Here is a 57,671-nt window from a genome sequence, read left to right on the forward strand (position 1 = left end):
GTAATCAATATACTAAAATATGTAAATATATTTAGTTAAAATATTATCCCCTAAAATTAACAAATAATTCACAGATTAACTTAACAACCTAGGACAGTCCCCGTGTGAGCTCATCTTCCTTTACTCTTCAGCCCTCATACATCATCCCTCTCACTTCTGACATCATACATCAATTTCGGAGTCCGTAGGCTTGAATAATTTTTTGAGATGTGACAAAAGACCGGGGAAGCGTAGCTTCAACGGCAAGGATAAGACAGAGATACGGAACCAAGTTTACTTGAGTGCAGTATAACTGGCTTAGCCTTGAGAGAGGCGACCAGCCTCGGCTTTTGTCACATCGTTAATTTTGAATAATTTCTGCCCCACAGGGGCATTCCATAAATCTGTGGTAAAATAAATCTGTGGGATCTACAAGATCTGTGTGACAATTTAAGGAAAAAGGAGCCATTGGAGAAGGGGCTGAATAAATTTTTCAAGGTATAGTAACTAATTTTCAATAATATTTTGTAACTTTGCAGCCGAATAAGAGGAAACACGATGGAAAACAACTGGGTAGTGATACGAACCTTCAACAGAAAAGAAATGGAGGTAGGGTCATTCCTAAAGGAAAAAGGACTCACGTACTTCATACCCATGACCTACAAGGAGAAACTCGTTGGCGACGAGCAGAAACCCCGTAGAATACTAGTTCCCGTGATCCACAACTACGTGTTCCTGCAGAAAGACTGCACGGACAACGAGTTGCGTGAGATGCTCAACCAATGCCGGGTCCCCCTCCAGTTGCTCCGCAACAAGCTGGACAACCAGGTCAGTGAGATCCCCGACAAAGAGATGACCGATTTCCGCCTGCTCGCTGACCCCGACTATGCGAAGACCCCGGTGGAGTTCCTCGATGCCGAGGAGGCAGAGGCAAAACCCGGTAAGGAGGTTGTGGTGTTACACGGTCAGTTTGCGGGAGTCCGTGGGAAGCTCCACCGGAGCGGCAAGAAGTTCTGGCTCATCAAGACCGTAGGGAGCCTCAGTGTCATGCTCCGCATCTCCCGCTGGTACTGCAAGGTGATAGAATAAAATATCGAAAAAATATAATTATGAGGAAATTTCTTTTTTCAATGATGCTGACCATGCTGTCGCTGGGTGCCTTCGCACAAGGCATGACCGACAGCCAGGTCGCTGACTTCATTGCCCGTGAGGCAGCGGTAGGTACCAGCCAGGCACAGATCGTGACGAAACTGATGCAGAAAGGCGTACAGATCGACCAGATCCGTCGTGTCCGTAACCGGTTTGACAATCAGAATACCGAGAGTGGTATGGAGGGTGCTACTGCTGGTGAGACAGGAGGCGCTGACCGTATGCGTCAGAACTATACAGGTGCTACCACCCAGGACTTGAATACCGCCAAGGTAGGCACCACCGGTGAGGTCTATGCCAATGCCAGTGACGAGAAGGCTCAGGTGGAGCATGACGTACAGGCAACGAGTAGTGTCACCGCCGGTACGGGTAAGAAGATCTTCGGTCATGACATTTTCAACCGTGGCGCGCTGAGCTTCGAGCCGAATATGAATATCGCCACGCCCCAGAATTACGTGTTGGGTCCTGGCGACCAGGTGATCATCGATATCTATGGGGCTTCGCAGAAGACCCTCCAGCTGACCGTCTCCCCCGAAGGTGACATCACCGTCCCGGGCTATGGTCCCATCATGGTGGCAGGCATGTCTGTCGCTGCCGCCCAGTCGAAGATCCGCTCCACGGTGGGCTCCCGCTATAGCAGCAGTACGCTGCGCACCACCCTGGGTAACACCCGCACCATCATGGTCAACGTGATGGGTGAGGTACGCACCCCGGGAACCTATCATCTCAGTGCCTTTGCCTCCGTCTTCCATGCCCTTTATATGGCAGGCGGTATCAACGACAATGGTACCTTGCGTAACGTGAAGGTATACCGTAACGGACAGCTCGTGACGATTGTCGATATCTACGAGTATATCCTCAACGGTCGCCTGGCGGGTAACATCCGCCTGCAGGAGGGGGATGTCATCCAGGTCGGCTTATACGACTGTCTGGTGGGTGTCACGGGTAATGTGAAGCGCCCGATGTTCTACGAGATGCGCAAGAACGAGAGTGTTGCCACCCTCATCAAATATGCCGGAGGCTTCACCGGCGATGCCTATAAGAAATCCATCCGTCTGACGCGTCAGACCGGTGAGAAATATGCCGTCTATACCGTCGATGAGTTTGAGCTCAGCTCTTTCCATGTCGACGATGGTGATGCCATCGAGGTCGATGGTATCCTCAACCGTTATGAGAACATGGTGGAGGTGAAAGGTGCCGTCTTCCGTCCCGGTCAGTATCAGTTAGGCAATGAGATCAACTCCGTCCGCTCGTTGATTGCCCATGCCGCGGGAGTCACCGAGGACGCCATGACGAATCGTGGTGTGCTCCACCGCCTGAAGGCAGACCGTAGTCTGGAGGTCATCGCCGTGGATATTAAGGGCATTATGGCGGGCACCGTTCCGGATATCCCCTTGAGAAACGAGGATGTGCTCTTCATCCCGACGGAGGCAGACCTGCGCCAGCAGCGCACCCTGACCATCACGGGAGAGGTGATGAGCCCCGGTACCTACCAGTATGCCGATAACACCACGTTGGAGGACCTCATCGTACAGGCGGGTGGCTTGACCGATCAGGCATCCACCGCACGTGTGGATATTTCCCGTCGTATCCGTGACCCGAAGGCAACCACGTCACCGAAAGAGATCTCCAAGAGCTTCACCTTCGGACTGAAGGATGGCTTTGTGGTGGATGGCACTCCCGGCTTCCTCCTGGAGCCTTATGATGTCGTTCATGTCCGTCGGAGCCCGGGCTTCAAGACCCCTCGTAACTTCACCATCACTGGTGAGGTGGTCTATGAGGGTGCCCAGACCATGACGACGAAGAATATGCGTCTGTCGGACGCCATCAAACTGGCAGGCGGCTTGACCGACCAGGCGTATCCGAAGAATGCCCGTCTGGAGCGTGTGATGAATGAGGATGAGATCGCTCGTCGTAACTTCCTCATAGAGCAGGTACGTAAACAGGCAGGTGTCAGAGGTAGCGACTCAGTAGCGGTCAACCAGCTGGCATTGGCAAACACCTATCCCGTAGGTATCTACCTCGACAAGGCATTGGCAAACCCGGGCTGTGAGGAGGATATCGTCCTGCGGGAAGGTGACCATATTGTGGTCCCGGAGTATATCAGCACGGTGAAGGTGTCTGGTAATGTGATGTATCCGAATACCGTCTCCTATAAGCCAGGTAAGAGCTATACCTGGTATGTCAACCAGGCAGGTGGCTTCGGCAACCATGCCAAGAAGCGTAAGACGTGGATTATCTATCCGAACGGTACGATGTCACAGGTCGGTCATGGTGCCAAGATAGAGCCCGGTTGTGAGATTGTAGTACCGATGAAGCCGAAACCAGAGGCGGGTCTCGTCCAGCAGTGGGTAGCGATCGGACAGTCTGTGGCTAGTATGGCAGCCCTGATGGTGATCATGATCAAGCAGTTCTAGCTTAATCCTGAACCCTGAACCCTTCACCCTGTCATCGACTTTGTCGCTTCGCTCGTCGAAGAACCCTTCATCTCTAACCGCTAACCGCTAAACGGTAAACAGTAAACGGTAAACAGTAAACTAAAAAATGGAAGAAAAACAATATATCGAACCGCAAGAAGAGGAGTCCTCCATAGACTTCGGACAAATCCTCGCCGCGCTCAAGAAGCGCAAGCGCTTATACTATAAAGTGCTGTCCATCACCTTCGTGGGGGCTTGTATCTTCACCCTCGGACTCCGTAACTACTACACCTGTGAGGTGAAACTGAGTCCGGAGTTAAGCACCAAGACCAGCAGATCCAGTGGCTTGGCATCATTAGCTAGCCAGTTTGGTATGAACCTCGGTAGTAATATGATGGCGACGGAGGCGTTGTTCCCGACGCTCTATCCTGACTTGATGAACTCCAGCGATTTCAAGGCAAGTCTCTTCAATGTCCCCATCCATAAAAAAGACTCTACCCGTATCCTGTCTTATTACGACTATCTGGCAAAGGAGCAGAAGCCGTCTTGGTGGGGTGCCATCATCTCAGCTCCTTTCAAGGCACTGGGAGAGCTGATTGGCTCGAAGGACACCATTGACCAGCACCGGGTGAATCCCTTCATGCTGACGAAGGAGCAGGCGAAGATCGTTGAGACCATCGATAAGAAGGTGGTGTGTGATGTCGATAAGAAGACCATGGTGATCTCTATCACGGTGACGGATCAGGACCCGCTGATCTGTGCCACGATTGCGGACACGGTCCAGCATCGCCTCCAGAACTTCATCACGGACTACCGCACGAAGAAGGCGAAAGTCGACTTGGAGTATAACCGTAAGCTCTTCAAAGAGGCGAAGGCTCGCTATGACAAGGCGCGCCAGCTCTATGCCAGCTATAGTGATGCCAACCAGGACATGATCCTCCTGTCGTATAAGACGAAACTGATCGACTTGGAGAACGAGATGCAGTTGTGTTTCAACAATTATAATGCGGTGGCGCAGCAGCTCCAGTTAGCGGAGGCGAAGGTGCAGGAGGACACGCCTGCCTTCACCACGTTGCAGAGTGCCACGGTACCGGTGAAGAAGGCGGGTCCGTCCCGTGCGAAGATGGTCCTCATCTTCCTCTTCCTCGCTTTCCTCGCCACCACGGTCTATATCCTGCATAAGGAGAATCAGCTGAAGCCCCTCCTAGGACTATAAGACCCTCCTAAATCCCCCCGGACCCTCCTAAATCCCCCCTGTTTAGGGGGGACTTTTTTTTTATTGTCACAGATGATGATTTGACAAAAACCTGAAAAATCATGCAATAGTGCTCCTTTTATGGAATGCCCCTGCGGGGCAGTCATCGTTTCTTTGAAACGCTTCGTGAGAAGGGGTTCTCCCTTCGGTCGAAGAAATTATTCAAAATTAACGATGGTATGGGATGTAACTGCCTTTCGGCAGCTTCCATGGTGTTTCATGAGTCCCATCGCTCAAGCAAGCTTGGCGCTGTTCCTCCTAAAACACCATGCATCATCTCTTCCAGATGATGTTACATCCCAAACCATCTCAAAAAATTATACAATTCCTACGGACGCCCTATTCTAACCTCTCAATGCGGCAGCTTGAATAATTTTTTGAGATGTGACAAAAGACCGGGGAAGCGTAGCTTCAACGGCAAGGGTGAGACAGAGATACGGAACCAAGTTTACTTGAGTGCAGTATAACTGGCTTAGCCTTGAGAGAGGCGACCAGCCTCGGCTTTTGTCACATCGTTAATTTTGAATAATTTCTCGCCGTAAGGCGACTCCATTAAAAAATAATTTACTAATTTTGCAGACTGAATTAGTAGTAGTTAAACAAAAGTTATGAACATAGCAATTGTAGGAACCGGTTATGTCGGTTTAGTCAGCGGCACCTGCTTCGCAGAAATGGGCGCCCATGTTACCTGTGTCGATGTCGACACCCAGAAAATCGAGAAGTTAAAGAACGGCATCATGCCCATCTACGAGCCAGGACTCGAAGAACTCGTCAAGCGTAATGCGGAAGTAGGACGCCTGAAGTTCACCACCGACCTCACCGAGGTCCTCGACGATGTCGAGGTGGTGTTCTCCGCCGTAGGCACCCCTCCCGATGAGGACGGCAGTGCCGACCTGAAATACGTCCTCGCCGTGGCACGCCAGTTCGGACAGCACATCAACAAATACACCATCCTCGTCACCAAGTCTACCGTTCCCGTAGGCACCGCCAAGAAGGTGAAGGCAGCCATCCAGGAGGAACTCGACAAGCGTGGCGTCAGCGTGCCCTTCGATGTCGCCAGCAACCCGGAGTTCCTGAAAGAGGGTGCCGCCATCAAGGACTTCATGTCTCCCGACCGTGTGGTAGTAGGTACGGAGTCAGAGAAGGCTACGAAGGTGATGACCCGCTTGTACAAGCCGTTCCTGATCAACAACTTCCGTGTGATCTTCATGGATATCCCCTCTGCCGAGATGACGAAATATGCGGCGAATGCGATGCTCGCCACCCGTATCTCCTTTATGAATGATATCGCCAACCTCTGTGAGCGGGTAGGGGCGAATGTCGACAGTGTCCGTAAGGGTATCGGCACCGACTCCCGTATCGGTTCGAAGTTCCTCTATGCCGGTTGTGGCTATGGTGGCTCCTGCTTCCCCAAGGATGTGAAGGCACTGCTCCACACGGGTCTGGACAACGACTACCACATGGAGGTCATCGAGGCTGTAGAGCGTGTCAACGAGAAACAGAAGTCCATCGTCTACGATAAGATCCTCAAGACCGCAGGTCCTGTAAAGGGAAAGACCATCGCCCTCCTGGGCCTTGCCTTCAAGCCGGAGACGGATGACATGCGTGAGGCTCCCGCCCTCATCGTCATCGACAAGTTGTTGAAGGATGGTGCCACGGTGCGTGTCTTCGACCCCATCGCCATGGAGGAGTGTAAGCGTCGTATCGGTGACAGTGTCACGTACTGTAAGGATATGTATGACACGTGTGATGGTGCTGATGTCCTTGCGTTGATGACGGAGTGGCGTCAGTTCCGTATGCCGTCGTGGAATGTCATCCAGAAGGTGATGCGTGGCAATGTGGTCGTCGATGGTCGTAATATCTATGACCGGCACGAGCTCGAGGACCTCGGCTTCGTCTATACTCGCATTGGTGAGAAGTAAAAAGACCCTCCTAAATCCCCCCTGTTTAGGGGGGACTTTTTGTTTTTGGGGATTCCCCAAAAGCCCCTTCCTTTTTGCAGTGGAACTGCATTCATTTCTAACCACCCCCGTCCCCTCCTTGCTAAGGAGGGGCTCCACCTCTCCTTTGTCTTTCCTCCCCTCAGGGAAGGAAAAAAGCAGGAGGTGGCATGCCACCTCCTGCTGGGTTTTGGTATCGCGGGACGACGCGATATATTTTTATTTGCTACCGCTTTGAGCGTATAGTGGTTAACTTCTTACATCTTACTTCTTACATCTTACATCTTCCATCTTACTTCTTCCATCAGACTTTCTCGAAAACATTCCCGCACGAGGGGCCTTTAGAGTCTGTCCGATTTTCGGAATCTTCATTGAGTCTCAGGGTGCTTAGCAGCCTGAGGAACGAAATACGAGATGCCGTTGAAGCGGAGCGCGTTCTTCGAGTGATTCCGAAAATCGGACAGACGTGCCCCGAGCTCAGGACCGTTTTCGCCCTCTCTCTTTGTTTCGTTTCTCTCTCCGGAGAGAGAAATGAAAAGGAATCCCTCCTTATGGTAAGGAGGGGACGGGGGAGGTTGAGCCTCGCAGCGCAGCTGCAAAAAAATTTTTGGTTCTTTTTCAAAAAAGAACAACCGTACTTACTGAGTTACTTCCAAAAGCCATTTCCAAACAGGGAGAACCTCGATAGTGCCATGCTTGTCACTAATCGTTTCTTCCTCATCGTAAGTCAGGATCAGCCTTCTTCTACACGACAGTCGGTGAGGCAGTTTTTGTAGAGCTTCCGTTTCACGTTTCCTGGTTTCTTCATCACGTAGAGAACAACTCACCTGGATAGCCAGCTCGTCATCAGGAATGTAAAAATCCACTTCGTAGCCGTCATGATAGAAAAACACGCGTCCATTGTCAAAGTCATGACCATAAATCCGGAACAATTGAATAGCCACAAGGTTCTCCAGAAGCATGGTGTCCTTATTAATAAGGAACAAGCCAAGAATACCAGTGTCAATAAAGTAGTATTTACAGATACAAATTATTTAATGAATTTGCAAATTTTTGGCAGATTTTATTTAATCCATTAAACAATTCCTCCTTTTTCGCAGATTTCTTTGCCACAGATTTTTATAAGGATTCGCACGTTGTGCGAAGAAATTATTCAAAATTAACGATGTGCCAAAAATCGAGGCTGGTCGCCTCTCTCAAGGCTAAGCCAGTGCTACTGCACTCAAGTAAACTTGGTTCCGTATCTCTGTCTCACCCTTGCCGTGAAAGCTTCGCTTCCCCGGTCTTTTGGCACATCTCAAAAAATTATTCAAGCTGCCGCACTCCCTAGTATTTTTAGATAATTCAAGCCTTTGGACTCCGGAATAAAGGATGAGTATAGGGTTTATGAAGTTTAAGAGGTTTAAGAAGTCTTATTTACCGCTAACCTCTCAAGGCTGCCTTGAAATGTACTTGGAATTAGTCTAGGGAGTGGCGTAGGCTTGAATAATTTTTTGAGATGGTTTGGGATGTAACATCATCGAAAAGATGATGCATGATGTTTTAGGAGGAACAGCGTAAAGCTTGCTTTAACGATGGGACTCATGAAACAGCATGGGAGCTGCCGATAAGGCAGTTACAGACCATACCATCGTTAATTTTGAATAATTTCTCGCCGTAAGGCGACTCTATTAAATATTAATTTATTACCTTTGCAAAAACGAAAAAAGAAGATGGAAGTAATAGAAACTGCTATACAAGGCGCCTATATCATAGAACCACGGGTTTTCGAGGATGCCCGGGGCTATTTCTTTGAGTCCTTCTCCCAACGGGAGTTTGACGAGAAAGTATATCCCGTCACGTTCGTACAAGACAATGAGAGTATGTCACGATATGGAGTGATGCGAGGCTTGCATTTCCAGCGTCCACCCTATACCCAGAGCAAACTCATGCGTTGTGTACGAGGTGCCGTCCTTGATGTTGCGGTGGATATCCGCAAGGGCTCTCCCACCTACGGGCAGCATGTCGCCTGCCTTTTATGTGGGCGTGACGAAGAAGGAAAAAAGATTGCAGAGCAATTCGAGCAAGAATCTATAACCGCTAACCTCTCACCGCTAACCGGAAAAATTGGTCTCCAATTTTTCATTCCGAAGGGGATGGCGCATGGTTTTGCGGTGCTCTCGGACATAGCGGTATTCCAGTATAAGTGTGATGAGTTTTATCACCCGGAGGCGGATGGTGGTATCAGTATCCTTGACAAATCGTTGGGTATTGACTGGCGTATCCCTACTGCACAGGCGATCCTCTCTGACAAGGACACGAAGCATCCTCTCCTCCAGGACTTCGATTCCCCCTTCACTTTTTAAGTAATAGCAGACCCACAAGACCCTCCTAAATCCCCCCTGTTTAGGGGGGACTTAAAAAATATATCGCGTCGTCCCGCGATACCAAAACCTTGGAGAAATCGCGATTTCGACTTTTCCCCCTTCCCTGAGGGGAGGGGGAGACAGGGGAGAGGTGGAGCCCCTCCTTATGGTAAGGAGGGGACGGGGGAGGTTGAGCCTCGCAGCGCAGCTGCAAAAAGGAGTCTTTGGGGGAATCCTCAAAGAAAAAATTGCAATCTCACTGCAAAGAGAAGGGGCTTTTGGGGAAGCCCCAAAGAATATAAAGTTATACTAAACTAGCCTGATACCACTCGAAGAGCTTACGGACACCCTCTTCAATCTCCACTTTGTGCGTCCATCCCAACGAATGTAACTTAGAGACATCAATCAGTTTTCGCATGGTACCATCAGGCTTGCTGGCATCAAACTCCACTGTTCCCTCAAAACCGACAGCCTTGACAACCAGTTCCGAGAGCTCACGGATGGTCAGTTCCTTACCCGTTCCCACATTGATATGACAGTTGCGGATCTCACCCAATGACGGGATGGCTCCACCACGACCGGCACTATGGTTACGGTCGACGGCACCATCGGTGCTGGCACCGTAATGTACGGAGGAGTATTTCTCGATGCCAATGACATCCTTAAAGTCCACATTCAGCAACACATGGACGGAGGCATCCGCCATATCCTCGCTCCACAGGAACTCACGGAGTGGCGTACCGGTGCCCCACAAGACGACTTTGTTGTCGTAGATACCGTATTTAGCTAAAACGCTGAGGGCGTTTTCTCGTTTAGAGTTTAGAGTTGAGAGTTGAGAGTCAGTTGAAAGTTTAGAGTTTAGAGAGTTATCGCTAACCGCTAACCGCTCACCGTTAACCGTTAACCCTTCACCATTAACCCCTTCGACTGGACGTTTGTCCAAGTCGATGGAGATTTTATCCCAGTCACCGTCATGGATGAGCTTGGCAAGATAGACCTTACGCATCATGGCAGGCATCACATGGCTGTTCTCCAAATGGAAGTTGTCGTTAGGACCATACAGGTTGGTGGGCATCACGGCAATATAGTTGGTACCATACTGCAGGTTATAGCTCTCACACATCTTCAGACCTGCAATCTTCGCAATGGCATACTCCTCGTTGGTGTACTCCAGGGGAGAGGTCAACAGACAGTCCTCCTTCATGGGCTGGGGGGCATTCTTCGGGTAGATGCAAGTACTACCGAGGAACAGCAGTTTCTTCACCCCATGGGCATACGCCTCACTGATGACATTACACTGAATCTTCATGTTCATCATGATGAAGTCAGCACGATACAGTGAGTTTGCCATGATACCACCCACAAAGGCAGCGGCAAGCACCACCGCATCCGGCTGTTCCTCATCAAAAAACTTCCTGACTGCCACCTGGTCCGTCAAGTCCAACTCCTTGTGTGAACGTCCCACGAGGTTCTCGTAACCACGGGCCTTTAAATTATTCCATATCGCCGACCCAACGAGCCCGTTATGCCCAGCTACGTATATCTTTGAATTTTTGTCTAACATAAATTCAATTAGTTTAAAGTTGAGTGTTTAGAGTTTAGAGTCAGTTTAATCAGTTGATGGTTTATAAGTTTTCTGAAGTCCTGACAATAGTCTTGCCACTTCTTCAATCAACTGATCCATACTGAGTCTTTCTTCTGCTGTGATGTATCCTAGTTCTTCAGCTATTTCGAACTGAGAAGAAACCTCCATCAGTGAACCATAAGACATCTCAATAAAATGAGACTTGTCTTTCACTGAGTAGCGATTTATTCCCTCAGCAATATTAGATGTTATCGAGACAGATGCCCTTCTGAGTTGATCACTCATAGCATAGCGTTCTTCTGCTGGAAACTTTTTCAGAAGTTTGTATGTGTGTTTTACCACCTCTTTTGCCTTCTGATAAGCTATCAACTTACGATAACCAAATACTTCCATACCTTTCTTTTAGTTTAAAGTTTTGAGTGTAGTGTTTAGAGTCAGTTTTTGAAGTGTAGAGTTTACCTAGTCTACTTTCCACTATCAACTACTGCGGCCTGGCCACACACTGTCTCTCAACCATCAACTTTCAACTCTAAACTTTATAGTCTGTCTCTAAACTCTCAACTATCGACTCTCAACTTTTTATTTAACAATTCCTTTCTCCAAATACTCCGCCAAATTCGTTCTCACCTTCATCGCTGCATCCTCAGAGGCGACCTTTGCCATGTCACTCTCTACCATGAGCTTGACGAGTTCCTCGAAACTGGTCTTGTTAGGATTCCACTTCAACTTCGCCTTCGCCTTGGTGGGATCACCCCAGAGGTTAACAACGTCCGTTGGACGATAGAAGTCCTCGCTGACAGCGACAACAGTTTTGCCAATCAAGTTTTCTGGACCTTTCACAACAATACCCTTCTCTTCAAGACCTTTGCCTTTGAATTCAAGCTCGATGCCGGCATGCTTGAAGGCAAGGTCGGTGAACTCACGGACACTGTGTTGTACACCAGTGGCAATCACAAAGTCCTCAGGCTCTGGTTGCTGCAGGATCAGCCACATACACTCCACGTAATCCTTGGCATAGCCCCAGTCACGCAAAGAATCCATATTACCCAGATACAGGCAGTCCTGTTTACCTTGTGCGATACGGGCAGCGGCAAGGGTGATCTTACGAGTCACAAACGTCTCACCACGACGCTCCGACTCGTGATTGAACAGGATTCCTGAGCAGCAATACATATTGTATGCCTCACGATATTCCTTCACGATCCAGAAACCATACTGTTTGGCTACAGCGTAGGGGCTGTAGGGGTGGAAGGGCGTGTTCTCGTTCTGAGGAACCTCCTCTACCTTACCGTAGAGCTCTGAAGTACTTGCCTGGTAGATACGACAAGTATCGGCAAGTCCACATTGACGAACTGCCTCCAATACGCGAAGGACACCCGTAGCGTCTACATCGGCAGTGAACTCTGGGGAGTCAAAAGACACCTGTACGTGGCTTTGAGCGGCAAGATTATAAATCTCATCAGGGCGCACCTTGTTAATAATCTGTAAAAGACTCATAGAGTCGCCCATGTGTCCATAATGCAAATGGAAATGGGGCTTACCTTCCAGATGAGCGATACGCTCACGATAGTCTGTGGAGGAACGGCGAATCATGCCGTGTACGTCATAACCTTTCTCTAAGAGAAACTCTGCCAAATAGGACCCGTCTTGTCCGGTAACACCTGTGATAAATGCTGTTTTCATCAATTAGAAATTTTATATATATTACTTTCAGTCTGCAAAGGTAATAAATTAATATTTAATAGAGTCGCCTTACGGCGAGAAATTATTCAAAATTAACGATGTGCCAAAAGCCGAGGCTGGTCGCCTCTCTCAAGTCTAAGCCATAAGAGCCGATCTCAAAGCGAGCTTTGGCTCTTCTCTTCTGTCTTACCCTTGCCGTTGAAGCTTCGCTTCCCCGGTCTTTTGTCACATCTCAAAATAATCGTTTCTTTAGTACGCTTTGCTTGCAAAGAATTATTCAAGGCTACGCCACTCTTAATATAATCAGATATTCAAGCTGCCGCCTCCTTCAGACTTCCGATATCAGCCCTCAGCCTTCTGGTCTGATTTTCTAAAGGGAGCACCAGTCAGTCCTTTAAACATCCAATTGGAACAACTAATACTCCATCCTCAGGACGTTTGTATGCATAGTCTCCTACACCTGTCAATACCATCAAAAAAGAAGGCTTTTTCATCTTGGTCGTATCAATCTTATCCGAAAGAGCTTTCAGACTCTCAGCTCCTTCTTTTATCAGTTCATAACCTCCAAGCTTTATTTCTATTAAACCGTAAGAACCATTTCGTAGATGAACCACTGCGTCGCACTCCAAGTTATTCTTGTCTCTGTAGTGATAAACCTTTCCGTCCGATGCTTCTGCATAGACACGCAAATCCCTCACAGCAAGAGTTTCAAAAATAAGCCCAAAAGTATTCATGTCGTTAATCAAATCATTGGGTCCCAAACCCAAAGCAGCAGTAGCAATTGATGGATCTGTAAAATAACGGGTATCCGAAGTCCTGATAGCTGTCTTACTCCTCAAATTAGGATTCCATGCGACGGAATCTTCTATAACGAAAATTTCCTTAAGTGCCTTAATATAATTATACACCGTACTATCAGACAATAGTTCATCTCCGTTGTTCTTTATGTCAGCTAATATAGTACCTGCTGTTGCTTGACTTGCCTGATTACGTGCATATGACCGCATGATACGTTTGGCGAGCTCCTCATCCCTATCCACATCATCCACTCTTTTGATATCACTACTAACCACTGAGTCGTAATAGTCAAATGCTTGTGCCAGTGCCGCTTTCTCGCTTTTTCTTAGCACAGCCTTTGGCCATCCGCCTCGACAAGTAAGATATGCCAGTCTATCCAAATCAATATGGCTTTCAGCATCAATAGACTCTGAATTCTTAAACAATTCACCCAAACTTACCATTCCTGTTGAGTCTTCTGATTCCCATAGTGTCATCGTACGGAGTTTTAGTCGTGAAATTCGCCCTGTTCCAGTATGGTGTATCTGCTCCTCTTGTATCATATTCCCTTCTTTGTCCTTCTTCGGTTTAGGAGGAACAGCAGAGCCAGTCAGAATAAACTGCCCATCATCCTCTCGTTTATCCACCTCATTTCTCACCGCATCCCAAAATTGGGGGACAACCTGCCACTCGTCAATAAGCCTCGGTGTATCACCGATCAATAGCTTTGTTATTTTCGTTTTTGCAAGAGCTAAATTTTGGGACAAAGTGTCAGGATCTGCCATAGACAGAACACTACCAGCTTGTTGCTTAGCTAATGTCGTCTTCCCACAGAACTTTGGTCCCTCGATTAGTACCGCCCCTGAGGCTTCCAGCTTGTCTGCAAGTATCTGATCCGCAATTCTTTTCTTATATTCCATATCTTAGAACTATTTTGGGGCAAAGATACAAAATATATTTTAATCCAACAATTTTTTTGCAATAAATGCGACAGTTGGCTGAATTTTGATGCGACAGTTGGCTGAATTTTGATGCGACAGTTGGCTGAAGTCGGAATGGGTTTTTCAGGTTTTTGTCAAATAGCTCACATCAGACCTCAGACATCAACCATCAGACATCTAATAGATCTGTGTGACTATAAAATTAACGTTGATTGTTTGAATTATTTTAACACTGAATGTGTAAAGATTGTTAACAGGAGGGCTCTTTTTTTAGGGCTGTGCATTGCTATAGAGTTGTACAATGAAGAAAAAGAAAATAACGACCTTTACACCCTGAATATTTTTCTACTAATTTAATTATTTCAATTATGAAGCAAATTAAAATCAGGAAAGAAGAAGTTGCGGAGCTCATCGCAAAGAAACTTCTTGAAAGTGTCAAAGAGGTCGAAGGACTACAGTACAAATTACGTCAAGCGTTCAGTATTCATGGAAGCCATTTCTCCCAGAAGAATGCCTTCAAATTATCCAAGAATCACTTTGCGGAGATTGTTGGAGGTGCCGCCATCAAAGACGACAAGAAGGCTTTCATGATGTTATGGATGGCTACTGGAGAGAAAATATGGGACAGGATCAATGAGGACGAAGAAGAGTTTGAAGAGATTAAAGATTAAAGATTAAAAATTAAAGATTAAGATTTAAAGATTTAATTAAAACCATATACTAGTAAAAACTAACATTTATGAACTATTTAAAATTTAGCCTCTTCGGTTCTCTGAAGGGAACGGAGAGTAAGGCAGTGAGTGTCGATGAGATTATCAGACTCATCAAACATGATGACAGTGTCGCACAGAAGACGGACCTCTATCGGCAGATGGCTCAGAACGTCAGCCGTGAGACGGCAAAGAAGGAGATCAAGGAGAAGGTGATGCCCGCCTTTAGCGTGGGTGTCGTCTTTAAGAGCTATGGCAGGAAACTGGCTGATGTGGAACATGCCACGGGACTCGCCTTGTGTGATTTGGATAAGATAGACGATGTAAGATGTAAGATGGATGATGTAAGAGCGAGGATCTGTCAGGATCCACATACGTTCTTGTGTTATCGGACAATCAGCGGGGAGGGCTTCCGTATCCTCTATCGCTTTGTGAGGGAAGGCAACCGCCATCTCAACTGTGAGGTGTATCCTGCCGCTTTTAAGAAGGGAAATGACTATTTCCAGGAGCTGACGGGGTGCGAGTACGATAAGGCTTGCCGGGATGTCGTCCGCCTCTCCGGTCTTGCCCATGATGCGGAGGTGTACTATAACCCTGACAGTGAACCGTTTGTCATCACGGACGAGGAGTTCCTGACGGAGAGTCTGTCGAATGCTCCTTCAGAGCCTGGTAGACCTCGTAAGATGTATGAGGTAGACTCGCAGCATGCCACTCCCGAAGAGGCATGGCAACGGGTCCAGCAGATGCTGACGCAATGGGGGATGAGTTATACGCCTGGCTCCCGCCATGACTATATCTTACATGCCGCAGGACTTTTTAACCGTTTTGGCGCCGACCAGGACGCCTTGTGTGAATGGGCTGCCCAGGAATGGGGCGACCTGTCTGAGAAAGAGCGTCGTGACGTCATCAGTTTTTGTTACCGCAGGAAAGAGGAGCATGGTATCTGGCGACTGGCTCAGTCCTCGGGGAAGGGGCGTAAGAATGCCTTGCTGTCGACGACGGAGATCCGCTCATGGCTCTCCGAGCGCTGCCAGGTGTGTTATAATGTCGTAACGGACCAAACGATGTATAAAAGGTTCATGGTTCATGGTGAAGGGTTCAGGGTTCATGGTGAAGGGTTCAGGGTTCAGGATGAAGGGGAGTACGAACTTATTGACGAGCGGGTGGTGGAATCGATGAGGTGCCAGATGGAGGCAGATACGAGGAAGCGTGTACTGACGAAGGATGTGCTCAGTGTACTGAACAGTGACTTCTCCGTCCTCATCCACCCTATCCGTGACTATATCCACCAACTGGCGCCATGGGACGGGAAAGACCGGGTGCATGAACTCGCCACCCATCTTGTGGCGGAGCCTGTCATCGACGGACAGTCTCCTGAGGAGGCACAGCAGGATATCGAATGGGCGCTCCATAAATGGCTCGTCGCCATGGTAGCTACCTGGATGGACGACAAACAGGCGAACCACCAGGTGTTCACCCTGATCGGTGAACAGGGCATCTATAAGTCGACCTTCTTCCGTCACCTGTTGCCCCAACCGCTCCGAGGCTACTCCTGGGAGAATGCCCATAACTCTTTTGCGGCAAAGGATGACAAGCTCGCTATTGCGGAGAACTGTCTGGTGGAGATCGAGGAGATAGAGGCGATAGAGGGGCGACAGATGGCTGAGCTGAAAGCTCTGGTGACTGCCGAGAGCATCAACGAGCGACGCCCCTACGCCTTGTTCCGTAAACTGAAGCCCCGCCTCGCCTCCTTCTGTGCCTCCGGTAATGAGCAGCGTTTCCTGACCGACCAGACGGGCAACCGCCGCTGGTTGTGTTTTAAGGTGAGTCATATCGATGACCCCAGACAGTGGAACATGGACTACGAACAGCTCTACGCCCAGTTGCGGGAGGAGTACCAGCAGGGCTTCCAGTTCTGGTTTGACAAGCAGGAGGAGAAAAAGGTAGAACGTCTCAACGAGCCCTTCCGCCTGATCAGCACGGAGGAGCAACTGATCGGTGCCCGGTTGAGGAAACCTCAACGTGGGGAGGAAGCCAAGAAAATGAATGCGTCGATGATCTCCATCTTCATTGGTGGTGGACACTTGTCGAACCAGATCTCTATTCGGAAGATCGGGAATGTCATGCGGAAGATGGGGTTCAAATGGACGCACCGAAAAGATGGTGATTATTATTATGTCGTAGAAATTGGTTACAATGAGATACAACACTATCTATCTGATAATGAGAAACTTGGAATCCCATTTTGACGAAAAGGTGATTTAAGTGATTGTATTTTTTGTAAATCTATATATTACTAAATTAATTATCCCCATAATTATTTTTGCTATATATATAAATTCGTGTATTATAGAATCACTTAAATCACCTGATGTGGCTGAAACGCCGATAAATAAAGGCTTTAAGCGAGGTGATTAAAGTCTCCAAACGAATTAATTAAATGCTTTAAATGAATTAAAAACAACTTATTAGCAATGAGTAAGAAGAAGAAGGATGATGATGGATGGTTTAAAAGTAAACTGGCGGAGTACCTGGATATCACTGTCAGGACGCTCTGGAATTATATGCAGCCGTTCAAGGAGGAGCTTGCGGCAATGGGATTAAGTCCTCGTGCAAAGAAGCTCCCTCCTCACGTCTTAAAATTCCTCAGTGAAAAACTCTGTTTCGATTATAATGTCACATCGTTATCTGTGGCAAATAAATCTGTGGGATCTACAAAATCTGTGTGACTTTTTTTAAAAAAAATCTTGAAAAGGGGGAGAAAACGGAAAATGAGGTTTCAGAATGTTGTAACTTTGTAGGTGATAACGAGAGGAAGCAAGTCGCGCGGTAGCCCACTCTCATCTCTAAACTCTTAAACTTTTAAACTTTACAAAAATGCCAGTACTTATCAAAACCAGAGAAAACAAGAACTCCCGATCCTCTGCCTTCGGGAAGTTCTTCGGACGAGTCGTGACCACCCAGACCATGTCGTACAGCGCCCTGTGTAAACACATGTCGGAGCACAACAGCGTCTATGGAGAGGATGTATGCCTCGGTGTCGCCAACAAGTTACAGAACTGTATCCTGGAACAGCTGTTCGAGGGCAAGAAGGTACAGTTCGGAGACCTCGGCACCTTCTACCTCTCCGTGAAGAGCACCGGAGCTGATACGGAGGAGGACTTCAACCTCGGACTACACATCAAGGGGCTGTATCTCCGCTTCCGTCCTAACCGTCAGGACATCAACGACTTGTCGTCGAAGACGCTGAAGAAGCGTGCTGACTTCATGAATGCCAAGGATCTCATCATCAGCAAGACGAAGAAGACCACGGAGGAACAGGAGCCGAATAATGGTTAAGGGTTCATGGTGAAGGGTGAAGGGTTTGTGTCCGGGACCAAGCGATGAGACTCCAGAGAGTGTGAAGAATCTCTTATTTCTTACCTCTACCATCACCATACCTCTCATGAACGCAGTCTGCTCAACCCCTTTTTCCTTCCTCCCTCTCGTTCTTTGAAATATTGTCACACAGATCCTGTAGATCCCACGGATTTTAATGGCTGGTGATGGAACTGCTTTGCAGTTTCGTTGTGTTGTATGCGGTCTTTTGCTCGAGCAAGCTTGGCAATATCCCGCCTCCATCCCAACACAAAACCACCTACGTGATTTTGTTCCATCTCCATCCATTCCACAGATATATTGCTATAGATTCTTGATTTAAGTGATATAGGCGCTTGTCATAGGATGACACGATGGATACCTTTCTGCATGTCGTTTGAGCTAAAATTTACCAACAGCCCCAAATTCAAATTGGTTAGCTTTAAATAGGTCTTTAGCTGTTTGTAGAATACGGTTTTGATTTCTTCTACGGCTTTTAGCTCAATGACTATCTGGTTCTCCACCAAAATATCCAAACGGAGATCTGAAGTGAGTTCTTGTCCTTTGTAGATGAGGGGGATTCTTTTCTGTCGCTCATACTGTAACCCTCTAATAGACAGTTCATAGCATAATGCCTCTTCATAGACAGACTCCAGGAGTCCTGGTCCTAAAGTGTTATAAACTTCAAAGATAGCTCCTCGTATCAGATAAGTTAGTTCGTTATGTTCCATATTTCTTTTGGTTTTAATCACCTACTAAACGCTCTCATGCTCCAAATATTGTGTTGAAATATTAAATGTCACACAGATCTTGTAGATCCCACGGATTTCAATGGCTGTAGATGGAACTGCTTTGCAGTTTCGTTGTGTTGTATGCGGTCTTTTGCTCGAGCAAGCTTGGCAATATCCCGCCTCCATCCCAACACAAAACCACCTACGTGATTTTGTTCCATCTCCATCCTTTCCACAGATTCATTGGTGCTCCAGAATTGAGGGCTGAAGGATGAAGGCTGATGGATGATGTCGGATAGATGATGTAAGAAATCAAAAGGATAATATCAAAGATGTGACAAAAGACCGGGGAAGCATAGCTTCAACGGCAAGGGGAAGACAGAGATACGGAACCAAGTTTACTTGAGTGCAGTATAACTGGCTTAGCCTTGAGAGAGGCGACCAGCCTCGGCTTTTGTCACATCGTTATCTGTGGTAAAATAAATCTGTGGGATCTACAAAATCTGTGTGACAATTTAAAAGGGAATTGAATAACTTATTAATAACTTAAACTGAGAAAAATGAAAAAAGAGACATTAAGTAAAATCGTGAATTTCATCGTTACCGTGCTGACTGCAGCACTCAGTACCTTCTTCATGCAAAGCTGCGTGATGAACCGCTAACCGCTAAACAATAAACAATAAACAGATGCGAACAATCAATTTAATAGTGATTCATTGCAGTGCGACACGCTGCGACAAGGACTTCCCGGTAGAGGCACTGGAGGCATGCCACAGGGCACGAGGGTTCAACGGTATCGGCTACCACTACTACATCACCAAAGACGGACAACTGCACCTCACCCGCTCTGAGGAAGTACAAGGGGCTCATGCCAAACGCTATAACAAAAACAGCATCGGGATCTGCTACGAGGGCGGGCTTGACGAGAAGGGTAAACCTGCCGACACTCGTACTCCTGCCCAGAAGCGTACGCTCCTCGCCCTGCTGAAGAGTCTGCGTGTGGACTTTCCTGATGCGGAGATCCTCGGTCACCGTGACCTCCCCTGGGTCAAGAAGGCATGTCCCTGTTTCGATGTGACGGAGTATCAGATTCTGTAAGGAGACCCTCCTAAATCCCCCCTATTTAGGGGGGACTTTTTGTTTTTTAGTCATACGAATTTAGAATCTGACCTTTGGTCAGAGAAATTATTCAAAATTAACGATGTGACAAAAGCCGAGGCTAGTCGCCTCTCTCAAGTGTAAGCCATAAGAGCTGAGCTCAAAGCGAGCTTTGGCTCTTCTCTTCTGTCTTCCCCTTGCCGTTGAAGCTTCGCTTCCCCGGTCTTTTGTCACATCTCAAAAAATTATTCAAGGCTACGCCACTTCCTCATCCTTCTTCCATCTTACATCATATTAGGGAGCTCGTAGGCTTGAATCATACTTGAAATTAGTCCAGGAAGGCGGCAGCATGAATAGCCTAGAATAGGGAGCCCGTAGGCTTGAATAATTTTTTGAGATGGTTTGGGATGTAACATCATCGAAAAGATGATGCATGATGTTTTAGGAGGAACAGCGTAAAGCTTGCTTTAACGATGGGACTCATGAAACAGCATGGGAGCTGCCGATAAGGCAGTTACAGCCCATACCATCGTTAATTTTGAATAATTTCTTTGCGACGCAAGGAGCAAACTCCTTTCTCTGCAAAGCGTTTCAAGAAACGATGACTTCGACCAAAAGATAAACCTCAATATTTTTACATAAAATATAAAATTTCCAGCTTTCACTTTTGAACTTTCAACAATTTTTCGTACCTTTGCCCCGTTATAGGACACAAGCCCTATTGAATCTACGGGACGCAAGTCCCTCGTGTAGAGGTGGTAACTCGTTGACCTATATCCTTTTAGGCACCATTAACCTCCCCTCACCACCATGAAAAATCCCTGGTAGTGAAGGAAGGGTAGGATGTATCCAAAGGATAAGTCATCATTCCCCTCACACCAAAACTAAAGATTTTTATTATCGAGTAAACTAAGGGAATTATGATAGTAACTAGTCAAACAGAAACAACAACGAAGAATACTAAGACTGTTTCCGCTCGTGAACGTATAATGGCTAGCACAATGTCTGTAGATGAGTATTTCGACGAGCTCATCTCTGAGGTTCATCAGGACTATGGTTTTCTCTTCACCAAAAGTTTCGGTTAATCCCGGGGGGATTATCATCAGATGATGCAAAATTCCTCTTACCTCTTACTTCTTACCTCTTACCTCTTAGCTCTTACCTCTTACTTCTTACCTCTGACATCTTTAGCCTTCCTTTGGTGTTCCTTTAGTGTTCCATTGGATAGTGTAGGGATGCGTGCCGATAGAGTGCGGATAGTCGGAGGGTGATTGTCACAAAGCCGTCGCAGGCGGCAAGACAATATGAAAGTATAAAAAAATAATTGAAAAAAGTGGGCCTGAATGGCACAAAAATAGGGTTGAGGAAGTGTTAAAAAGCACATTTGCCTTCTGTATGTGCAAGAAAAGTCGTACTTTTGCAGATTAAAGAATTGTTGATAATATGAGTCGTCAAATCTATTTACCAGAGCTGGTGAGTATAAACATTAAGAATTATACTCTCTATCCAAACGGCTTGGACTATACCTATGACTTTGTCAAAGGTATAAATCTTATTTTGGGTGGAAATGGAATGGGTAAGACCACTTTTGTCAATATTATCAAATTTGGTTTGATCGGACTATACCGTAAGGCTAAAGACTTGACCAGGACATATCAAGGCCGTGCGATAGTAAAGCGTCTGCTTTATCCTTCAGACTTTTTTTCTGCCAGAAAAGATGATTCTGTCAAAGCGGTTGGAGAAGCCACAGTGACTTTACATTTTTTAATAAAAGATGCCCACTTTAGGGTTGTTCGTAGTTTGGATACCGGAACACTCTTGTATGTAACGATTAACGGAACCCCGTTGGTTGGGGAACCGCTAACAGAGGATAGGTATGAAAGACTTGAAAATATAAATTTGCAGAAGCCCTTTCTCCTTTATGCGTATGAGACTCAGATAAGAGCGTATTCAAATCTTACTTTTGATGACTTGATTTTCTTTGTAAATGAAATCCTTTTCTTTGGTGAAAACCATAATACAGTTCTTTGGAATGAAGGTATTGACGGAAGAACGGATGTGCAGTATGAACTATTCACTAAATATTTCAGTGAGCCAGAATTGAACGAAAGACGACAAGAAATGTCTCGTCAAGCAAGATACTATGACAGTTTGTCACGCCATAAGTCAGAAGATATGCGCGTAATAAACAACTTGCTGAAGAAATTGAAACAAAGTGACGGCGATGGTACATCACCCCAATCTGCCACCATTGACATCATTGCTCTAAAAGGTGAAATTGAAAAACTGACAGAAGAACTATCAGCCATCAAGTCCGCGCAGAAGAAGTTGGATGAGGATATAGCCAATCTACAAGGAGAGATTAACAGGGATAGCCTTCAGGCTTCTAAATTAGACGATGAAAAGAAACAATTGGAAAAAGAGATGAATGCCAGTCTTTGGGAAACACTACACCCGATGTACGATGTCTTTGTCAAGAATATCCAGTTGAATCACGTTTGTCCAATTTGTAATCAAGAAACAGATGCTTTGGTTGATCGTGTTAACGAAGCGACTTCAAAATGTTTTGTTTGCGGTAGCGAAATACATTTAACATCAGATGAGATTCTGACGGCAAAGTATAAGGAAGTTATAGCTACTCATAAAAGCCTTTATCAGGGAATAGCAAATAAACAAAGGAAGATAAGGGCTATAGAAGATAGCCAACATAATCTGGATAGAGATTTCAGGGAGAAAGATCTCAGGCGTCGTAGTCTCCAGCAGCAACTTCGCGAACAAGAGTTCAAGCGTGCAGAATCAGCTGAGCCTGACAAACTGCAAGCTTTGGATGACGAGTATAATAAATATGCAAAAGAGAAGGAAGAACTCCAGAAGAAAAGTGATGAGTATAAAGTTCAGGAGTTACAGCTAACGAGTAGGATTGCAGAAGAAATCCTTTCTAATGTTTCTCGTTTTTCATCAATATTTTCCAGTTATGCCCAACAGTTTTTAGGTGTAAGCTGCTCCCTGGAGTATAATAGCTATGATGACCGTCCCACGAGATTTTATCCTGTTATTGACGGCAAGGTGAGAAAACAAGAGGAGTCACTCTCGGAATCACAGCGTTTCTTCATTGATCACTCCTTTAGGATGAGTATATTGACTTTCTTCTATCAGTCACCGTCCTTCTATATAGTGGAGACCCCCGACAGCAGTCTTGATCTCTCATACGAGCAAAATGCGGCAGGGGTGTTTCTCCAATTTTTGAAAAAACCAAATATTGTCATCGTTACCTCCAATTTGAACAACAGTTCTTTTATTAGCCATTTGACAAAAGATGAGAGTGTTCAATTATCGATGGTAGGTTTACTGGATATAGCCAAGCAATCTGCCATTCAAGGTGGTAATGAACGGATAAAGAATATTTACAATGAAATAAAAAACAAGATACAATATGAGTAATCGTGAAGAACTGATGTTGGCTAATGCAGACATTATGACCATCATTGCCCATGCGCGGAAGATAGGGTGGGATACCATCAGTATCAACTCCTTGCAGAGGATAGTGTATCTGATGAAGGTTCTTTATGCTTTCAATCACGATGAAGAAAACGAGTTTGGATACTATCATTTCAGCGTGTCCTTGTTTGGTCCCTACTCCGAACTGGTTTATAGAAGTCTTATGTTTCTCTTGTCTTCTCAAAGATTACTCGGAGATAAAGACGGTGACGTATCGCTTAATTTAACCGATGGAGTAGATAGTGTGTCAGAAACAAAGATAAAGTGGATTGATACTATTCTGCTTATCCTCGGTAAGTATGGTGAAAGTAAAATATTCAGTTTCATTGTCAATGATCCGTTGTATGAACAGTCAGTCAAGGCAAATCTCAGTACTGAGATAAATACGAGTCTGGAGAATGATACACTGAAAGTTCTGAATGACTTCAAGAAGGCCTTTGAAGAAACTTTGCATGATACATCTTCTATTAGCAAGGAAGAGTATATCAGTCTGTATTTTGACTATCTTTTCAGTCAGATTATTAACAAGAAGTGAGTGCTATGAAGTTTACAGGAAATCCAGAATTCAAGCGCTTGCTTGACGAGAAGAAGCAAGACATAGTACAGCGTACCAGCGATGGTGTGCAAGAGACAGCGCAGTTCCAGCGTTTGCGCTCATTGTTATCCGAGACGCGTAGGAAGAATGCTGAGCGAGATTACAGACTCGTCATCATTAGTAAAGCAGACGTTGCAAGCCTTTGCACGGATGCAGAAATTAAGATAGCCGAACTATTCAAAAATGCATCTTTCTTGACTAACAAAACTGTGTATGTAGATGCGGATTTGTCCATACTCAATTTCAATAACGACCCGTTTCCAGCAGAAAATAATGAAGCACGTCGTTTTTTCGCGTCGTTATCAAACACAAAAGATGCATGGGTAGTTTTTCATGTCTCTCCAAACTCAACGATAAACTATTTTATAGATGGGAAAGACTATGGTGATGGTGTTTTTTACACTTTGGATGCACAGAATAGTTATGAAGAGCGGAAAACCATAGAGAGCTTACAGGAAGTTTTAGACGACTATCGTATCAACCTCACACATCAAGATACATATCTCAAGTTCTTTGTTACGAAGGCAGGCTTACGTGCACTCCATTCTCTTACAAAGTCCACAGAGAACATTGACACTTTTGTTGCGAATAACAAACATGTGTTGAACAACAAGCCAGAATATCTGTTTCAGAATGATATTCGAAACTACATTCAACAACATATGAGGGTGGTCGTTTCTCGTGAGGTGATGCTTGAAGATCTTGACCGTTTGGATATAGAACTTACTGATGAAGATGGCAAGGATTTATATTTTATTGAGATAAAGTGGTTGGGAGAAAGCATAAATGCTCAAGGTAACGATGTGTCAACAAAGTATAATGCTACCCCTCGCATAAAACCTGATGCTGTAAAGCAAGTAGTTGGATACATTAATGAACTGTTGATAGAAAAGAAAAACATTAAGATAGGCTACCTTGCAGTATTTGATGCCCGCAAAGATGACTTGCCTGATAGTGGGACAGGTATCTCTGAAGAAGATCTTCCTGAAAATCTGCGCGAGCATTATCCGCGTTTTATAAAATTACAGGATTTTAGGGTAAAGAACGAAAACCCTCGTTAAACGGTTCTTATGAGAGAATATCCATTCATAGATTGCACTGAAAGGTACGACTCCATTATGGTGTTTGGCAAGAACAAGGATGTTCTTGTGCATCGTTGGTATCCTTTTGTTGAGGGATATTCCAAAGAGTTTATTGAGGATATTCTGCAGGAGCTACCTTTCACTCCCCAGTGTGCAATGGAGCCATTCTGTGGTAGTGGAACCACGCCGGTCGAGTTGCAGAACCATAACATCCGCTGCTATAGTTTTGAGGTGAGCCCCTTTATGTATCTTCTTGCCAAGGTGAAGCTTGAGCGGACTTATGATGAGGTAACATTAGTTAAGTATAGAAATAGTGTGGCCGACACTTTGAAGAATCCGATACAGTATATTCGCAGGGAGGAAGCTATACCCTTTGGAGATACCGTAGTGCATAAAGACGGGAAGAAGAAGTGGAACTTTCACGATTCTTCACTTGATGGAATACTTGATATTCGCTATGCGATACGCACAAAGGTTGATGACGAAAGGTATAAAAAACTATTTTCGATAGCTCTGGCCTCAATCATTCTTCAAGCCAGCAATATGTTCCGTAATGGCAAATGCCTTTCATATAAAAAGGGCTGGGAGAATAGAATAATAAGCCGTAATGAGATTCATAAGCTCTTCTTGAATCAACTGGATACGGTGATTTCTGAGGATGTTAAGATACTGTCATCACAGAGTGCTAAGGTTTGCAACGCAGATATATGCTATTTTGGAGATGTACGCAAGTCTATTGAGAATGTAGATGACGACACTCTTGATTTGATAATCACCTCGCCGCCATATTTGAATTCTCGCGACTATACAGACATCTATATGCTGGAGCTGAAAGTTTTGGAGTTGGTGAACAGCCACGAAGATTTGCAAAAGCTTCGCAAAAGCACCCTCCGCTCTCACGTGCAGGTCAAGTATGAAGAAGTGAAGCCGATAGATAATGCCAGATTGATAAACTGCCTGTCTGATATGAAGAAGTCAGATGCCAAAAGCTGGAATTCAGATATTCTCAATATGATATGCGGCTATTTTGAGGATATGCAACAGCTATTTTCTGCATTTTCCCAAAAAATGCGCAAGGGTGGTGTTATTTATTTCAATGTGGCAAATTCCGCATACTTTGGAGTAGAAGTGCCTGTTGATATGATTATTTCTGATATAGCAGAGGACTGTGGAATGAAAGTGCGTGAGATTAGGAAGGCCCGTGACATTAAGACAAGTCCTCAGCAGAGCAAGTCACTTGGTAAAAAGCTTCATGAGAGCGTAATAGTGATAGACAAGTAATAGTGTGATAGATAGAATACCAGTCGCTGGTAGATTGCGGGTTCCTTAATGCCAACCACGGCTCTATGGAAGTCAAGTTTGACACAATGCTTCCTTTGCGGGATAAAGAGCTTCATGTGAAGATTAAGGACAGGCCTTATCACATGAATGTCATCATACTGACAGATACGGGTATGCAAATCAGCAAGCTGATAAGCGTTGAGGCGGATGCCGTGTTTGCAGAGAAACTTGTGGAACAGATAAACAAGAGTGAAGTTGCGACGGCTACTGTAAAATGAGCCAAGAAGCCGCTTCAGTCACATTTGCGGGACAAGCCTGAAAAAGACTTGTGTCATTGTTTGATGACTAATAATCAAAAGGAGAGGATATATGGATACAATTAAAATGCATATCAGTCACGTCAAGTGTATTGATGACTTGACGTTTGAGATACCAGTCGAGAAGGGACTATATGCCATCACTGGAAAGAATGGATCAGGCAAGAGCACAATAGCTACATGCGCCGCCAGTTTGTTTTTTCAGATGAAGATGCAGTTGTATTTTGGAGCTACAGAACCTAATGCTTCTATTACCTTTGAGAAGGACGGAGCATTCCGTTCTTGGACCTATGATGGTTCCAAGTGGATCCAGTCTCAGACCGGCGATATGAATATTAAAGGATTCTACGAAGGTAGTTTGATTTTTGGCAATAGGTTCAAGGATACTTCTATGCCTAAAGTTCAGAAGGCTATGAATGTAGATACCAATACCCTTGTTGTTGCAGATGACTTCATTCGCAAGAACTTGGGCCTGATTCTACAAGGAAACGAGGAGTATTATGAGAAATTATATCATTTGCCGAGAAACAAGCAGTCGGAATTTGATGGATATGTTTTCTACTATGAGAAGAATGGGCGCCGCATCAGCCAGTTTCATATGTCAACTGGCGAAAACCTGCTGATTAGCGTACTGAATTCAATTAATCTTCGAAATAATGACCGTGCGAGTTTGTCAAAGCCCTGTGTGCTGTTTCTTGACGAAATAGAACTTGCGCTGCATCCATCATCCTTGAAGCGACTCCTTAACTTCTTGGAGGATATGTCAAACAAATATAACTATGCTATTTACTTCTCTACACATTCCATAGAGTTGATAGGAGCCATCAAGCCCGAAAATATATTCTATGTAGAAAGGCATTCCGACAATAGTATAGAGATACTCAATCCCTGCTATCCCGCATACGCAACAAGAATATTGTATGACCATTCAGGTTTTGACAATGTAATCCTTGTCGAAGACGACCTTGCCGCCTCTTTTATCAAGTGCATCCTACGCGATGAAAACCTTCAGCGGAACAGAATGATACACGTACTGCCTTGTGGCGGTTATACCAATGTGTTGAAGCTTGCTGACGAAGTGGTCAAGTTCAACATTCTTGGAAAACGTTCTTCTGTAAGCGTAGTGTTAGATGGCGACTGTAAGAAAGAGGCCAACCGTTTTATTCAGAAGAATAACATAAGAAACAACCTTCCCATATCTTTTCTGCCTATTGAAAGTCTGGAAAAGTATCTGCATAACAAGTTGTATGTTAATGTTGACCACGGCCTTTACAGATATCTGACCGACTACGTTTTCCAAGTAAAAAGCATAGACGCGATTATTCTTGGATATGAGGCTCAGGGCGCACAAAAGAATGATGAAGACGGCAAGAATTTCTGGTGGCATATTGAGAAGGAGCTCAAAGAGCGACGCACAAGCCGCGAAGAACTGATTAATATCATTGTAGGTTATGTCAGAGACAATAATACTACTGAATATGGTAAGATAAGAGATTTCTTAAAAGACACATATAGACAAAGATAGCAACTATTACAGCATCGGAGCCAACAACGCCGAGGCAACAAATGCTGTTAGTAAAACAGACTATCGTGCAAAATCTTTTATTGCTCTTAAAGAAGCTCGTGAGTCAATTGTACTGGATTGAATTACTTCATCGTAACAAATACATAGACGATAAGCAATATCAGAGCATTTATAACGATGCAGAAGAACTAGTAAAGTTGCTTGTTCATCGCTGCAAAAAGATTGATGAGCAACTTTGTGAGGATAAATAACAACATCAGACATCATACATCATCCATCTGACATCTTACGTTCGATACAGCCAGTCAGAACAAAAAAGAAAATAAATAATACAATGCAAACAGTACAACAACAATATATAGCAAATTGGCATGATAGCTTTGTGAGCTATATTAGGCAATATGAGGCACTCATTGTTGCACTGATTGCGTTGCCAGAAGTGCCAGATGAAGATAAGCAGGTGCTTGACAGATTGAAGCTGATGCTTCATTGCAAGGATGCACAGAACGTAGAAAAGGATTTGGCTGAAGGTACGGTATCAAAGAGTACTCTTGATAAGATAGAGAAACTGAATAAGGATATTGCAGATGTTGCAGTGGAACAGCTAAAGACTGATGCTGTGGTAAAGGAGTTCTTAAAGAGATTGACTCATCTTAAGTTAGAACAAGATAAGAAAGCAGAAGAACTGAGGCTGAGGGCACTGAACATTAGTATTTAGTTCGAAGCGTACGGAAGAACCTTACGGAAAACAGCAGGGGACTGTGTAGAGGATGTACACTGGTGCTACTTTGATGACATGGATAGTCTGGAGTATACGATGCAATGAATTTATGAGGCGATACAAGAAACATGATGTAAATGCTGAGATATCAATTAAAGAGTTTTGTTGAATATGTTATCAAGTTTATTGAAGCCGCTATTTGAGAGGGTAAAGACAGTGAACAGAGCACTATCATCAACGACTCAATCTCTCAAAAGTGCTATTGATAAATATAACACTTCAATTAACGACCCTTATAATTTCCTGGATATTAACAATAATATCAGGATGCATGAGGAATTAATTAGATTTGAGGATAATCGTTTGATAGGGAGAAGAAGACAGACTGCAATCCTTCTTACGATATTTGGCATATTGTTTGTCTATTTTCCTCAGATTGTAACTTTCATATTTCAAAGACAGAATGAATGGTGGGTATTGTCAATATTTTCCTTGTATTTTATTGGAATAATTGCATCCGTTATATGTTTCATACTCCATATTTGGCCGGCAAATATACCACAGCAAATATCCCCATCAATATTCTTTAACGAAGATTTGAATAATTATAAAGATGAAGGCTTAGATGACGAAGAAGCGAATATAGGAGTAAAACACTCTTACCTAAGAAATTTGGAGAAATCTCTCGAACTATTGCAGAATGCAAACAAATGGAAAGGATTTTGGCATTTTTGGTGCATTATCTGTTTAAGCGTAACTTTCGTTTTTTATTTTGCAAGCTCTACGATAGTAATCGCGTCAAATAAGATAGATAATAGAGAAATAATCAATAAAACAAAAAACAATATGGGAGAAGAGAAAAAAAAGAAGTTTGATCCTTCAAAAACACATGACGTACCTCCACAGGTAATAAGAGAGGGTAAAGAGATAAAGTTTATCAATACAAGCAAAAAAGACAGTACAAAGAAGTAATACAAAACATGGCTGGTGGATTTGATAAACAGCAGATGAAGACGTTGCAGGGCATTACTAAGAATGTTCATACAATGAGGCATCATTGCCAGGTTGACGGTTGCGAAGAGGCTGCTATCAATTCACATCTGTTGCAGCGCAATGGTATTTTAAACAATATAGCTGAGAATAACCATCTGATAGAGGCACGCCCTACTGATTTCTTTAAGTGGAATGCTATTGATTGTCCAATAGAATTTAGACAAGTTGGAATAAACCAAGCTATTTCACTCTCTGTGTTTTGCGACAAACACGATACGGAACTCTTTAAGAAAATAGAGCAAGGCAATCTTGATTTTGGTGATTATGAGACTCAGTTACTTTTAAGCTATCGTGTGGTTTGTGCAGAAATAGTCAAGAAAGAACAAAATATTGAGATAACCAAGAGGATACAAAGAGCAAATACACTAAACTTTCCTGCGGAAATGCTCAATACAGAACTGAAAGGATACCAATTGGGTTTACGTGATTTGAATGAATATAGGAAACTCATTGAATCAGAGTTGAATGCACCAACTTCAAAGTTCCATTTTCGTCGCTATAGCTATTCTAAGATAGCGGTAGCCGCTTCTGCTACATTTTCTTATGAGGTAGATGCAGGCACATCCAGAGGCATAGAGAAATCTTTTGAAGGTAAGGTATGGGATACCGGTTTTATTCATGTGATACCAACTGGCACATCATTAGAAATAGTCGTTGGTTATCATGAGGATCATACAAATGATTATCTCGTTAGATATATCGATTCTTGGGCAAACCTTGACGATGTCGCTTTGAAAATGCAACTAACTGATTTGTTTGCAGCACGTATTGAAGGATGGGTAATGTCACCAAGTTTATTTAAATCACTATCCAATGGCGCAAAGGATAAGTTTATGAGATACTTTTCTGATAATGCCGCCAATTACAATATGCTTCAGCGACCAGATTTTAGTCTGTTTGATAAGTAGTATGACAACAATTAAGATATTGATATGAGTTTGGCAAATAATCTTGACTCGAAGGTCATAGGCAACAGAAAAATCATTATTGAGACACGTTTTGATCCTATAGTGTCTATGCTTGATAAACGTGGACAAATCGTGGATACTGTCTTGTCATCTGGCCTTATCAATACCCCTCATTGGGAAGTTGGCCCTTCTGAGGTAAACCTTAGAGATTGTGAGAATAGGGACGATGCTCGTAACTTTGTATCTGTTCGATTCAATAGGATTAATATCATGTCATTACAAATAGACTCAATAGAATCCTATTTTGACAGGTTTTCAAAGTTGTATGAAAAGATTACCGGTGTTATTGGTACAGGGGTTGTTAGGCGTATTGGCTGTCGTGTAATGGGTTCATATTATACAAAGTCTTCCTCCTACGATACAATATTATCTAATTTCCTGAAACTATTCCCGGAAAGATTGCAGTTGTCGAAGTTTCCTGCCAATGATTTACTTTTCAATTTGACCTACACAGGAGGTATGTATCAGATTGGACCTTTAAATACAGTTGATCCGTTCTATGAAAGAGAGTTCAATAATTCTTTTTGCAAGAAACATGTAGGTGTTGCCATTGATACGGATAACTATATTACAAATGATGAAAAGCCGATAGACAAGGTATCACTCATCAAAGATATTTATACGCTCTCACTTTCTGTAGAGAAAGACTTATATACAATGCTGTCGGAATTATAAGATGAGCCATAACAGAAATAGAGATAGGGGTGGAGGACGCCCAACACCTCCTAAACAACAAGTATATAGAGATGAGTACAATCTTGAGGATAATTTCAAGAAAGTACGGCAATATGCTAAGAACTCAAATCGTCCAAAGAGAGACGTTACTGAACAAGAAGACAATTTGGATGACCGCAGCAGGATAATAAATTCATCACAAAGTACGATGAATGGTCCTACTGAATCCGATTCTTGGAACAAATATACTCATTTAGATGACAAAATTACCGATTTCCAGAATCAAAATGAAGATGCTCATGTTCAGATACGGAAAGACTTGGGTGATAAGATAAACGATGAGGTTAAAGATTTACGTAGTGAAATAAAAAGCAAACTATCCACAGCGTGGTTTGTTAGAGCCATCGCGGTGTTAGCCGCCATAGTATCACTGTTCTTCATTCTTTCTTATAGTAAGGTACTTGGAACCCAAGATAAACATACAGAAGAAATCCAAGAAACCAAGTTGCAAATCAAGGATGTTGAATCTGAAGTGAAAGAAGTTAAGAAAGATATCAACTCAATTAATGAAGATCTTAAGAATACTTCCAAAGGAGGAAATAAAAGAATTGTGAAATAGTTGATGGAGTTGAAGGCATGGTTACAGGCTTTTGGAGATGCGATGCAATAAAAGATGCGACTATTAATGCTATCCTGCGTGAGTTCGTGATGAGCAAAGTTTCTTGTGATGAGATGAGCAATATGGATATGATAGCCTATGACAGTATTGTCCCTTGTCATTACTTGTCGTTATAAATGACTTACATGAGTTTATGAAGAAATTACTTTTTTCCGCCCTGCTTTTTCTTGTGCCATTAATGACACAAGCACAGGATGACAACCTCAATACAAAAGAGATTCAATTACCTGGTGTAGACAAACTCAAAAAGTCTGTATCAAAGGACGAATTACCGATGATAGAAAAATTGGTAATTCAAGGCGAGGAATTGTCAGATAATGATTATAAAGTCATCTCCAAAATGTCTAATTTGAAAGTTTTGGATATCTCTGAAGTGTCTCGACCTATTGATATTGATGGTAATCCTTTAGTAGGTAGATCATATGAAGGTCCTATTTATAGGTTTAACATACAAAATCAACCAATATATAATGTTCCAAAACTTATCATCGATTCACGAGCGTTTTGTATAAAAGAGAATTATGAACCAATCAGGCAAACTGAATGTGAATATGAGATAAATAAAATAATCAACGATAAAATTATTTATTTGGAGGTGGCAGGTAGTGTATTCCCTAATATAAGGTCGCTTACAGTAAAAAATGGGTTTGATATTAAGTTGCCTTTTACACCACCTTCCATGTTATATGTCACAAAGATTGGTACATGGCAAATCTATATTTCAGAAGGTTCCACTATAGAATTCCAGCATACAAAAGAGCCTATTCCGTCAGTACAAACGATTGAAGATGTCTTAAATGCAGATGCAAATCCTTATAGCCAACAGCTTACAGCAACAAGCTATATTAATGAGCCATTGTCTATCGACAATAGCTGTGAAGGGTATGATGGAACCTATTTAAATACTCACTACACAAACGATTTGGATGATTATATCGCCAAATATTCCTATTTTTCTAGAAATATAGTAGGAGATACGTTGTTTACAAACGGTGGTATCTATGAAAATGATTTTAGGGATAAAGACGTTTATAAGATCGATCTTCAAGAAAAAAAAATAATAGGGCTTGGTCATGGTGCTAATGTAACTATACCGCGAGGTCATTATGTTGTGACGGCAGTTTTATTCGGTGATGATCTTCGAAAGGAGATGAAGTCTTTTCTTAATAATGGCTATAAGATAGATGAGTTTGAATACACAAGAAATGAACAACTTGATATTTTGCAGATGTTGGGTGAAAAATATGCCCCACAATCAGAGATAAAAGAAAAAATTGCCGAAGCAAAAATAAATAAAGAAAAATTTAATTTTACAATATCGTCTGATTATGGTTTAAGAATTGAGAGCATAGATAATACAAGTACTTACTATCTTTCAGTTAATTCATATGAATATTTTGCATCAGATCTAATTCCGACATCTTTTGTACCAATCAAGTATGTTGATTATATCAAAAAGGAATTATTAAACAAGACTGTCATGATGTCATACAGAACAGATTTCATATTTGATGTTAGTAGTACTTATAAAAAATTAAAGGATGCCATAACTGGCGCAACTGTTTTCCAGCAAGACACACTTTTCTATTGTTCCGATGTTGTAATCAACAAAACAAATGATGTATGTTGTATTTTGGAAGGTAAGAATACAGGTAAATTTGCTGTTAAGGTAACAAACAAATATGATGATTTGAACAATTCTCGGGGTATTTCTTTATATAAAAGAGAAAGCCCAATGAAAAAGTCTATTTGGCATAGATATTATACGACAGAAGATGTTTTAGATAGCAGGCTTGCATGGATTAAACTATTTGCTGTAAGGGGTGAAACCTATAATACATACATAGATCGCTATATTGTTAAAGTGGATGATTTAGAAAAGAGCGTTAAGGATACAGAGCACATAAATTCCCTAAAAGCGATGAAGAAATTCCAGGAACAAAAGGACTATCAGGATAATATTGCAAAGCGTGAAGCACAGAACAAACAAGATATGATAGAGAAGTATGGTAAGGACAAAGGGAGTCTCATTGCCAAACATACTATAACACTAGGGATGACACCTGAGATGTGCAAGGATGCATGGGGACGACCTCTATCAGTTTCCAACATGATAGATTCATCAGGTCAATATACGGAATGGAAATATAATTTTAAGACTGTTATCTTTTTTAAAGATGGCAAAGTTGTAAGGATATTAAATTAAATATTTGGCGTGAGTTCGTGATGAGCAAAGTCTCTTGTGATGAAATGAGCAATATGGATATGATAGTAGAACTTCTTCGTCCGCAGATGGAATAACATAATACATCCTACATCAGACCTCTTACTTCTTACATCGTAAGTTGCTTTCTGGTTTGCGCAATTCCTTTATGAAACAGCTCTAACCTCTAATCGCTAACCCCTAATCGGAAAAGAAGCACTAACCGCTAACCTCTAACCGATTTAAAAAAACATATTCGTGTACACAAAATAAGAACAAAAATTAGTAAAATACTTGAAAATCCGCTAAAAAAATTGTACCTTTGCCCCGTTATAGGACACAAGCCCTATTGAATCTACGGGACGCAAGTCCCTCGTGTAGAGGTGGTAACTCGTTGACCTATATCCTTTTAGGACCCATTAACATCCCCTCACCACCATGAAAAATCCCTGGTAGTGAAGGAAGGGCAAGATGTATCCAAAGGATAAGTCCACATTCCCCTCACACCAAAACTAAAGTGCATGGATGTTGCATTCATTTGTCAGGAGCCTGACCCCTGTCATACTCAAAGTAATAACATCATTCATCTCCCCTTAATGAACGCCTCCGAAATTGGTTAATCCCGGGGGGATTATCATCTCACCTCTAACATCTTCCATCTAACCTCATGAGCGAAGTTAGCGAAGCTATACAAGCGAAATGCCTCGCCTTCAGCGACAGAATCATAAGGTTGAATGACTACCTTCTGGAGCAAGCTGCCAGCAAGAGGTATGATGGCGGAAGTCAGAGGGCTGACAGACGCAATAAAACTCAGACATCCTACGTCAGACATCAGACATCACGAGTTCCCGTACACCTTCAATCGGTGGCGGCTTTAGCCAACCAACTATTAAGGTCGGGAACGAGTATAGGAGCTAATAATGCTGAAGCTACCAATGCAGTAAGTAAAACGGATTACCGAGCGAAGTCATATATAGCACTGAAAGAGGCAAGAGAATCATTATACTGGATAGAACTTCTTCATCGCAACAAATACATTGACGATAAGCAATATCAGAGCATTTATAACGATGCAGAAGAACTTGTAAAGTTACTTGTTCATCGCTGTAAAAAGATTGATGGGCAACTTCGTGAAGATAAATAACAACATCAGACATCATACATCAGACTTCAGACATCTTCTCGGGCTCCGGGCGGGTCTCTCTCGTAAGTTAAGTTAAATTTTTCTGCCCTCCCGTCCCGTTTTAAATACATCTACATCTTACATCATACATCGGACATCATACATCTTCATCCCTGTCCGCCCCGTTTTAAATAACATCATACATCTAACATCTAACATCATACATCAGACATCTTCATCCCTGTCCGTCCCGTTTAAAATAACACTTACATCTTACATCTGACCTCTTACTTCTTACATTGTAAGTTGGTCTCTCATAAAACGAAAAGGTTCAATAACAGCGGGCCTGTCCCCTTTTAAACAACAATTGAATGTCATGGAATTGATTAATCAAAACAATATTATAATTACTGCAAAAAAGAAGTATTTTCTTGTAGTATTATATTCTCTTGTTGCATTATTTGGCTTCGTATCATCATATTGGACGACAAATTTCGTGTGGATGTTGTTAATCGTTATACCTGCAATAATCAGTCTTATACTTGCAATATATTGGCTCCGCTTCGGTAGTAATTTGAATAGAAAAGATGTTTGACAGAAATATCAATCTAAATTTCCTAAGCTTTTGTCTAAAAGAGAATCCATCGGATGTACCAAATGTGACTGGCATGGACTGGCATGGACTTTATCGGTTCTGTCAGGAACAGGCGATTGAGGGCATAGTGCTTGCGGGAATAGACCGGTTGAGTAAGAGTAGGAAGATAGACATACCACAGGAGTTGCTCTTTGAGTGGATTGGCCAGGTTAATATGATAGAGAGTCAGAATAAGTTGGTGAACCAGCGAGTGAAGGAGTTGACGGAGTATCTGAAAAAACAAGGAAGAGAATCCTGTATACTGAAGGGGCAAGGCAATTCTTTGATGTATCCCAACCCAACAATGCGGAAACCCGGAGATATTGATGTCTGGTTAAAAGGAACAAAGAAAGAGGTTGCGGCATTTGTCCATCAGCGGTTTCCTGATATGAATGTACAGTATCATCACATGGACTATCCTATTTTTAATGATGTAGAAGTGGAGGTACATTATTATCCATCTTTCTGTTATAACAAGTGGCACAACTATAGATTACAGCAGTTTTTTAGAAAGACCAGCGAGACACAATTCAACAATATTAATTGCGATGGCTATGCTGTACCGTCGAATGCATTTAATCTTGTGTTCCAGCTATCCCACATGATGCGCCATTTTTTTACACAGGGTATAGGTTTGCGCCATGCTATAGACTATTATTACCTGTTAAAGCAGGAGATTTCGGACACAGATAAGCAGGAGGCTGTAAGCATAATGAAGCGCTGTGGAATGTATAATTTCTTCTGCGCAGTGTTATGGATAGAAAAAGAGACACTAGGACTGGATAAGAATTCAGATATAGCAAAAACAAATGAAAAAGCAGGAAAGATGGTATTAAAGGAGATGTTGAAGGGTGGAAACTTTGGCCTTCAAAACAACAGATGTCACAATAATATTATTATCTCTTATGCTCATGAAATACTTTATAGAATGAAATTTATAATTGAGTTCCCATCAGAGCCGATATCTCGCCCTTTCGCATTAGTGTGGGATTATGTTAAGAAACATTTGATAGTAGAAAAATGAAAAACTCTTATTTTATTTGATCGTACATGAGAACATTTATTATAAGCATCCTGTTTGTTGTTTGTGGTGTATTAGGCTTTTTATGCCAGATGCTATACGCCAATTATTTCGGCTCCGGCAAAGAGATGGATATTTATTTCTCTTTACTATCGATACCCGCTATAATTACAGGCGCTACAGGAACCATATTCTCATCATTGTTCTTTCCCACTTTCGCGCGTTTCGAGAAGTCAAAACTGGATGATTATATTTACAAAGTAAAAATATATGTTTCACGAATAGCTTTAATTATATCTATTGTAGGATTTGGGATTACTTATTTGAATTTGAGTAATATCATAGATACTGATGCGTCAGATTATTATAACCTAGCCCTCCTTTTGTCATCCTTATTTTGGCTAAATGGTTATATTTCTATAGTAAATGGCTATTTGGCATCTGTGCAGAATTATTTCAGGAATTTCCTGATAGTCTCATCTACACAGTTACTTGTTTATGTATTTATTATCCTGTCCGTCGTCTTATTACATGATGTACTTGGAGTAAGGTCAATAGCTGCTGGCATGGTATGTTCAGCAATTGTCTCCCTGATAATAAATAGATACTACGGGAACTTATTTCATAAATCAAATGCAAACGTGAAAATAGAAAGTACAAAGCTCATCTCAAGAGTCTGTATGATAATTATTTCTTTTCTTCCATTCCATGCATTTGCATCGATAGCTTATTTATGGGCAGGGAGATTAGAATATGTAGGAGGCATTTCCTTGTTGGGTTATTCTCATAGTTTTGGCGGCTTCTTGTCAACAGCAGCAAGTATGGGGATGGCGACGGTCGCTTTCCCAGATATGGCTAGAAACCTTGCTTCTACTGATTCGGAAATTGTTCATAAAGGTTTGATTAGCTTTAGGGGACAATTAGAGGTCGTATTTATCTTTGCTTCATTCGTAGCGGTATTTGCATCGTTGTTTGCGCATCCAATTATCGAAATACTATTTATGAGAGGTGAATTCACAGGAGAGTCAGTGAACAACCTTTCGGCAGTGCTACCTTTTTATTTCATTGATGGAGTATTAATTTCAATTATGAACATTACGCGTAATGTTTTTTACTCTTTGGAAAAACAAAAGATATTTGCAATCATAAGTGCTGTGGTAACAATAATGTTCCTGGGATGTTCTGTTATTATAGCAAATAATGTTGATTATGTTGGAGTAGGAGTTTTTGAAGCATTAGCTATGGCAATTTTTGTGCTATTGTCGCTTGGTCATATAAATTCATACAATAGTATTTTCTCAATACGATATATAATTAATTTAATGGGGCAAATATGTATATTGATAGCTGCGGCTTTTGTTTCATTCTATGTGTATAATCTGACGTTAGCAATGCAAATAAACAATCTGCTCTCTTTGGTTGTAGCGGGGCTTGTTTATGTTGCTATAGTTGATATAATACTTTCAAAAGTATTTAAAAGTGCAGTGTTCTGTGCTGTTAATAAAAAGGTATTTCGTTCTTAAAATCATTGAAAGAAAATGATGATGTATAGTGATACGCTTGATGCTGTTTTGATATTTTTACAGGCATTGTTATGGGGGGGCGCAATTTATATTATCTGGGCAAAAAACAGATTGTTCGGTCTATTTTGTATGGTTTTGTACCTATATTTACTACCAACAGAAATAACATACCGTTTCTTTCATCATTTTGCCGATGATTATTGGGGACGAGATGTCTGGTATGATTTTTATGGATTTGTTAGTCTATCATTATTATCATTGTTTTTATTCTTCAGTTTTAGTAAAAGTAAGAATAGAGTGTACAATGTTGTTTACAAGAAAAAAAGTAGCAATAAGTGGATAGGATATGGCATTGTTATCCTTTTTAGTATTATTTCATCTTATTATTTGTTTACAAATATTAATCTTATTACGTATCATAGTTTGGTAGAAAATGGGTCAGAAGGCTATGAACTTAATTCTATCACCATAACTGATACACTAGTTAAAAGTCTTCCAGCTTTTGTTATACTACCTTTACTAACATTAGAGAAGAAAAGTATTTTGATAAAATTATTTGCTATATACAACATTATGCTTTTCTTTTCTTATGCTTTTATTACAGGAAATAGATCAGATATGCTTGGTTTTTTTATGATCTTGGCTCTTTTATGGCTATATGGTAGGGAACTTAAATTAAAACAAATTTTAATTGTTGGTGTATCTGCATTATTATTTATATATATAGCGACTCAAATGTCATCCTTAAGAGGCATTGAAGATGGAGGAAGTTTGGCCGAAACTCTGCTGAAACAAGACTATATGGCCCCTGCATATAACATAATTGGAGTTCAAGCTAAGAATATTGTTGCACCTTATGCTGTTGTATCTTCACAGATTTTGAAAATGTTTCCTTCAATGGGAGGAGAATGGCTTTATATAACAATATCCCCAAAAATATTTGGAGTAGAGTTTACTGCTTCTCAGAGTGCTGGCTTTCATCCTTTTACAGAAGGTTATCTTTTTGCAGGTTTTTTTGGTTTTTTGTATAATGGTATAATAATAGGCGCATTATTGAAGCTTTGGAATAGATTTATGCAAACGAATAATAAATTGTTTAATCGTTTTATGTTCGCACTTATGGGGTGTTTGTTTTTTGCACTAATCAGAGCGCAGTCTATTAATTTCATAAGATTTATATTTTTTGAGTTCTTACCTGTTTCTTTTATTTATGCACAACTGAACAATGTAAGCATACATTATCTAGGGTTTTTCCAAACACGAAAAAAATAAAAATATAGGAAACCTATTGTCCTCCAGCAATCTTAGTATGTTAAGGATTTAGTATAGTCGATTTATGTCAAAGGTACGTATTAAAAGTATTGACTTTCTCAAAGGAATTACAATTATATTAGTGGTGTGGGGGCATGCCATACAGACAATTAATCCATTACCAGGAGATAATACTATATTTAATTTGATTTATAGTTTCCACATACCTCTTTTTATGTTTTTAAGTGGTTTTGTGTCCTATAAGTTAAGAAATACATTAGATGATATAAAAAAGAGGGCATATCAGTTGTTAATGCCATTTTTTGTGTACCCTCTAATAGCAGGCATATTGCTTCATGGAAATTTTTCTATATTACGCTGGGTGGAAATAATAGAAACGCCAGATAGTGGATTGTGGTTCCTGTACGTCCTGTTCTATATAACTTCTTTTTTCATAATTATAAACGTAATAAATTCGAAATCTGGTGGTGGCAAAAAGAGATTACACATTCTATATATCATAGGCTCAATAGCAGTGTTTATAATGTTCTCAGCAATTGCTATATATTTAAGGAAAGTTACAGGAGGTCGAGTGGATTACGGAACTTCATTGTTCGCCAGGCATACCATTTATTTTTTGCTCGGAATGATGTCAAGAGCATATATAGATAAGATAAAAAATCTCCTTCTAAGAACATGGTATATTTACATTCCTTTTTGGTTTGTATTAGCTTTATTTTGGAGAATGGGAAACAGTCCTTCATTTATCAATAATCCAAACATCGCTATAAATATGTTATACTATTATGTAACAGGAGTGATGGGTATTGTTATGATGTTTTCTATTTGCTTGAGATTTGTAACACAAGAATCTAATAATATAATGGTTGGAGTTGTTACATATATAGGAACAATCACTTTGGGAATATATGCAATTTACATATCTATCGTAATGCGAGTAGTTTGTGAGTATTTTGAATCATGGAATATCAATTATTCATTGACAGTATTATTGTCTTTTATATGCTCAATGTTAATATGCGTTCTATTAATAAAGATCATTGAAAAGTTGAATGTATTACCACAGCTTTTACTGGGCAAAGTAAGATACAAATAAGTATGAAGAAACTATTATTTCTTGCAAACATACAACACGGAGAATCACCAACAGGTGGGGGCGTACAAACGAGAAATCAATATATGCTCAGGTGGTTTCAACAAAGATATGATACCAAATTCTATGATACCTGGCAGAAAAGCGCATTTACGTCATTGATCTCAAGTATCCTCTTGACATTATTTTATCATAATAGATTAATAGTAGTAAGTTATGGGATACGAGGAGCAAAAGCTTTAGCCAGCGTATTTAAATTTTTTCATATTGATAGAAATATTTTGTTGTTTGTTCCAGGGGGTGATGTTCTTAAGTATGTGTCAGGAAGAGATATTAAAACATTATCTTTTTACAATATGATTTTTGTGCAAGGAAACTATTTGAAAGAAGCATTAAATCAATGTGGTTTTACAAATATATATTATTGCCCAAACTTTAAAAAAATTGATTATTATCCAATTCATAAAGTGAAAACTGGGAATATAAGGTTTGTTTATGTTGGCAGATTGCTAAAAGAAAAGGGAATTGATGTTATGCTTGAAGCATTCAAGAAAATTGAGAATGCGGACTGTAGCCTTACAATTTATGGTAAAGAAACGGAACGTTATAATAGGGATTATTTTTCGTCATTAGATTGTACTAACTTGTTTTTTAAAGGTTATTTGGATCTAAAACAAAAGGAAGGATATGACGAATTAGCAAGTTACGATGTGTTGGTATTTCCAACATATTATGAGGGTGAAGGCTTTCCTGGAACGTTAGTAGATGCCTTGATATGTGGTCTGCCTGTAATAGCAACAGATTTTAATGCAAACACAGAAATAATCTCTGATAAGCAATCTGGCATAATTGTACCCGCCAATGATCCGGAAATCCTTAATAATGCGATGCTCGCGGTTATAAATGGTGAAGAGGACTTACATGATATGTCAGATTGTAGTAGACGAGAAGCTGCGAAGTATGATATAGATAGTGTATTGGACCCAATTTTCTGTAATTTGTAAGAAAGTATATAATTGAAATGAAGATAGTAAATATTATAGGTGGTCTTGGGAATCAGATGCTCCAGTATGCATACGCCATTAGGTGGAAAGCAATGAACCCAGAAGAGGAAGTGCTACTTGACTTGGGACATTTTCATGGGTATGGTCTCCACAATGGATATGAGTTGGATAGAATATTTGGTCAAAAACTGCCGACTGCGAAATGGTGGCAGATACTACGAGTGACATGGTATTTACCTTGGTACAAACCGTCCAGATTGCTGAGACGCATCATGCCCCGCCGAAAAACGGAATGCATAGAGAAACCTTGGTTTGAATACAAAGAAATATATAATAATTGGGAGGGCAATGGGTATTTTGAGGGATATTGGCATTATCCAGAGCTTCATAGACCCTTTATGGATAAGATAAGGAGCGCATTTACATTCCCTCCGTTTGAAGACGAAGAAAACAGACGAATAGCACACCAGATTAGTTCGGTAGACTCAATAACTTTGCATATAAGAAGAGGTGATTACGTAGATGCTCCACCCTTCAAGGATATATGTACAGACTTGTTTTATTGGAGAGCTATATCAAAGGCAATTAATTTTTGTGAGAATCCGATATTTTTTATATTTAGTAATGACATAGAATATTGTAAAAAACTATTCTTGGACTATCAGGACAAATACCAGATAATTTATGTAGATCATAATCATGGTGGTAATAGCTTTCGTGATATGCAATTGATGACCTTGGCCAAGGTTAATATTATTGCAAACTCTTCGTTTTCATGGTGGGGAGCTTGGCTGAATGAGAGAGAGGGACACCAGACTATAACTCCTACGCCGTGGGTGAATTATACTGATTCACTAGACATGATACCAAAGGAATGGATTAAAATTTCAGGAAGATGAAATATCGTACTTTTTCTTTTGTTGATAAAATATACGCGGCATTCGCTCCAAAGGCAGAAGGTTTGGATGTAGATACGAAGCGCATTGTAGATCTCATAAAGGACAATGAGCCTTGTATGATATCCCGTTTTGGTTCTACTGAACTACAAACATTATGGTATTCTCGCTTTTTCCCGATGTCACTACCATTGAAGTCGCGAACTTATTATAATATACAAACTGCATCAGGCTTTTTCCCTGTGACTCACGAGAATCTTAAACGCTTCTATAAGGAGTATAAGGAAGATGTGAAGGAAATGGACATGCTGGTAAGTTGGCGTGTTGAGGAATTGTTTTTTAAAGACTGGATAGGTGAGAAGCAGATGATAAGGAAAACATCAATGGACACGTTTTATTCACAGGAACAGCCTTGGACAGCAGCTCTTGAAGGACAGCGTGTGTTAGTTGTTCATCCTTTCGCTGAGACAGTTGAGAAACAGTATAATGAATCGAGAGATAGATTGTTTGCAAATCCATTAGTATTACCTGAATTTGCGAGCCTCCAAACTGTAAAAGCTGTTCAGTCGATTGCTGGAGAGAAGGTGCAGTATGCAGATTGGTTTGAAGCACTCGATTATATGAAGTCAGAAATAAACAAAAAAGATTATGATATAGCTTTGATAGGTTGTGGCGCATATGGACTGCCACTGGCAGCCCATGTAAAACGTATGGGCAAGAAAGCTGTACATATGGGAGGCATATTACAGTTTTTGTTCGGAATCAAAAGTGTTCGGTATGAAGAACTTGAAGAAACGAAAAATTATATAAATCATTTTTTTGTATATCCTAGTGACAAAGATAAACCCAAGAATGCGTCATTAGTAGAAGGCGGATGCTACTGGGGGAAATAATATAGTTTATTATGAGTGAAATAAGATTTAGATTGGCAAAGCCAAGCGATGCAAAACAAATTGCGAATGTGCATTATCATGTGCGTGACAAGTATGGCGAAGGTTTTTTTGCTCACGTCAATAAGAGTTTTTTAAAACAATATTATAAGATGGTCTTAAATGACCCGTGGCAGATAGTTGTATGTGCTGAGTTGAATGGCAAGATTCTCGGTTTTAGTAGTGGCTCGATGGATACGGCCATGGAGTTCAAGACATTTCGTCGCAACAAATGGAAATTCATATGGCCATTGTTTACAACAGCACTGGCAAACCCTAAAATAATCAAAGCAGCATTAGACCGGTTTAAATCAACAGGAGAAGGAAGCACCAAGAAATTTATCAATTCTAGTGGTGCAAGAAATGAATTCTGGGCATGGCTGCCTGGAAGGGACGATTCATATATGTCAATCTATACACAAGACCTGATGCTTTTTTTTATGAAGATGTTTGGCATAAAGGAAGTATATGGCGAAATGGATACTATCAATAAGAAGGTTGTGAAAATGCAATTGAAGAATGGTTCAAAACCGCTTGAAACATTTATAATGCCTGATGGCCGAGAGCGGATGAGTTGCGTTCTGTACCTTGATGAGTATAAATTTAAATTTCCAAAATAATAATAAGAATGAAAGCTTTTTTGTTTCCTGGCCAAGGTAGCCAGAAAGAACACATGGGAAAGGATCTCTATGACACTTTCCCAAAGGCAAAAGCCATTTTCGAACAGGCCAATGACGTGTTAGGAGAACGATTCTCAGATACACTTTTTAATGCGACAGAAGACCTACTGATGGATACCCGCTATACGCAGATGGGTATATTTATCTACGAAGTCGCCCTTGCACTGGGGCAGGAAGAGGTAAAACCAGACTGTGTTGCAGGACACTCACTTGGCGAATATGCAGCATTGGTTGTATCAGGTGTCTTAACCTTTGAAGAAACACTTCCGTTTATCAAGAAGCGTGGAGAAGTTTTTTACGAGGCATTCCAGAAACATCCAAGTGCTATGGGGGCTATCATTGGTGTTCCTGATGAGCAAGTACTAGATGTACTGAAGCAAGTGGGTGACGAAGATGGTGAAAACCTCTATATTGCAAATTACAACGGGCCAGGCCAATTGGTGATTACTGGCGCACGTGCCAGCATTAAGAAAGCATGTAAGAAACTGAAGGAGATGGGAGCCAAACGGGCTTTAGTGCTCCCAATGAAAGGAGTTGGACACTCTCCTAATTCTGCAGAAGAGGGGGAAATATTAGGCGTTGAGTTGAAGAATCTTAATTTTAAAGATGCTCAGATACCCATTTATCAGGATGCTGATGGCGAACCACATACCAATGCACAAGAAATATTGGATAATCAGATCAAACTGATGACCTATCCTGTACAGTGGACTAAGTTGACAAACCGAATGGATGAGGATGGTGTGAAAGAATTTTATGAGTGTGGAACAGACGATACACTTCAGAAGATAGTAAAGCGTATGAAGCCAGATTCAGTAGTAACTTCACTCCTTCATATTCCAACATACGAAGGTAAGATACATGATTTTTCAGTTGTAAAAGAATAGAGATATTAGTACTATTGTAATTAACATTTTAAACGTTTAAAATTATGACATTAGATGAATTTGTAGAGGCATTTGCCGCAGAGTTTGACGAGACACCTGAGGATCAGTTCAAGGCTGATACATTGTTCAAAGAACTGGACGAATGGAGTTCATTAACAGCTCTCTCCATTATCTCAATGGTTGATGAGGCCTACGACAAGCAGATAACGGGTGCAGATATCCGTAGCTGCGCAACTATCAAGGAACTGTATAATCTTGTAGAAAGCAAGTAAAATGTACAATCCCTTTTCTTTATGCGGGAAGACGATTCTGGTAACGGGAGCGTCTTCCGGCATTGGTCAATCGACAGCGATTGAGTGTTCAAAGATGGGCGCTTCAGTCATAATTACGGGCAGAAACGAACAACGACTGAAAGAAACATTTCTTCAGTTGGAAGAAGGCAGCCACCAGATGATAGCTGCTGATATATCAAAATTTGAAGAAATAAAAAAGTTATCGGATGAGTGTCCTCCTTTGGATGGTATTTCTCATAATGCAGGAATAGGTAAAGTATTGCCAGTGAAATTCATTAAGCCGTCCGACCTTGATGATATACTAACAACAAATACAGAGGCTCCAATTCTACTTACGCAGACTCTTTTAAAAAAGAAGAAAATCAAAAAAGACGCCTCTATTGTGTTTACATCCTCCCTTTGTGGCGTATATTGTGTGCATTATGGTGAATCTGTGTATGCTGCTTCGAAAGGAGCGCTAAGTGGTTTTGCAAAAGGAGCTGCTTTAGAACTGGCAGCACAAGGAATCCGCGTAAATTGCATCAATCCGAGTATTATACAAACGCCCCTTTTTAATACAATTAGTGTGTTAGATGAAGAAGAGCGAGAAACAAAACTAAAGAACTATCCAATTAAGCGACTCGGACTGCCAACAGATACAGCATGGGCAATTATTTATTTTTTGTCAGAAGCATCAGCGTGGGTAACAGGAAATAATCTTAAAATTGATGGAGGCTATACACTGATATGAAGAATTATAATCCGTTTACACTGGAAAACAAGTCTGTACTTGTAATAGGTCAAACCTATGAGATAGGACAGATAGTGGCTGCTTCCTGCGAAAAAGCAGGGGCTGATTTGATAGACGGCCCAATTGCTTATGATGAAGATGGCCTTATAGAATTTGTAAATAAATGTCCATCAGTAGATGGCCTTGTTATTGTCGCAGGAGCAAACAAAACAATTTTGTCTCAATTCGTAACAGAAAGCGAAATTGTTGACTTTTTTAATAAAAATGTTATACATGGCGTAATGTTATGTAAGAAGTTGCAAAAAAAGAAAAAAATATCAAAAGGAGCATCGGTCGTTTTTGTATCAACTCTTGCTGGTATTGATAATGTTCATTACGGAGACATCGTAAATGCAATATGCGGAAGTGCGATAAGCGGGTTAAGTAAGAGCTTAGCTTTAGAATATGGTCAGAAAAATATCCGTGTTAATCATATACGCTATGGAGTCATAGCTACACAAGAAATGACAGCCAACGCTCTACTTAGTGATGAGGAGCTCAAAGAAAAGCAATCATATTTTCCTTTAAAGAGGTTTGGCAAGCCCTCTGAAATAGCAAATTCTGTATTGTTTTTCTTGTCGGATGCATCTACTTGGATAACAGGCGCTGATATTAGGATAGATGGAGGCTATTCTCTAATATAATGAGATAAATAAAATTTTATATTTATATGGCATTTATAAAAATAGACAAAGTAGCAGTTCGCGGTATGGCAGCGTGCGTACCAGAACATATAGAAGAGAACATTGACTTACCCTTCTTTAAAGATGGAGAAGCTGAGCGTGTTATAGCTCAAACGGGAATAGAAAGAAAACATACCGTTGGAGAAGGAGATTTTACGACAGCAGATCTGTGTGAAAAAGCATGCAATGAACTCATTGAGAAACTAGGTTGGGAAAGAGACAGCATTGATGCAATAGTGTTTGTTTGCTCAGTAGGTGACTATATATTACCACCTTCTTCGTGCTTGCTTCAAGACAGGCTTGGCTTGTCGGAGTCCTGTTTAGCTATAGACATCAAACAGGGTTGTCCCGGCTGGGTAATAGGGATGAGTACAGCGACAGCCCTAGTTGCCACGGGCTCCATTAAGCGAGCAATCTTGATGAATGGAGATTTGAATTCTCTTTTGAATTCCAGAAGAGATAAGGAAACTGCGCCAATTTTTGGAGATGCAGGAGCAGCAACGGCTTTGGAATATGATGAAAATGCCCCCACTATGTATTTCTACCACGGAACAAGAGGTAAAGACTTTAAATTTGCATATATTCCAGAGGGCGGGCATCGTAATAAGCTAACACCAGAATCTTTGGAATATAAGGAAATCAGACCAAATGTTTTAAGAAGAGGTATCGATACGATTATGGATGGTATGGGAGTATTTGCATTCGGATTAAATGTAGGTCCCAAACTGATTAAATGTCCTTGTGAACATTACGGTCTGAATATGGACGAAGTTGATTTCTTTGTTTTCCATCAGGCAAACAAATATTTGATTGACAAAATAAGAAAGAAATTAAAGATAGAACCAGAAAGAGTTCCTTATTGTATTAAGGATTTTGGAAATACTGGTAACTGTTGTGTTCCACTAACCCTGGTGTCGCAATGTAATGAGGAGATGAATAACAAGAAGTTGAAAATAATGGGCTGTGCTTTTGGTGTAGGAATGGCATGGTCTAGTGTTTATTTCGAGACAGATAAAATCGTTTGTCCACAATTATTATTATACAAATAAAATTTTATATTATGACAAATTTAGAGAAGTACACAAACGTGTTTGTAGAAAATCTGCAGGTAACGGCAGATCAGTGTAAAGGCCTTCAGTACCAGGGAGTAGAACTTTGGGACTCTGTTGGTCACATGACTTTAGTTGCAGCTCTTGAGGATGCATTTGATATTATGCTTGAGACCGATGATATTGTTGATCTGTCATCGTTTGAAAAAGGAATGGAAATCCTCAAGAAATATGATGTTGAATTCTGATGGACGAGCTAGTATTAGATTACAATGACATATTGAGGGTACAGGTAAACAGGAACCCTTATTTGATGATAGATAAGGCCACGAAAGTGATTCCAGGTAAATTGGCATGTGGCTATAAAAATCTATCATTTAATGAGTGGTTCTTTCCTGTCCATTTCCCGGGAAACCCCTGTATGCCAGGTTTTTTACAGGCTGAGGCGTTAACACAAATGTGCGCTCTAACTATATTTACCTTAGAAGGAAATGAAGGAAAGATCGCTTTGCTTCTCTCATGTGAAAAACTTCGATTGTTTAACATGGTTCGACCTGGGGATAAATTAGATTTAGAAACAGAACTTATCTCTTATCGCCATGGCATTGCAAAAGGAAAGGGAAGAGCAACTGTTGACGGGAAATTAGTATGCTCTTGTGAGATGACTTTTACATTGTCAGATTCTGAAGAGCGGAAATCGCTAACACCTAAAGTTTAATCATATGAATACAAACCAAGGAAAAACGGTCTTGATTACCGGATGTAACAGAGGCATTGGTTTAGCTTTTCTGGATGCCTTTGCTGAATCAGGGGCAACGGTATTGGCTTGTGTTAGATCTAAGGATGGAGAATTTGTCCATCATTGTGATGAACTTTCTAAAAAGACTGGAACAGAAATAGTTGTTTTTACTGCAGATCTTTCTTCTGAAGATAGTATTAAAGCATTCATATCAGAGTTATACAAAACCAAACGTAAAGTTGATGTTCTTATCAATAATGCTGGTGTTGTAACTAAAGGGATTCTGCAAATGACGACATTACAGTCTATTAAGGATGTTTTCCAAATTAATTTCTTTGCACAAGTTCAGATTACACAAGGAGTAGCCAAGTTGATGATGCGTCAGAAATCGGGCGTAATTATCAATATGGCTTCGATTGGTGGTATTGATGCCTATCCTGCTTATACCAGTTATGGATGTAGTAAGGCAGCTGTGATTTATTTTACCAAGACAATGGCCCAGGAACTCGCTCCTTATGGAATACGGGTGAACGCTATTGCTCCGAGTATGGTTAAAACCCGTATGCAAGAACAGATGGGCGAGGAAGCGAATGAGGAAATCATGCGCAGAACCGCCTTAAAGCGTAATGCCGAGCCTGATGAGATAGCAAAGTTGGCTTTGTTCTTAGCATCTGATGATTCATCATTTATCACTGGTCAAGTATATAGAATTGATGGAGGGCTGAATTAATGGATAGTAACAAGATTAAACAATTAGCTCTTGATTTAAGAAAAGAAATTATAGAGTCTTCTTATGCAACCGGAAGAATTGGTGTTCACTATGGCCCTGCTCTTTCACTGGCTGATTATTTGGCTGTACTTTATGGTGGCGCAATGAACGTTGCCCCCAATAAGACAACTGATGAAAACAGAGATCGCTTTGTGTTGAGTAAAGGACATGCATATACTGCACTATATTCTGTTTTAAGTCTTTGTGGTTTTATTCCGGAGGGTGAATACCGTTCCAATTTTATGACTGATGGAGGTCGCTACCCCGCACATCCTATTAAGCAGCTGGATAGAGGAATAGAAAGTTCAACTGGTAGTCTTGGGATGGGGTTGTCCTTTGCAGTTGGTAAGGCACTGAATGCAAAAAGAAAAGGTTTATCATACACCACATACGTGGCCATGGGTGATGGCGAATGCAACGAAGGTAGCACTTTCGAGGCCTTTGTGTCAGCTGCTCAGTTTGGTCTAGATAACCTTGTGATATTTATAGATCATAACGGTTTGCAGCAGGACGGCACAACGAAGGAAATTATGAATATTCCTTTTGCTAATATGTTGAACGCCATTGGTTGCAATGCTGTTGAGATTGATGGTAATGATGTTGATGCAATCATTGCTGCTCTCGAATCTAGAAAAAAAGATGGTAAACCATTTGTCATTGTTGGCAAAACCACCAAGGGTAAGGGCATCTCTTTCATGGAAGGTGAGAACAAATGGCATCATGCTACATTGAGTGAAGAAGATTATCAAACAGCTATTAATGAATTAAACGCATAATTAACATGGATTACAATAGATTACAAATGAGAACGTGGTCCATGCTTGGAAAGCGTGGAACTTTTGGAACTGTTTTTTCTGAATTTGCTGAAGGAAGACAGAACACCATAGCGATGTCGGCTGATTTTACTAGATCCTCTGGGCTCGAGCGATTTAGTAAAGCTCACCCTGAACAGTTTATCAATGTTGGTATTGCTGAGCAGAATCTTCTTGGCGTCGCATCTGGTCTTGCCAGCGAGGGAAATAATGTTTTTGTGACATCATTTGCGGCTTTTATTGCGACCCGTTGCTATGAGCAGGTGAAAATTCACTGCGGATACATGAAGCATAATATCAAAGTTATTGGGCTGGCTTCAGGTTTTGGCGTTCAACAACAGGGCAATACCCATTATGGTCTTGATGACCTCTGTCTGATGCGTTCTATTCCAGGTTTGACCATTTTATCACCTGCTGATTCTACTGAAGTTGTAAAGGCCACAAAAGCCTTGATGGATTATGAAGGTCCAGTTTATCTGCGCCTGTGCGGTGAAGCTGGTGATCCGATGGTGTATAAAGAGGATTATGACTTCCAGATAGGTAAAGCCATTACACTACGTGAAGGTGCAGATGTGACTATTGTTGCTACAGGAACAATGGTATATCAGTCACTTCAAGCAGCTAAGGCACTCGCGGAAGAAGGCATTGAGTGTACCGTTGTTAATATGCACACCATTAAGCCTCTCGATAAGGATGCTATTGATAAGTATTGTCACGATTGCAAATTGGTGGTAACTGCTGAGGAAGGCTTTATTAGTGGTGGATTAGGTGCCGCTGTGGCAGAGGAAATTGTTCAGAGCGGCAAGCGTATCCCCCCGATGCAGATAATTGGATTGACTGAATTTCCGCACGCAGGCAGTTATAAGTATATGCTTGACCAGACAGGTTTGGATGCTGCTCATATTGCTGCCAGAATCAAAGAAGCATTGAAAGCTTAACTTAATGGATCTGTTCTCATTCGAGATTAACGGACATCATGTATTGGCCTACAGGAGCGTATATGCCCCTGTTAGGTCCAATATGTTTACATTATTATCTAGAAATGCTGCGGTGGTTTTTGATCCGAATGAGGATGAGGAACTGTTACAATTATTTAAAGATAAAGGAACAGAAAAAGTACACATTCTATTGACGCACGGCCATTATGACCACATTAGCGGAGTAGAATGGTTAAAAGAACATACGGGGGCGTCTGTCTTTTGTCAGGCTATGTGTGCAGACAGACTAGCCAACAGTAAGCGTCCCTTATCACGTTTGGTAGCTATGGTGTTAGCTGTAGAAGATATGAAAGATGGCGGACGCCGATACCAAGATTTTAAAGGCTCCTATAAGCCATTTACAATCAAAGCAGATATAACTTTCGACAAAGAGGCAGATATTAAAGTAGGAGAGTTTGAGTTTCATGTAACTTCAACTCCAGGACATAGCGAAGGTAGTTCTTGTTATCAGCTCTTTGATAAAATGGTTTTCACTGGTGATACGCTATTGAAAGAATATCCTGTGATATTAAAGTTCCCTGGTGGTAATAAGAAAGACTACGAGAGTAAAGCACTCCCTTTTTTACAGAGTTTGCCTAAGGACTGTATCATTATGCCAGGACATGGGGAACCATTTATTTTGAAAGAAACGAAAAACATTTGAATATGATGTTTGACTTAAATAAGTTTGCAAGTAACATTGCAGTTGAAACCGAGCATGGTAAGACATTAACCTACGCTCAATTAGAGAAAGATGCAAAGACAATAGCTGAGGTGATGAAACCTCGAAAATTCACCTTTTGCCTTTGTGAGAACACGCTAGGTAGTTTTGTTGGCTATGTGGCGTTTATGACGCATAATATTCCAACAGTATTGCTGGATGGCAGTAAGGATATGGACATTGTACTGAGCCTCGCTAAACATTATATGCCTGAGTATATATGGATACCGACGAAGAGAGTTGATGAATTAGGTCATGGTGTCCCTGTCATAACCTACGAAGATTATACGCTTATTAATTGGGCTGATACGAACTATGACATCCAACCAGACTTACTGTTATGTCTGACAACATCAGGAACAACAGGAAGTCCCAAACTTGTTAAACTTACAGAGAAAAATCTGAGAAGTAATGCCGAGTCGATTGCAGAGTATCTGAAGATAACGGAGAAGGAACGAGCAATTACATCCCTTCCGATGTACTATAGCTTTGGCATGTCGGTCATCAATAGCCATTTGATAAAAGGTGCGACTTTGTTGCTTACTGATAAGGCTGTAATACAAAGAGAGTTCTTAAACTTTTTGAAAGAAGGTAAGGCCACTTCTATAGCAGGTGTACCTTATACTTACGAGATGCTAAGAAGACTTAGATTCTTGAAAATGGATTTGCCAGAATTGAAAACCATGATACAGGCAGGAGGAAAGCTCAATGCGAATATCGTAAAGGAATATGTGGAATCAGCACAGGCTTCAGGTAAGGAGTTTATAGTTATGTATGGCCAGACTGAGGCAGCACCTCGTATGAGTTATCTGCCATTTGATAAGGCCTTGGAGAAATATGCCAGCATTGGTATTGCTATTCCTGGAGGTAAACTTTCTGTTCGTGATGTGAATGATCAGGAGATTACAACCCCTGATACCGATGGAGAATTGATTTATGAAGGTCCGAATGTATGCATGGGCTATGCCGAGTGCATAGAGGACTTGGCCAAGGGAGATGAAAACCATGGCGTTCTACATACTGGCGATGTTGCCAGATTTGATAATGATGGCTATTTCTATATCACAGGTCGAATGAAGCGGTTTGTGAAGGTATGGGGTAACCGCTGTAATTTGGATGCTACAGAACAGTTAGTGAAAGCAATTACCACCAGTTGCGCTTGTGTTGGTGTAGATGACAAGATTACAGTTTTTGTCACAGAGAGCGGATTGGAAGATAAAATCAAAGAATATCTCGTTGATAAAACAGGACTGAATATTAGAGCTTTTGATGTGAAGGTGGTGGATGAAATACCTACGCTACCTTCAGGAAAGCTAGATTATCAAACAATGCAAAAAATGATTTAAGATATGACACTAGAAGAATTATTGAATGTTGCCCCATACTCGATGGGCAAAGAAGAGAAACATGCAGTTCTGGATGAGTATTTGGTTAATCTTACCAAGTACCACTATGAGCATAGTGAGGAGTATCGCAAGATGCTGGATGGTACAGGCTTCGACATCAACAAAGTACAGCATTATGAAGACCTTCCGTACTTGCCGGTAAGCCTTTTCAAGGATCTTACATTAAGGAGTGTGGCAGAGGATGAGGTCATCAAGACCATGACTTCCTCTGGAACTACTGGTCAGAAGACTTCCAAAATCTATCTGGACCGTGAGACCTCTGCCAACCAGACCAAGACGCTCACCAAGATTGTGACCTCACTGTTGGGTAACAAACGTGTGCCCATGATTATCCTGGACTCCAGCAATGTGGTGAAGGATAGAAATATGTTCTCTGCCCGAGGAGCCGGTATCCTTGGTTTCTCTATGTTTGGCAGCAAGCGTATGTATGCGTTGGATGAGAATATGGAACTGGATATCGAGGGAATGAAAGCCTTTTTGGAGGAACACAAAGATGAGACCATCTTCCTCTTTGGTTTTACCTTCATGATCTGGCAGCACTTCTATAAGAAGTTGTTGGAAAGCGGATACAAACCTGACCTTTCCAAGGGTGTGTTGATTCACGGTGGAGGTTGGAAGAAACTGGTGGCAGAATCTGTCTCAACTGCTCAGTTCAAACAGTGCCTAAACGATGTCTGTGGTATTAAGGTGGAGAATGTTCACGACTACTACGGTATGGTGGAACAGACCGGTACAATCTATATTGAGTGTGAATGTGGTCACCTGCATGCTTCCAACTTCTCTGATATCATTATTCGTAACCCCAAGGACTTCAGTGTGGCCAAGAATGGTGAAACGGGAATCATTGAAGTGGTGAGCGTATTGCCTAAGAGCTATCCAGGCCATGTACTTTTGACCGAGGATGAAGGAGTTGTTCTAGGTGAGGATGATTGCCCTTGCGGACGTAAAGGCAAATATTTCCATATTCACGGACGTATTAAGAATGCTGAGATCCGTGGATGCTCTGATACCTATGCCGCCAAGTTCGGTAAACTGAGCGGGCTGGAGTTCGTGATAGGTGATGACAAGACCATTGAGCAGATGCCATCTGTGCCTGCATTGCCTCCGTTTGCAGAACCTGTTATTTCGTTCTTTAATGACCTTTCTAAATTAGTGATGCAGAGGGGACGTCAGTATTCCGATGTGATGACATTCGGATTCTGGTGCCGTAAGGGTGCTTTGATGAAAGAGAAGGAGCATTATCACGATATTGAACGCAGGTTGGGTCGTGGTATTGTGTTCCATAGCACCCCGAGTAACGTGCCTGTGAACTGTGCATTCAGTTTTGCCGCTGGTTTGCTGGCTGGTAATGCCAACATTGTACGTTTGCCGGCTAAGGACTTTCCGCAAGTACAGATTATCAGTGATTGTGTGCGTGAACTGCTGGAAACCACTCATAAGGATATGGCTCCGTACATCTGCTTTGTGAAGTATCCGCCTATCAAGGAGATTACCGACCTGTTCTCCGGCATGTGCCAGAGTCGTGTGGTTTGGGGTGGTGATGCAACCATTGCTGAAATTCGTCAGAGCCCTATACAGCCCAGAGCTAACGAAGTGAACTTTGCAGACCGTTACAGCTTCTCAGTATTGAATGCAGACGCATTCCTGTCTGCAGATGATCAAGATAAGGTGGTTCAGAACTTCTATAATGATACTTATTTCTCGGATCAGAATGCTTGTACTGCACCTCGAATCATTGTGTGGGTAGGGGAGAAGAAGACTGAGGCCAAGGAACTCTTCTGGAAGAAGGTGGTTGCATATGCTCAGGAGCATTACAATATTGCTCCTGTGCAGACCATAGGTAAGATCAATGCCTTGTATAAGGCTGCTGCTAATCTGAAGTTGGGTAAAGTGACTGTTGAACAGCCGTTGCTTACTCGCATCCAGGTTGATACATTAGCACCCGTACTAATGGATTACCGTTTCAATAGTGGTTTCTTCTATGAGTATGATGCCAAGTCATTAACTGACCTGCTGCCTATTGCAACAATCAAGAGCCAGACAGTTACGTACTATGGTTTGACTCGTGAGGAGATTATTAAGTTTGTGAACGAAGACCATCCACAGGGCGTGGATAGATTTGTGCCCCTGGGTGAATCCATGAATTTCACTTTGGTATGGGATGGATATGATTTAATTACGACACTCTCTAGAATCGTGAATATATTATAGAAAGTAATCAATACTCGGGTTCACGGCATCTTAGAATATGTTACGGGTAGTGCGCTTTGTTAATGAACTTATGACTTCTAATTGCTATGTGGTATTTGATGATCAAACAAAAGGTTGTGTGATTATAGACCCAGGTAGTGAGAAGTCGGAAAGAGAAATCGCATTTGTAAATACTAATCATCTGAAGTTAGATTATATTGTTATTACGCATGAACATACAGATCATAACTGGGGGGTAAACGCATTAATGAGTGAATTTCCAAATGCGCAGTTAATCAGTTCGGAGATATGCAGACAAAGGGCGAAGAAGACAAATAAGATGTATTTTTTGCTCTACTATGACGACCCCGACTATCGGTATGTGCTGAATGAACCAGACATCGTGATTAAAGATGATATGAGTCACATCACGTGGAATAATCAGAACGTGACATTTATAATGACGCCAGGACATAGCTTTGGTTCCATGTGTATCAAGATAGGTGACATGCTTTTTACTGGAGATACCATTATGCCTTATAAGCCATATTTTAACGGCAGGGACAGTAACCTAGACGACTGGGAGACTTCAGTTGAGAAGATTGGGATGATGCTACCTGAAGACACAATCGTATATCCTGGACATGGAGAGAAACTGTCATTGAGTGAGTGGCTGGAACAATATAGGTAAGGGTACGTAATTTTAAGAAACGGCTAAATTGAAGATAGAATACTTTGTATAATGAGATAATTAAAGCTTCTTGATACAACGTGGAAGAGTCAATTAAAACGTATCTTCAGTCTCTACAGCGAGAAATACCTTCATGTGTCTTTGAGGGTTTATTGTCGATGTTGGTGTTAGGTGGAGTAATCGCACTCATAATCAAAGGTTTTAAGAGAGGATACAGATATTTATTAGAAATACTTTTAGTTGAATATGTGTTCTTGATTTATTGCTCTACTGTCTTTTTCAGAACAACAAATGAATTCCATAAATATAACTTTTCACCATTCTGGAGTTATGCTGTGTCATCGGATGGCTGTATTTTCACTCCGGATAAGTTTATGAATATACTGATATTTATTCCTGTTGGATTACTTATTGGAATTACTTTTCGTTCGGTCAATTGGTGGAAAGCAATGATAGCCGGAATTGTGATATCATCAGGAATAGAGCTTTTACAGTTATTACTGAGAAGAGGGATGTCTGAGCTTGACGATGTGTTTCATAATACGATAGGGTGTCTGATAGGGTGTGGATTAGCAAGCGTGATATTGAGATTCGTTAATATAAAGAATAAGTGTTATGGGAGTGAACGATAGAGAAGTTTTAGACTACTGAAAGTTCACATAGATAACAAAGAAAGCACAGATGGTTCACGATAACGCTGACCTTAACCTTGGTCGGGGCCACACAGGGATCGCTCTGAGTGAACATGGATTGCTATAAAAGCATGACAATACGCCATCATGGGAGAGTTCTTATATAAGATTACGTAGGAAGTGGCGTTAAAACAAAGCCACCAGTAAGGGTGTCAACTAACTGGTGGCAAAGTAAAGAGAATAATAAGAATAATCGCCTCAACCCTCGTAGCTATGGTGCAAGCATAGCTATGAGGTGGCGGGATTAGCGGGAC

At 41.6% G+C, this 57,671-nt stretch carries 57 protein-coding genes (1 of these 57 running past the window's edge); 49 read left to right on the top strand and 8 right to left on the bottom strand.

Annotation, left to right across the window (positions count from 1 at the left end; genetic code table 11):
* Nucleotides 1-537: 537 nt before the first annotated feature.
* The 4 genes from BM257_RS12555 to BM257_RS12570 all read left to right on the top strand — a co-directional run bounded on the left by BM257_RS12555 (nt 538) and on the right by BM257_RS12570 (nt 6,722).
* A complete protein-coding gene (locus BM257_RS12555) occupies nt 538-1,068 on the top strand; it encodes a UpxY family transcription antiterminator (RefSeq protein ID WP_092073289.1) in 531 nt (176 codons plus the stop codon).
* A gap of 20 nt (nt 1,069-1,088) precedes the next feature.
* Complete coding sequence (locus tag BM257_RS12560) at nt 1,089-3,545, top strand: SLBB domain-containing protein (RefSeq protein WP_092073292.1); 2,457 nt, start codon at nt 1,089-1,091, stop codon at nt 3,543-3,545.
* A 127-nt stretch (nt 3,546-3,672) separates the two neighbouring features.
* Nucleotides 3,673-4,761: a GumC domain-containing protein gene (locus BM257_RS12565; protein WP_092073295.1), complete on the top strand. Its 1,089-nt coding sequence runs from the start codon at nt 3,673-3,675 to the stop codon at nt 4,759-4,761.
* Between the two features lie 647 nt (nt 4,762-5,408).
* Nucleotides 5,409-6,722 carry a UDP-glucose dehydrogenase family protein gene (locus tag BM257_RS12570; RefSeq protein ID WP_092073298.1) on the top strand — a complete coding sequence of 438 codons (1,314 nt, stop codon included), beginning with the start codon at nt 5,409-5,411 and terminating at the stop codon, nt 6,720-6,722.
* Between the two features lie 656 nt (nt 6,723-7,378).
* On the opposite strand, the gene BM257_RS12580 is transcribed toward BM257_RS12570, so the two are convergent.
* Complete coding sequence (locus tag BM257_RS12580) at nt 7,379-7,702, bottom strand: ATP-binding protein (RefSeq protein WP_177216119.1); 324 nt, start codon at nt 7,700-7,702, stop codon at nt 7,379-7,381.
* Nucleotides 7,703-8,452: 750 nt separating this feature from the next.
* On the opposite strand from BM257_RS12580, the gene BM257_RS12585 reads away from it, so the two are divergent.
* A complete protein-coding gene (locus BM257_RS12585; protein ID WP_092073304.1) occupies nt 8,453-9,085 on the top strand; it encodes a dTDP-4-dehydrorhamnose 3,5-epimerase family protein in 633 nt (210 codons plus the stop codon).
* 304 nt (nt 9,086-9,389) lie between these two features.
* Here BM257_RS12585 and BM257_RS12590 read toward each other — a convergent pair whose 3' ends face one another.
* The 4 genes from BM257_RS12590 to BM257_RS12605 all read right to left on the bottom strand — a co-directional run bounded on the left by BM257_RS12590 (nt 9,390) and on the right by BM257_RS12605 (nt 14,050).
* Nucleotides 9,390-10,649, bottom strand: a complete 1,260-nt coding sequence (locus BM257_RS12590) for a GDP-L-fucose synthase family protein (protein ID WP_092073307.1) — start codon at nt 10,647-10,649, stop codon at nt 9,390-9,392.
* A 45-nt stretch (nt 10,650-10,694) separates the two neighbouring features.
* On the bottom strand, nt 10,695-11,063 hold the full coding sequence (locus BM257_RS12595) for a four helix bundle protein (RefSeq protein ID WP_092073310.1): 369 nt from the start codon (nt 11,061-11,063) through the stop codon (nt 10,695-10,697).
* A gap of 186 nt (nt 11,064-11,249) precedes the next feature.
* On the bottom strand, nt 11,250-12,356 hold the full coding sequence (gene gmd, locus BM257_RS12600; protein ID WP_177216120.1) for a GDP-mannose 4,6-dehydratase: 1,107 nt from the start codon (nt 12,354-12,356) through the stop codon (nt 11,250-11,252).
* A 383-nt stretch (nt 12,357-12,739) separates the two neighbouring features.
* The gene (locus BM257_RS12605; RefSeq protein WP_092073316.1) at nt 12,740-14,050 is read right to left on the bottom strand and encodes an ATP-binding protein; all 1,311 of its coding nucleotides are present in this window, start codon (nt 14,048-14,050) and stop codon (nt 12,740-12,742) included.
* A gap of 389 nt (nt 14,051-14,439) precedes the next feature.
* Here BM257_RS12605 and BM257_RS12615 point away from each other — a divergent pair, with 389 nt between their 5' ends.
* The 4 genes from BM257_RS12615 (at nt 14,440) to BM257_RS12630 (ending at nt 18,120) form a co-directional block, all read left to right on the top strand.
* Nucleotides 14,440-14,742, top strand: a complete 303-nt coding sequence (locus BM257_RS12615; RefSeq protein WP_092073322.1) for a hypothetical protein — start codon at nt 14,440-14,442, stop codon at nt 14,740-14,742.
* Between the two features lie 68 nt (nt 14,743-14,810).
* A complete protein-coding gene (locus tag BM257_RS12620; RefSeq protein WP_092073325.1) occupies nt 14,811-17,030 on the top strand; it encodes a VapE domain-containing protein in 2,220 nt (739 codons plus the stop codon).
* Between the two features lie 225 nt (nt 17,031-17,255).
* Nucleotides 17,256-17,510 (top strand): hypothetical protein, encoded by a 255-nt coding sequence (locus BM257_RS12625; RefSeq protein WP_092073328.1) that lies wholly within the window; start codon nt 17,256-17,258, stop codon nt 17,508-17,510.
* A gap of 148 nt (nt 17,511-17,658) precedes the next feature.
* On the top strand, nt 17,659-18,120 hold the full coding sequence (locus BM257_RS12630) for an HU family DNA-binding protein (protein WP_092073331.1): 462 nt from the start codon (nt 17,659-17,661) through the stop codon (nt 18,118-18,120).
* Between the two features lie 377 nt (nt 18,121-18,497).
* Here BM257_RS12630 and BM257_RS12635 read toward each other — a convergent pair whose 3' ends face one another.
* Nucleotides 18,498-18,869: a GxxExxY protein gene (locus tag BM257_RS12635; RefSeq protein WP_092073564.1), complete on the bottom strand. Its 372-nt coding sequence runs from the start codon at nt 18,867-18,869 to the stop codon at nt 18,498-18,500.
* A 560-nt stretch (nt 18,870-19,429) separates the two neighbouring features.
* Between BM257_RS12635 and BM257_RS15325 the strand changes: the two genes are divergently transcribed.
* The 16 genes from BM257_RS15325 (at nt 19,430) to BM257_RS12705 (ending at nt 34,567) form a co-directional block, all read left to right on the top strand.
* The gene (locus BM257_RS15325; protein WP_177216121.1) at nt 19,430-19,531 is read left to right on the top strand and encodes a smalltalk protein; all 102 of its coding nucleotides are present in this window, start codon (nt 19,430-19,432) and stop codon (nt 19,529-19,531) included.
* Between the two features lie 25 nt (nt 19,532-19,556).
* Entirely contained in the window at nt 19,557-19,967 is a 411-nt protein-coding gene (locus BM257_RS12640) for an N-acetylmuramoyl-L-alanine amidase (RefSeq protein ID WP_092073334.1), read from the top strand.
* Nucleotides 19,968-20,887: 920 nt separating this feature from the next.
* Nucleotides 20,888-21,052 carry a hypothetical protein gene (locus BM257_RS14960; protein WP_177216122.1) on the top strand — a complete coding sequence of 55 codons (165 nt, stop codon included), beginning with the start codon at nt 20,888-20,890 and terminating at the stop codon, nt 21,050-21,052.
* Nucleotides 21,053-21,410: 358 nt separating this feature from the next.
* Nucleotides 21,411-23,408, top strand: a complete 1,998-nt coding sequence (locus tag BM257_RS12645; protein ID WP_092073337.1) for an AAA family ATPase — start codon at nt 21,411-21,413, stop codon at nt 23,406-23,408.
* Nucleotides 23,401-24,000 carry a hypothetical protein gene (locus BM257_RS12650; RefSeq protein WP_092073340.1) on the top strand — a complete coding sequence of 200 codons (600 nt, stop codon included), beginning with the start codon at nt 23,401-23,403 and terminating at the stop codon, nt 23,998-24,000. Before BM257_RS12645 ends, BM257_RS12650 begins: the two co-directional genes overlap by 8 nt.
* Nucleotides 24,001-24,005: 5 nt before the next feature.
* A complete protein-coding gene (locus BM257_RS12655) occupies nt 24,006-25,121 on the top strand; it encodes a hypothetical protein (RefSeq protein ID WP_092073342.1) in 1,116 nt (371 codons plus the stop codon).
* Nucleotides 25,122-25,130: 9 nt separating this feature from the next.
* A complete protein-coding gene (locus BM257_RS12660; RefSeq protein WP_092073345.1) occupies nt 25,131-26,423 on the top strand; it encodes a DNA adenine methylase in 1,293 nt (430 codons plus the stop codon).
* A gap of 65 nt (nt 26,424-26,488) precedes the next feature.
* Nucleotides 26,489-26,701, top strand: a complete 213-nt coding sequence (locus BM257_RS12665) for a hypothetical protein (protein ID WP_092073348.1) — start codon at nt 26,489-26,491, stop codon at nt 26,699-26,701.
* Nucleotides 26,702-26,792: 91 nt separating this feature from the next.
* The gene (locus tag BM257_RS12670) at nt 26,793-28,265 is read left to right on the top strand and encodes an ATP-dependent nuclease (RefSeq protein ID WP_092073351.1); all 1,473 of its coding nucleotides are present in this window, start codon (nt 26,793-26,795) and stop codon (nt 28,263-28,265) included.
* Nucleotides 28,266-28,306: 41 nt separating this feature from the next.
* On the top strand, nt 28,307-28,516 hold the full coding sequence (locus BM257_RS15330) for a four helix bundle protein (protein WP_092073354.1): 210 nt from the start codon (nt 28,307-28,309) through the stop codon (nt 28,514-28,516).
* An 83-nt stretch (nt 28,517-28,599) separates the two neighbouring features.
* Nucleotides 28,600-28,983, top strand: a complete 384-nt coding sequence (locus BM257_RS12680; protein WP_092073357.1) for a hypothetical protein — start codon at nt 28,600-28,602, stop codon at nt 28,981-28,983.
* A 219-nt stretch (nt 28,984-29,202) separates the two neighbouring features.
* Nucleotides 29,203-29,958, top strand: a complete 756-nt coding sequence (locus BM257_RS12685; protein ID WP_143096858.1) for a hypothetical protein — start codon at nt 29,203-29,205, stop codon at nt 29,956-29,958.
* Nucleotides 29,959-29,966: 8 nt separating this feature from the next.
* Nucleotides 29,967-30,947 (top strand): hypothetical protein, encoded by a 981-nt coding sequence (locus BM257_RS12690; protein ID WP_092073363.1) that lies wholly within the window; start codon nt 29,967-29,969, stop codon nt 30,945-30,947.
* 24 nt (nt 30,948-30,971) lie between these two features.
* The gene (locus tag BM257_RS12695; RefSeq protein ID WP_092073366.1) at nt 30,972-31,682 is read left to right on the top strand and encodes a hypothetical protein; all 711 of its coding nucleotides are present in this window, start codon (nt 30,972-30,974) and stop codon (nt 31,680-31,682) included.
* 1 nt (nt 31,683) lies between these two features.
* Complete coding sequence (locus BM257_RS12700; protein WP_092073369.1) at nt 31,684-32,301, top strand: hypothetical protein; 618 nt, start codon at nt 31,684-31,686, stop codon at nt 32,299-32,301.
* Between the two features lie 193 nt (nt 32,302-32,494).
* A complete protein-coding gene (locus BM257_RS12705) occupies nt 32,495-34,567 on the top strand; it encodes a hypothetical protein (RefSeq protein ID WP_092073371.1) in 2,073 nt (690 codons plus the stop codon).
* A gap of 631 nt (nt 34,568-35,198) precedes the next feature.
* Here the strand turns inward: BM257_RS12705 and BM257_RS15195 are convergent.
* Nucleotides 35,199-35,396: a hypothetical protein gene (locus tag BM257_RS15195; RefSeq protein ID WP_255405829.1), complete on the bottom strand. Its 198-nt coding sequence runs from the start codon at nt 35,394-35,396 to the stop codon at nt 35,199-35,201.
* Between the two features lie 33 nt (nt 35,397-35,429).
* Here BM257_RS15195 and BM257_RS15200 point away from each other — a divergent pair, with 33 nt between their 5' ends.
* The 24 genes from BM257_RS15200 (at nt 35,430) to BM257_RS15335 (ending at nt 57,357) form a co-directional block, all read left to right on the top strand.
* The gene (locus tag BM257_RS15200) at nt 35,430-35,708 is read left to right on the top strand and encodes a four helix bundle protein (RefSeq protein ID WP_255405830.1); all 279 of its coding nucleotides are present in this window, start codon (nt 35,430-35,432) and stop codon (nt 35,706-35,708) included.
* 566 nt (nt 35,709-36,274) lie between these two features.
* The gene (locus BM257_RS12720) at nt 36,275-37,345 is read left to right on the top strand and encodes a nucleotidyltransferase family protein (protein WP_092073380.1); all 1,071 of its coding nucleotides are present in this window, start codon (nt 36,275-36,277) and stop codon (nt 37,343-37,345) included.
* A gap of 26 nt (nt 37,346-37,371) precedes the next feature.
* The gene (locus BM257_RS12725; RefSeq protein WP_092073383.1) at nt 37,372-38,865 is read left to right on the top strand and encodes a lipid II flippase MurJ; all 1,494 of its coding nucleotides are present in this window, start codon (nt 37,372-37,374) and stop codon (nt 38,863-38,865) included.
* Between the two features lie 15 nt (nt 38,866-38,880).
* A complete protein-coding gene (locus BM257_RS12730; RefSeq protein WP_092073385.1) occupies nt 38,881-40,137 on the top strand; it encodes a hypothetical protein in 1,257 nt (418 codons plus the stop codon).
* Nucleotides 40,138-40,201: 64 nt separating this feature from the next.
* Nucleotides 40,202-41,233 carry an acyltransferase family protein gene (locus BM257_RS12735; protein ID WP_092073388.1) on the top strand — a complete coding sequence of 344 codons (1,032 nt, stop codon included), beginning with the start codon at nt 40,202-40,204 and terminating at the stop codon, nt 41,231-41,233.
* A gap of 2 nt (nt 41,234-41,235) precedes the next feature.
* A complete protein-coding gene (locus BM257_RS12740; protein ID WP_092073391.1) occupies nt 41,236-42,234 on the top strand; it encodes a glycosyltransferase in 999 nt (332 codons plus the stop codon).
* Nucleotides 42,235-42,251: 17 nt separating this feature from the next.
* Nucleotides 42,252-43,133, top strand: coding sequence for an alpha-1,2-fucosyltransferase (locus tag BM257_RS12745; RefSeq protein WP_092073394.1), 882 nt, complete (start codon nt 42,252-42,254; stop codon nt 43,131-43,133).
* The gene (locus tag BM257_RS12750; protein WP_255405831.1) at nt 43,130-44,023 is read left to right on the top strand and encodes a hypothetical protein; all 894 of its coding nucleotides are present in this window, start codon (nt 43,130-43,132) and stop codon (nt 44,021-44,023) included. The genes BM257_RS12745 and BM257_RS12750 overlap by 4 nt, the downstream gene beginning before the upstream one ends.
* Nucleotides 44,024-44,034: 11 nt before the next feature.
* Nucleotides 44,035-44,679: a hypothetical protein gene (locus tag BM257_RS12755; RefSeq protein ID WP_092073398.1), complete on the top strand. Its 645-nt coding sequence runs from the start codon at nt 44,035-44,037 to the stop codon at nt 44,677-44,679.
* 8 nt (nt 44,680-44,687) lie between these two features.
* The gene (locus BM257_RS12760) at nt 44,688-45,626 is read left to right on the top strand and encodes an ACP S-malonyltransferase (protein ID WP_092073401.1); all 939 of its coding nucleotides are present in this window, start codon (nt 44,688-44,690) and stop codon (nt 45,624-45,626) included.
* 44 nt (nt 45,627-45,670) lie between these two features.
* Nucleotides 45,671-45,898: an acyl carrier protein gene (locus BM257_RS12765; protein ID WP_092073404.1), complete on the top strand. Its 228-nt coding sequence runs from the start codon at nt 45,671-45,673 to the stop codon at nt 45,896-45,898.
* A 1-nt stretch (nt 45,899) separates the two neighbouring features.
* Nucleotides 45,900-46,649, top strand: a complete 750-nt coding sequence (locus tag BM257_RS12770) for an SDR family NAD(P)-dependent oxidoreductase (RefSeq protein WP_092073407.1) — start codon at nt 45,900-45,902, stop codon at nt 46,647-46,649.
* On the top strand, nt 46,646-47,332 hold the full coding sequence (locus tag BM257_RS12775; RefSeq protein ID WP_092073410.1) for an SDR family NAD(P)-dependent oxidoreductase: 687 nt from the start codon (nt 46,646-46,648) through the stop codon (nt 47,330-47,332). The genes BM257_RS12770 and BM257_RS12775 overlap by 4 nt, the downstream gene beginning before the upstream one ends.
* A gap of 26 nt (nt 47,333-47,358) precedes the next feature.
* Complete coding sequence (locus tag BM257_RS12780; protein ID WP_092073413.1) at nt 47,359-48,420, top strand: 3-oxoacyl-ACP synthase III family protein; 1,062 nt, start codon at nt 47,359-47,361, stop codon at nt 48,418-48,420.
* An 11-nt stretch (nt 48,421-48,431) separates the two neighbouring features.
* Nucleotides 48,432-48,668, top strand: coding sequence for an acyl carrier protein (locus BM257_RS12785; RefSeq protein ID WP_092073416.1), 237 nt, complete (start codon nt 48,432-48,434; stop codon nt 48,666-48,668).
* On the top strand, nt 48,668-49,138 hold the full coding sequence (fabZ, locus tag BM257_RS12790) for a 3-hydroxyacyl-ACP dehydratase FabZ (protein ID WP_092073419.1): 471 nt from the start codon (nt 48,668-48,670) through the stop codon (nt 49,136-49,138). The genes BM257_RS12785 and fabZ overlap by 1 nt, the downstream gene beginning before the upstream one ends.
* Nucleotides 49,139-49,142: 4 nt before the next feature.
* The gene (locus BM257_RS12795; RefSeq protein ID WP_092073422.1) at nt 49,143-49,889 is read left to right on the top strand and encodes an SDR family NAD(P)-dependent oxidoreductase; all 747 of its coding nucleotides are present in this window, start codon (nt 49,143-49,145) and stop codon (nt 49,887-49,889) included.
* A complete protein-coding gene (locus BM257_RS12800) occupies nt 49,889-50,704 on the top strand; it encodes a transketolase (protein ID WP_092073425.1) in 816 nt (271 codons plus the stop codon). Before BM257_RS12795 ends, BM257_RS12800 begins: the two co-directional genes overlap by 1 nt.
* A 5-nt stretch (nt 50,705-50,709) precedes the next feature.
* On the top strand, nt 50,710-51,678 hold the full coding sequence (locus BM257_RS12805; protein WP_092073428.1) for a transketolase family protein: 969 nt from the start codon (nt 50,710-50,712) through the stop codon (nt 51,676-51,678).
* Nucleotides 51,679-51,760: 82 nt separating this feature from the next.
* A complete protein-coding gene (locus BM257_RS12810) occupies nt 51,761-52,381 on the top strand; it encodes an MBL fold metallo-hydrolase (RefSeq protein WP_177216123.1) in 621 nt (206 codons plus the stop codon).
* A 2-nt stretch (nt 52,382-52,383) separates the two neighbouring features.
* A complete protein-coding gene (locus tag BM257_RS12815; RefSeq protein ID WP_255405832.1) occupies nt 52,384-53,784 on the top strand; it encodes an AMP-binding protein in 1,401 nt (466 codons plus the stop codon).
* A 3-nt stretch (nt 53,785-53,787) separates the two neighbouring features.
* A complete protein-coding gene (locus BM257_RS12820; RefSeq protein ID WP_092073434.1) occupies nt 53,788-56,055 on the top strand; it encodes a LuxE/PaaK family acyltransferase in 2,268 nt (755 codons plus the stop codon).
* Between the two features lie 70 nt (nt 56,056-56,125).
* Nucleotides 56,126-56,725 carry an MBL fold metallo-hydrolase gene (locus BM257_RS12825; protein WP_177216124.1) on the top strand — a complete coding sequence of 200 codons (600 nt, stop codon included), beginning with the start codon at nt 56,126-56,128 and terminating at the stop codon, nt 56,723-56,725.
* A 158-nt stretch (nt 56,726-56,883) separates the two neighbouring features.
* Nucleotides 56,884-57,357, top strand: coding sequence for a VanZ family protein (locus tag BM257_RS15335; RefSeq protein ID WP_369821326.1), 474 nt, complete (start codon nt 56,884-56,886; stop codon nt 57,355-57,357).
* Nucleotides 57,358-57,661: 304 nt separating this feature from the next.
* Here BM257_RS15335 and BM257_RS12835 read toward each other — a convergent pair whose 3' ends face one another.
* Nucleotides 57,662-57,671: the final stretch of a hypothetical protein gene (locus tag BM257_RS12835; RefSeq protein WP_092073443.1), read on the bottom strand. The gene runs 269 nt beyond the window's last position; only the last 10 of its 279 coding nucleotides appear in the window; the start codon falls outside the window, past its right edge; the stop codon is at nt 57,662-57,664.

It is taken from the genome of Prevotella sp. tf2-5 (assembly GCF_900115435.1).
Lineage (GTDB): Bacteria > Bacteroidota > Bacteroidia > Bacteroidales > Bacteroidaceae > Prevotella.

Coding starts and splice junctions, on each gene's coding strand:
- BM257_RS15195 (WP_255405829.1), bottom strand. CDS start 35,396: ATGTCTGACGTAGGATGTCTGAGTTTTATTGCGTCTGTCAGCCCTCTG.
- fabZ (WP_092073419.1), top strand. CDS start 48,668: ATGGACGAGCTAGTATTAGATTACAATGACATATTGAGGGTACAGGTA.
- BM257_RS12570 (WP_092073298.1), top strand. CDS start 5,409: ATGAACATAGCAATTGTAGGAACCGGTTATGTCGGTTTAGTCAGCGGC.
- BM257_RS12580 (WP_177216119.1), bottom strand. CDS start 7,702: ATGCTTCTGGAGAACCTTGTGGCTATTCAATTGTTCCGGATTTATGGT.
- BM257_RS12705 (WP_092073371.1), top strand. CDS start 32,495: ATGAAGAAATTACTTTTTTCCGCCCTGCTTTTTCTTGTGCCATTAATG.
- BM257_RS12625 (WP_092073328.1), top strand. CDS start 17,256: ATGAGTAAGAAGAAGAAGGATGATGATGGATGGTTTAAAAGTAAACTG.
- BM257_RS12615 (WP_092073322.1), top strand. CDS start 14,440: ATGAAGCAAATTAAAATCAGGAAAGAAGAAGTTGCGGAGCTCATCGCA.
- BM257_RS12750 (WP_255405831.1), top strand. CDS start 43,130: ATGAAATATCGTACTTTTTCTTTTGTTGATAAAATATACGCGGCATTC.
- BM257_RS12730 (WP_092073385.1), top strand. CDS start 38,881: ATGATGATGTATAGTGATACGCTTGATGCTGTTTTGATATTTTTACAG.
- BM257_RS12735 (WP_092073388.1), top strand. CDS start 40,202: ATGTCAAAGGTACGTATTAAAAGTATTGACTTTCTCAAAGGAATTACA.
- BM257_RS12820 (WP_092073434.1), top strand. CDS start 53,788: ATGACACTAGAAGAATTATTGAATGTTGCCCCATACTCGATGGGCAAA.
- BM257_RS12745 (WP_092073394.1), top strand. CDS start 42,252: ATGAAGATAGTAAATATTATAGGTGGTCTTGGGAATCAGATGCTCCAG.
- BM257_RS12645 (WP_092073337.1), top strand. CDS start 21,411: ATGAGTCGTCAAATCTATTTACCAGAGCTGGTGAGTATAAACATTAAG.
- BM257_RS12805 (WP_092073428.1), top strand. CDS start 50,710: ATGGATTACAATAGATTACAAATGAGAACGTGGTCCATGCTTGGAAAG.
- BM257_RS12810 (WP_177216123.1), top strand. CDS start 51,761: ATGTTTACATTATTATCTAGAAATGCTGCGGTGGTTTTTGATCCGAAT.
- BM257_RS12815 (WP_255405832.1), top strand. CDS start 52,384: ATGATGTTTGACTTAAATAAGTTTGCAAGTAACATTGCAGTTGAAACC.
- BM257_RS12780 (WP_092073413.1), top strand. CDS start 47,359: ATGGCATTTATAAAAATAGACAAAGTAGCAGTTCGCGGTATGGCAGCG.
- BM257_RS12825 (WP_177216124.1), top strand. CDS start 56,126: ATGACTTCTAATTGCTATGTGGTATTTGATGATCAAACAAAAGGTTGT.
- BM257_RS12640 (WP_092073334.1), top strand. CDS start 19,557: ATGCGAACAATCAATTTAATAGTGATTCATTGCAGTGCGACACGCTGC.
- BM257_RS15335 (WP_369821326.1), top strand. CDS start 56,884: ATGTTGGTGTTAGGTGGAGTAATCGCACTCATAATCAAAGGTTTTAAG.
- BM257_RS12585 (WP_092073304.1), top strand. CDS start 8,453: ATGGAAGTAATAGAAACTGCTATACAAGGCGCCTATATCATAGAACCA.
- BM257_RS12720 (WP_092073380.1), top strand. CDS start 36,275: ATGTTTGACAGAAATATCAATCTAAATTTCCTAAGCTTTTGTCTAAAA.
- BM257_RS12635 (WP_092073564.1), bottom strand. CDS start 18,869: ATGGAACATAACGAACTAACTTATCTGATACGAGGAGCTATCTTTGAA.
- BM257_RS12785 (WP_092073416.1), top strand. CDS start 48,432: ATGACAAATTTAGAGAAGTACACAAACGTGTTTGTAGAAAATCTGCAG.
- BM257_RS12605 (WP_092073316.1), bottom strand. CDS start 14,050: ATGGAATATAAGAAAAGAATTGCGGATCAGATACTTGCAGACAAGCTG.
- BM257_RS12740 (WP_092073391.1), top strand. CDS start 41,236: ATGAAGAAACTATTATTTCTTGCAAACATACAACACGGAGAATCACCA.
- BM257_RS12620 (WP_092073325.1), top strand. CDS start 14,811: ATGAACTATTTAAAATTTAGCCTCTTCGGTTCTCTGAAGGGAACGGAG.
- BM257_RS12760 (WP_092073401.1), top strand. CDS start 44,688: ATGAAAGCTTTTTTGTTTCCTGGCCAAGGTAGCCAGAAAGAACACATG.
- BM257_RS12630 (WP_092073331.1), top strand. CDS start 17,659: ATGCCAGTACTTATCAAAACCAGAGAAAACAAGAACTCCCGATCCTCT.
- BM257_RS12755 (WP_092073398.1), top strand. CDS start 44,035: ATGAGTGAAATAAGATTTAGATTGGCAAAGCCAAGCGATGCAAAACAA.
- BM257_RS12670 (WP_092073351.1), top strand. CDS start 26,793: ATGGATACAATTAAAATGCATATCAGTCACGTCAAGTGTATTGATGAC.
- BM257_RS12800 (WP_092073425.1), top strand. CDS start 49,889: ATGGATAGTAACAAGATTAAACAATTAGCTCTTGATTTAAGAAAAGAA.
- BM257_RS12560 (WP_092073292.1), top strand. CDS start 1,089: ATGAGGAAATTTCTTTTTTCAATGATGCTGACCATGCTGTCGCTGGGT.
- BM257_RS12695 (WP_092073366.1), top strand. CDS start 30,972: ATGAGTTTGGCAAATAATCTTGACTCGAAGGTCATAGGCAACAGAAAA.
- BM257_RS12795 (WP_092073422.1), top strand. CDS start 49,143: ATGAATACAAACCAAGGAAAAACGGTCTTGATTACCGGATGTAACAGA.
- BM257_RS12765 (WP_092073404.1), top strand. CDS start 45,671: ATGACATTAGATGAATTTGTAGAGGCATTTGCCGCAGAGTTTGACGAG.
- BM257_RS12595 (WP_092073310.1), bottom strand. CDS start 11,063: ATGGAAGTATTTGGTTATCGTAAGTTGATAGCTTATCAGAAGGCAAAA.
- BM257_RS12665 (WP_092073348.1), top strand. CDS start 26,489: ATGGAAGTCAAGTTTGACACAATGCTTCCTTTGCGGGATAAAGAGCTT.
- BM257_RS12680 (WP_092073357.1), top strand. CDS start 28,600: ATGCAAACAGTACAACAACAATATATAGCAAATTGGCATGATAGCTTT.
- BM257_RS12725 (WP_092073383.1), top strand. CDS start 37,372: ATGAGAACATTTATTATAAGCATCCTGTTTGTTGTTTGTGGTGTATTA.
- BM257_RS12690 (WP_092073363.1), top strand. CDS start 29,967: ATGGCTGGTGGATTTGATAAACAGCAGATGAAGACGTTGCAGGGCATT.
- BM257_RS12660 (WP_092073345.1), top strand. CDS start 25,131: ATGAGAGAATATCCATTCATAGATTGCACTGAAAGGTACGACTCCATT.
- BM257_RS12590 (WP_092073307.1), bottom strand. CDS start 10,649: ATGTTAGACAAAAATTCAAAGATATACGTAGCTGGGCATAACGGGCTC.
- BM257_RS12770 (WP_092073407.1), top strand. CDS start 45,900: ATGTACAATCCCTTTTCTTTATGCGGGAAGACGATTCTGGTAACGGGA.
- BM257_RS15325 (WP_177216121.1), top strand. CDS start 19,430: ATGAAAAAAGAGACATTAAGTAAAATCGTGAATTTCATCGTTACCGTG.
- BM257_RS12555 (WP_092073289.1), top strand. CDS start 538: ATGGAAAACAACTGGGTAGTGATACGAACCTTCAACAGAAAAGAAATG.
- BM257_RS12700 (WP_092073369.1), top strand. CDS start 31,684: ATGAGCCATAACAGAAATAGAGATAGGGGTGGAGGACGCCCAACACCT.
- BM257_RS12655 (WP_092073342.1), top strand. CDS start 24,006: ATGAAGTTTACAGGAAATCCAGAATTCAAGCGCTTGCTTGACGAGAAG.
- BM257_RS12565 (WP_092073295.1), top strand. CDS start 3,673: ATGGAAGAAAAACAATATATCGAACCGCAAGAAGAGGAGTCCTCCATA.
- BM257_RS12775 (WP_092073410.1), top strand. CDS start 46,646: ATGAAGAATTATAATCCGTTTACACTGGAAAACAAGTCTGTACTTGTA.
- BM257_RS14960 (WP_177216122.1), top strand. CDS start 20,888: ATGATAGTAACTAGTCAAACAGAAACAACAACGAAGAATACTAAGACT.
- BM257_RS15330 (WP_092073354.1), top strand. CDS start 28,307: ATGCTGTTAGTAAAACAGACTATCGTGCAAAATCTTTTATTGCTCTTA.
- BM257_RS12650 (WP_092073340.1), top strand. CDS start 23,401: ATGAGTAATCGTGAAGAACTGATGTTGGCTAATGCAGACATTATGACC.